The organism is Desulfovibrio psychrotolerans, from assembly GCF_013340305.1.
GTDB lineage: Bacteria > Desulfobacterota > Desulfovibrionia > Desulfovibrionales > Desulfovibrionaceae > Halodesulfovibrio > Halodesulfovibrio psychrotolerans.
In genome coordinates this window covers 114,333-172,003 of record NZ_BLVP01000035.1, presented here as the reverse complement: position 1 = coordinate 172,003, position 57,671 = coordinate 114,333, and the positions used below count along the sequence as shown (strand labels likewise).

General features: G+C 59.7%; 45 protein-coding genes (2 of these 45 cut by a window edge). 14 read left to right on the top strand and 31 right to left on the bottom strand.

Annotated features, from left to right (window positions below; all coding sequences use genetic code 11):
- The 4 genes from HUV26_RS14440 to HUV26_RS14425 form a co-directional block, all read right to left on the bottom strand.
- A protein-coding gene (locus HUV26_RS14440; RefSeq protein WP_174410838.1) for a HEAT repeat domain-containing protein crosses the window boundary here: on the bottom strand, positions 1–281 show its 5' portion. Its footprint begins 346 nt before the window's first position; the window shows 281 of its 627 coding nt (coding positions 1–281); its start codon is at positions 279–281; its stop codon lies off the left edge, out of view.
- Positions 282–397: 116 nt separating this feature from the next.
- Entirely contained in the window at positions 398–550 is a 153-nt protein-coding gene (locus HUV26_RS14435; RefSeq protein ID WP_174410837.1) for a DUF3309 family protein, read from the bottom strand.
- A 442-nt stretch (positions 551–992) separates the two neighbouring features.
- On the bottom strand, positions 993–2,684 hold the full coding sequence (locus HUV26_RS14430; RefSeq protein WP_174410836.1) for a sigma 54-interacting transcriptional regulator: 1,692 nt from the start codon (positions 2,682–2,684) through the stop codon (positions 993–995).
- A gap of 2 nt (positions 2,685–2,686) precedes the next feature.
- Positions 2,687–5,320 (bottom strand): chemotaxis protein CheB, encoded by a 2,634-nt coding sequence (locus HUV26_RS14425; protein WP_174410835.1) that lies wholly within the window; start codon positions 5,318–5,320, stop codon positions 2,687–2,689.
- Between the two features lie 840 nt (positions 5,321–6,160).
- On the opposite strand from HUV26_RS14425, the gene HUV26_RS14420 reads away from it, so the two are divergent.
- From HUV26_RS14420 to HUV26_RS14410, 3 genes are all read left to right on the top strand, one after another.
- On the top strand, positions 6,161–6,394 hold the full coding sequence (locus HUV26_RS14420; protein ID WP_174410834.1) for a type II toxin-antitoxin system Phd/YefM family antitoxin: 234 nt from the start codon (positions 6,161–6,163) through the stop codon (positions 6,392–6,394).
- A 192-nt stretch (positions 6,395–6,586) separates the two neighbouring features.
- On the top strand, positions 6,587–7,456 hold the full coding sequence (locus tag HUV26_RS14415; protein ID WP_174410833.1) for a hypothetical protein: 870 nt from the start codon (positions 6,587–6,589) through the stop codon (positions 7,454–7,456).
- Position 7,457: 1 nt separating this feature from the next.
- On the top strand, positions 7,458–8,462 hold the full coding sequence (locus tag HUV26_RS14410; RefSeq protein WP_174410832.1) for a DUF1848 domain-containing protein: 1,005 nt from the start codon (positions 7,458–7,460) through the stop codon (positions 8,460–8,462).
- A 74-nt stretch (positions 8,463–8,536) separates the two neighbouring features.
- Here HUV26_RS14410 and purF read toward each other — a convergent pair whose 3' ends face one another.
- Together purF and carB are read right to left on the bottom strand one after the other, a co-directional pair.
- Positions 8,537–9,928, bottom strand: a complete 1,392-nt coding sequence (purF, locus tag HUV26_RS14405; RefSeq protein ID WP_174410831.1) for an amidophosphoribosyltransferase — start codon at positions 9,926–9,928, stop codon at positions 8,537–8,539.
- On the bottom strand, positions 9,925–13,194 hold the full coding sequence (gene carB / locus HUV26_RS14400) for a carbamoyl-phosphate synthase large subunit (protein ID WP_174410830.1): 3,270 nt from the start codon (positions 13,192–13,194) through the stop codon (positions 9,925–9,927). Before carB ends, purF begins: the two co-directional genes overlap by 4 nt.
- 376 nt (positions 13,195–13,570) lie before the next feature.
- On the opposite strand from carB, the gene HUV26_RS14395 reads away from it, so the two are divergent.
- The 4 genes from HUV26_RS14395 (at position 13,571) to HUV26_RS14380 (ending at position 17,460) form a co-directional block, all read left to right on the top strand.
- Positions 13,571–14,461 (top strand): prepilin peptidase, encoded by an 891-nt coding sequence (locus tag HUV26_RS14395; RefSeq protein ID WP_174410829.1) that lies wholly within the window; start codon positions 13,571–13,573, stop codon positions 14,459–14,461.
- 207 nt (positions 14,462–14,668) lie between these two features.
- Positions 14,669–15,310, top strand: a complete 642-nt coding sequence (hisH, locus tag HUV26_RS14390; RefSeq protein ID WP_174410828.1) for an imidazole glycerol phosphate synthase subunit HisH — start codon at positions 14,669–14,671, stop codon at positions 15,308–15,310.
- On the top strand, positions 15,300–16,079 hold the full coding sequence (hisF, locus tag HUV26_RS14385) for an imidazole glycerol phosphate synthase subunit HisF (protein WP_174410827.1): 780 nt from the start codon (positions 15,300–15,302) through the stop codon (positions 16,077–16,079). The genes hisH and hisF overlap by 11 nt, the downstream gene beginning before the upstream one ends.
- A 49-nt stretch (positions 16,080–16,128) precedes the next feature.
- On the top strand, positions 16,129–17,460 hold the full coding sequence (locus tag HUV26_RS14380; RefSeq protein WP_174410826.1) for a transcription antitermination factor NusB: 1,332 nt from the start codon (positions 16,129–16,131) through the stop codon (positions 17,458–17,460).
- 61 nt (positions 17,461–17,521) lie between these two features.
- Here the strand turns inward: HUV26_RS14380 and HUV26_RS14375 are convergent, their stop codons facing one another.
- The 7 genes from HUV26_RS14375 to HUV26_RS14345 all read right to left on the bottom strand — a co-directional run bounded on the left by HUV26_RS14375 (position 17,522) and on the right by HUV26_RS14345 (position 25,245).
- Positions 17,522–17,659, bottom strand: a complete 138-nt coding sequence (locus tag HUV26_RS14375) for a hypothetical protein (protein WP_174410825.1) — start codon at positions 17,657–17,659, stop codon at positions 17,522–17,524.
- A gap of 507 nt (positions 17,660–18,166) precedes the next feature.
- Entirely contained in the window at positions 18,167–18,964 is a 798-nt protein-coding gene (gene eutC / locus HUV26_RS14370) for an ethanolamine ammonia-lyase subunit EutC (protein WP_174410824.1), read from the bottom strand.
- A 25-nt stretch (positions 18,965–18,989) separates the two neighbouring features.
- Complete coding sequence (locus HUV26_RS14365) at positions 18,990–20,348, bottom strand: ethanolamine ammonia-lyase subunit EutB (RefSeq protein ID WP_174410823.1); 1,359 nt, start codon at positions 20,346–20,348, stop codon at positions 18,990–18,992.
- A 68-nt stretch (positions 20,349–20,416) separates the two neighbouring features.
- Positions 20,417–21,739, bottom strand: coding sequence for a TRAP transporter large permease (locus HUV26_RS14360; protein ID WP_174410822.1), 1,323 nt, complete (start codon positions 21,737–21,739; stop codon positions 20,417–20,419).
- Positions 21,736–22,248, bottom strand: a complete 513-nt coding sequence (locus HUV26_RS14355) for a TRAP transporter small permease subunit (protein ID WP_174410821.1) — start codon at positions 22,246–22,248, stop codon at positions 21,736–21,738. Before HUV26_RS14355 ends, HUV26_RS14360 begins: the two co-directional genes overlap by 4 nt.
- Positions 22,249–22,491: 243 nt before the next feature.
- Positions 22,492–23,544: a TRAP transporter substrate-binding protein gene (locus HUV26_RS14350; protein ID WP_174410820.1), complete on the bottom strand. Its 1,053-nt coding sequence runs from the start codon at positions 23,542–23,544 to the stop codon at positions 22,492–22,494.
- A gap of 834 nt (positions 23,545–24,378) precedes the next feature.
- Positions 24,379–25,245 carry a 4Fe-4S binding protein gene (locus HUV26_RS14345; protein WP_174410819.1) on the bottom strand — a complete coding sequence of 289 codons (867 nt, stop codon included), beginning with the start codon at positions 25,243–25,245 and terminating at the stop codon, positions 24,379–24,381.
- Positions 25,246–25,705: 460 nt separating this feature from the next.
- Between HUV26_RS14345 and HUV26_RS14340 the strand changes: the two genes are divergently transcribed.
- Positions 25,706–25,927 (top strand): hypothetical protein, encoded by a 222-nt coding sequence (locus HUV26_RS14340; protein WP_174410818.1) that lies wholly within the window; start codon positions 25,706–25,708, stop codon positions 25,925–25,927.
- Between the two features lie 162 nt (positions 25,928–26,089).
- Here HUV26_RS14340 and HUV26_RS14335 read toward each other — a convergent pair whose 3' ends face one another.
- Positions 26,090–28,918, bottom strand: a complete 2,829-nt coding sequence (locus HUV26_RS14335; protein WP_174410817.1) for an FAD-binding and (Fe-S)-binding domain-containing protein — start codon at positions 28,916–28,918, stop codon at positions 26,090–26,092.
- A 288-nt stretch (positions 28,919–29,206) separates the two neighbouring features.
- Positions 29,207–32,245 carry a DEAD/DEAH box helicase gene (locus HUV26_RS14330; protein WP_174410816.1) on the bottom strand — a complete coding sequence of 1,013 codons (3,039 nt, stop codon included), beginning with the start codon at positions 32,243–32,245 and terminating at the stop codon, positions 29,207–29,209.
- A gap of 269 nt (positions 32,246–32,514) precedes the next feature.
- On the opposite strand from HUV26_RS14330, the gene HUV26_RS14325 reads away from it, so the two are divergent.
- The 3 genes from HUV26_RS14325 to HUV26_RS14315 all read left to right on the top strand — a co-directional run bounded on the left by HUV26_RS14325 (position 32,515) and on the right by HUV26_RS14315 (position 36,629).
- Entirely contained in the window at positions 32,515–34,692 is a 2,178-nt protein-coding gene (locus HUV26_RS14325) for a malate synthase G (protein WP_174410815.1), read from the top strand.
- 334 nt (positions 34,693–35,026) lie between these two features.
- The gene (locus HUV26_RS14320; RefSeq protein ID WP_174410814.1) at positions 35,027–35,374 is read left to right on the top strand and encodes a helix-turn-helix domain-containing protein; all 348 of its coding nucleotides are present in this window, start codon (positions 35,027–35,029) and stop codon (positions 35,372–35,374) included.
- Positions 35,364–36,629, top strand: coding sequence for a type II toxin-antitoxin system HipA family toxin (locus tag HUV26_RS14315; protein WP_174410813.1), 1,266 nt, complete (start codon positions 35,364–35,366; stop codon positions 36,627–36,629). Before HUV26_RS14320 ends, HUV26_RS14315 begins: the two co-directional genes overlap by 11 nt.
- Before the next feature lie 87 nt (positions 36,630–36,716).
- Here the strand turns inward: HUV26_RS14315 and HUV26_RS14310 are convergent, their stop codons facing one another.
- The 6 genes from HUV26_RS14310 to HUV26_RS14285 all read right to left on the bottom strand — a co-directional run bounded on the left by HUV26_RS14310 (position 36,717) and on the right by HUV26_RS14285 (position 45,938).
- Positions 36,717–39,698, bottom strand: a complete 2,982-nt coding sequence (locus HUV26_RS14310) for an AIR synthase-related protein (RefSeq protein ID WP_174410812.1) — start codon at positions 39,696–39,698, stop codon at positions 36,717–36,719.
- 116 nt (positions 39,699–39,814) lie between these two features.
- Positions 39,815–42,343, bottom strand: a complete 2,529-nt coding sequence (locus tag HUV26_RS14305) for an HDOD domain-containing protein (RefSeq protein ID WP_243451404.1) — start codon at positions 42,341–42,343, stop codon at positions 39,815–39,817.
- Positions 42,344–42,522: 179 nt separating this feature from the next.
- Entirely contained in the window at positions 42,523–43,491 is a 969-nt protein-coding gene (locus tag HUV26_RS14300; RefSeq protein WP_174410811.1) for a polyprenyl synthetase family protein, read from the bottom strand.
- A 39-nt stretch (positions 43,492–43,530) separates the two neighbouring features.
- Positions 43,531–44,373 (bottom strand): futalosine hydrolase, encoded by an 843-nt coding sequence (mqnB, locus tag HUV26_RS14295; RefSeq protein WP_174410810.1) that lies wholly within the window; start codon positions 44,371–44,373, stop codon positions 43,531–43,533.
- Positions 44,370–44,570, bottom strand: coding sequence for a hypothetical protein (locus HUV26_RS14290; RefSeq protein WP_174410809.1), 201 nt, complete (start codon positions 44,568–44,570; stop codon positions 44,370–44,372). Before HUV26_RS14290 ends, mqnB begins: the two co-directional genes overlap by 4 nt.
- 54 nt (positions 44,571–44,624) lie before the next feature.
- Complete coding sequence (locus HUV26_RS14285; protein WP_174410808.1) at positions 44,625–45,938, bottom strand: nucleotide sugar dehydrogenase; 1,314 nt, start codon at positions 45,936–45,938, stop codon at positions 44,625–44,627.
- Positions 45,939–45,967: 29 nt separating this feature from the next.
- Here HUV26_RS14285 and HUV26_RS14280 point away from each other — a divergent pair, with 29 nt between their 5' ends.
- Positions 45,968–46,195, top strand: a complete 228-nt coding sequence (locus tag HUV26_RS14280) for a DUF2065 domain-containing protein (RefSeq protein ID WP_308483164.1) — start codon at positions 45,968–45,970, stop codon at positions 46,193–46,195.
- Between the two features lie 7 nt (positions 46,196–46,202).
- Here HUV26_RS14280 and HUV26_RS14275 read toward each other — a convergent pair whose 3' ends face one another.
- Together HUV26_RS14275 and HUV26_RS14270 are read right to left on the bottom strand one after the other, a co-directional pair.
- Positions 46,203–46,982 (bottom strand): ubiquinone/menaquinone biosynthesis methyltransferase, encoded by a 780-nt coding sequence (locus HUV26_RS14275; RefSeq protein ID WP_174410807.1) that lies wholly within the window; start codon positions 46,980–46,982, stop codon positions 46,203–46,205.
- Positions 46,983–46,995: 13 nt separating this feature from the next.
- Entirely contained in the window at positions 46,996–47,175 is a 180-nt protein-coding gene (locus HUV26_RS14270) for a hypothetical protein (protein WP_174410806.1), read from the bottom strand.
- Between the two features lie 878 nt (positions 47,176–48,053).
- Between HUV26_RS14270 and HUV26_RS14265 the strand changes: the two genes are divergently transcribed.
- A complete protein-coding gene (locus HUV26_RS14265; protein WP_174410805.1) occupies positions 48,054–48,776 on the top strand; it encodes a phosphatase PAP2 family protein in 723 nt (240 codons plus the stop codon).
- Between the two features lie 126 nt (positions 48,777–48,902).
- On the opposite strand, the gene HUV26_RS14260 is transcribed toward HUV26_RS14265, so the two are convergent.
- From HUV26_RS14260 to HUV26_RS14245, 4 genes are all read right to left on the bottom strand, one after another.
- A complete protein-coding gene (locus HUV26_RS14260) occupies positions 48,903–49,610 on the bottom strand; it encodes a DVU0298 family protein (protein WP_174410804.1) in 708 nt (235 codons plus the stop codon).
- Positions 49,611–49,823: 213 nt separating this feature from the next.
- A complete protein-coding gene (locus HUV26_RS14255; RefSeq protein ID WP_174410803.1) occupies positions 49,824–50,165 on the bottom strand; it encodes a DsrE family protein in 342 nt (113 codons plus the stop codon).
- Between the two features lie 41 nt (positions 50,166–50,206).
- Entirely contained in the window at positions 50,207–50,668 is a 462-nt protein-coding gene (locus HUV26_RS14250) for a hypothetical protein (protein ID WP_174410802.1), read from the bottom strand.
- A 51-nt stretch (positions 50,669–50,719) separates the two neighbouring features.
- Complete coding sequence (locus HUV26_RS14245) at positions 50,720–52,531, bottom strand: DEAD/DEAH box helicase (RefSeq protein WP_174410801.1); 1,812 nt, start codon at positions 52,529–52,531, stop codon at positions 50,720–50,722.
- A gap of 239 nt (positions 52,532–52,770) precedes the next feature.
- On the opposite strand from HUV26_RS14245, the gene HUV26_RS14240 reads away from it, so the two are divergent.
- Positions 52,771–53,868 (top strand): putative NPN-dependent ornithine cyclodeaminase, encoded by a 1,098-nt coding sequence (locus HUV26_RS14240; RefSeq protein ID WP_174410800.1) that lies wholly within the window; start codon positions 52,771–52,773, stop codon positions 53,866–53,868.
- Between the two features lie 58 nt (positions 53,869–53,926).
- On the opposite strand, the gene HUV26_RS14235 is transcribed toward HUV26_RS14240, so the two are convergent.
- The 4 genes from HUV26_RS14235 to HUV26_RS14220 form a co-directional block, all read right to left on the bottom strand.
- Positions 53,927–54,874: a chemotaxis protein gene (locus HUV26_RS14235; RefSeq protein ID WP_174410799.1), complete on the bottom strand. Its 948-nt coding sequence runs from the start codon at positions 54,872–54,874 to the stop codon at positions 53,927–53,929.
- Between the two features lie 110 nt (positions 54,875–54,984).
- Positions 54,985–55,830 carry a 4-hydroxy-3-methylbut-2-enyl diphosphate reductase gene (gene ispH / locus HUV26_RS14230; protein WP_174410798.1) on the bottom strand — a complete coding sequence of 282 codons (846 nt, stop codon included), beginning with the start codon at positions 55,828–55,830 and terminating at the stop codon, positions 54,985–54,987.
- Between the two features lie 43 nt (positions 55,831–55,873).
- Entirely contained in the window at positions 55,874–56,917 is a 1,044-nt protein-coding gene (locus HUV26_RS14225) for a tRNA dihydrouridine synthase (RefSeq protein WP_243451403.1), read from the bottom strand.
- 340 nt (positions 56,918–57,257) lie between these two features.
- Positions 57,258–57,671, bottom strand: the end of a protein-coding gene (locus HUV26_RS14220) for a hypothetical protein (RefSeq protein WP_174410797.1). 588 nt of this gene lie beyond the right edge of the window; 414 of the gene's 1,002 nt are visible here — the last part of the coding sequence; its start codon lies beyond the right edge, outside the window; it ends in the stop codon at positions 57,258–57,260.

Below are 57,671 nucleotides of genomic sequence, written 5' to 3'. Positions count from 1 at the left end.
GCTAAGACGACGAGCCAGCCTACATCGGGGTCGGTATCGTCAAGCGCGCTCACCAGGGCGGGAATTGTTCTGGGGTCGACTATTGCCCCGAGTGCCTTGGCTGCTCCCCAGCGCGCCTGATCTTGTCCTGAGTTCATTAACGTCTTTGAGAGTGGGATGGCAGCGGCGCTACCCATCTCCATAAGAGCTAGGCGTGCGTTCCGGCGAATCAGGCCGTTATTGCTTTCCAGCAGTTCCACCAAGAATTTTACGTTTGTATCGTCATGATGTTGTTTGTCCATGGTGGCTGTGCTCCTTGAAAAGCTAATCGCTTATAAATAATGTTATATTCAGAAAAAATAGAGATGATACAGGCATATCAAGCGCTGTTGTAATTATGAATAATGATAATCTGTTTTTAAATCCGCCCCATAAGGAGAAGTACAAGCACGAAGATAAGAATCAGCCCGAGACCGCTGCTTGGGTAGTATCCCCATTTTTTGCTATGCGGCCATGTTGGCAAAGCTCCGATAAGTATAAGAACCAGTATGCTTATGAGTAAGAGTCCCATGATTATTTCCTTAATGTTAATTTGTAGTTGTAGCTATTGCTGGAATATAATTAGCAACAACCATGCCAAAGATTTTTATTGTTCAATTTGCCGCATGTCGCTGTTTTTCTAAATTAATTAATTGAAAATTGGCGTCACGGCACATAGCTGCAACAGACGTATCCGCCATATGCCCCATTTCGGTGGTATTTGGCGGATTATGCACACGGCGATTTGGTGGCCGATGCGTGTGGAGCGTTTGATGGGTGGAGGAGAAGGCGGGCTGAAGGAGAAGATGCGTAGTCAAGAGCGTGTGTTGCCGCGGAAGGGGTTGGCCACCGAGGAGATGGCAAATCCGAAAAAGCGTCACATCTGGTGGGATTGGTCGTCAGAAAATGACGATTGCGGCAACGGGAACCAGTGGGGGAGGCCGGACCGCATGAAGGGAGAGGTTCTTGAGGCGTTAGATGTAGTTGCGATGAATACCGAATTTGCGCATGCGTGCACGCAGTGTGCTAGGGTTCATGTCCAGAATGACGGCGGCACCATTCTTTCCTTCGATGCGCCAGTTGGTCTTTTGGAGCACGCGCAGGATATAGTCTCGCTCCATATCGGGAAGGGATTTGATATCCTGCAGGGAAGCATCGTTCGGTTTTGGCAGTGGCGAGAATCGATCTTCTACATGCAGGGCGGACCCACGGCTTGAGATGACAGCCCTTTCGACGACACTTTCCAGTTCCCGAACATTGCCTGGCCAGCTGTATTCTTGCAGGATATCCAGAGATTCCAGAGGAATGGTTTGGATTTGCTTGCCAATTTTTTTATTGAACTTGGCTACGAAAAAATTGACCAGCAGTTGGATGTCTTCCTTGCGGGATCTGAGCGGCGGAATTGTGATAGGAAAAACATTGAGTCGGTAATAGAGATCTTCCCGAAAATTGCCTTTCTTTATTTCTTCTTCCAGATTGCGGTTGCTCGCCGCGATGATACGCACATCGACTTTTATGGTGCGGGGGCTTCCCAGCCGCTCGAATTCACCATCCTGAATCACGCGCAGGAGCTTGCATTGCAGGTCAACCGGCATCTCGCCGATTTCATCTAAGAATATGGTTCCTCCGTCGGCTAGTTCGAAGCGTCCCATCTGCCGGGCGGCGGCTCCGGTAAATGCTCCCTTTTCACGCCCGAACAGTTCGCTTTCTATGAGGTTTGCCGGTAGCGCGGTGCAGTTGACGGTGACCATGGGCCTGTCCTTGCGGGAGCTGCGGGCGTGGATAGCCCGGGCCACAACGCCTTTACCGCTCCCGGTCTCGCCGAGAAGGAGCACTGTTGTATCTTGGGGGGCCACCATGTCTATTTTTGCAAAAACGCGCGATATTGCGCGGCCTTTGCCGATTATTTCACCAAAGTTAGACGCTCTGGCGACCTCTTGCTGGAGGTAGACGTTCTCGGCCAAGAGACGATCCTTCAGCAGTTTTATTTCACGGAGCGCGAGGCGCAGGGAATCTTCCGCCTCTTTGCGCACACCGATTTCCTGAACCAGAAGTTCGTTGGCCAGTGTTAATTCGCGCGTTCTCTCAGCGACCTTCCGGTCAAGCTCTTCATATGCCTTTTGCATGGCGTTCTGCATCTGTTTGCGTTCTGTCATGTCAAAAACGGTGATACGGATTGAGCCGGTCTGGCCATCGACCATATCCGTCGCCGTGCTTTGTAACTGGGCATCGAAGGTTGTGCCGTTTTTTTTTCGCAGTTGCAGCTCGCAGGCGTGGCTGCCCCGCGCCGTATACGCCTCTTCGCAGTGTTTGAGAAAAATCTTCCGGTCATGCGTGGTGGGTATCCATAGACTCATGGGAGTGCCTATCAGGCGCAGGCGTTCAGCGTCCAGCAGCTGGGCACCGGTCAGGTTGACAGTCTGAATCAATCCCTGAGGGGTTACAGAGAAATAGCCAACCGGTGCAAAATCGTACAGTCCGGCATAGGCATTGAGTGATGCCTCAAGTTTGTTCTGTGTTTGGCGCAATTCTTCGTTCTGCATCTCCAGTTCAAGCTGGTGAATCTCCAGTTCCTGCACAAGGCGTTTTAAGTCGTCCTTTGGCCCCGGGGGCCGCGCTTTCTTCTGCGGCGCAACAGTCTGCCGCGCTTTTCTATGAGCACTCATGGTTATTCCCTGCCTTCAAGCCGAAGCCTGAGCTGCTTATTCTCCGCGCGGAGTTCACTTTCCAGCTTCTTGGCTGCGGTAATATTGCCGAAGGTTATGACGAGGCCGCCAATAACGTCACCCATGGTCCGATAGGGCATAATGCGCACCTCATACCAGCGGCCATCACGCGTGGTCACTTGCTTTTCGACAAAGGCCAGCGTGCGCAGCACTTCTTCCGCCTGTTCAGAAAGTTCCGGATAGAGCAGGTCGCAGGCGATGTCGGAGAGCGGGCGCCCTACATCGCCCGGGAGCAGTTTGAAGATCTTGTTCGCGCCGGGAGTGAAACGACGAATGTGAAGATTGTTATCCAGAAATACAGTCACAATCTCTGTGCTGTTCAGCAGATTGTGCATGTCATCATTGGTGCGGGAGAGTTCGTCCATTTTTGCCTGCTGCTCTGCGTTTACCGTTTGCAGCTCTTCGTTCAGAGACTGCATCTCCTCACGAGATGTGGTCAGCTCTTCGTTTGCGGACTGCAGTTCCTCGTTTGTAGATTGCAGCTCTTCGTTGATGGAGTGCAGTTCTTCTTGTGAAGCTTGCATCTCCTCGCGTGTGGTTTGCAATTCCTGCCGGCAGCGTGCGAGATCGTGCTCCAGTTCCATGGTTCTGGCATTATCAGCGTCGCCGCGTTTTGAACGGCGGGCAGACTTTGTTTTCGGCGGGGTAGGCGCTTCTGCAAAGATGATCATTACCATGCCGCGTAACGCTTCGGGGTCTTGAATCTCCTGCACGGTTATGTCCACGGTATGGGCAGTATCGTCCTCTCCTGCCTTGAGTCCCTTGACTGTTACCGTCTCTTTAAGCCTTTGCGCCTTCTGGAAGGCGGTTCCTAGCTCAAGGCGCAAGCCTTCTCGTGCCATGGCGTGGATGTTCCAGTTGACCTTGCCTGCTGCCGGTTCCAGATACTTCCCTGTTCTGCCGCTGATGTAGAGAATGTCTCCCTTTTTGTTGACCAGCACGGCTGGTGGGGAGAAGTGCTGCAGCAGCACCTGCTCAGCAAGGGATTGGATGTTGACTACCGGCTTGAGCATTGTGGTTCCCTGTGGGATGCCCGGCGTTGCCGGGGTGAACGAGGCTGGAAAGGCAGGCGTTACGCTTGTCAGTGCTGATTCGCGTCGCTGGAATATTTTTGCCTTGCTATCCAAAGGAGAGAAGAGGTCCAGACCGGTGTTGATCGCCTCTGAACTCCCCAGCAATAGGATTCCGCCCGGGTTCAAGCTATAATGAAAGAGTGCGAGCAGCCTCTGCTGTAGTGCGGGTGAAAGGTAAATAAGGAGATTACGACAGATGATGAGGTCGAGCTTTGTAAAAGGTGCGTCCATGATGACATTCTGCGTGGCGAATGTAATCATCTCTCTGATTTCACTTCCAACCCGGTAGCCATGCAGGTCCTGGATGAAGAAGCGGTCCAGTCGTTCAGGAGAGACATCGGACACTATGTTAGCCGGGTAGTGCCCGTAGCGTGCCTTGTCGATGGCGTCTTTATCCAGATCGGTCGCAAAGATGCGCAACTTGGCGTTGGGTGTCAGTTCTGAACGGGGGGCGATTTCCTTGAAGGCAATAGCCAGCGAATAAGCCTCTTCGCCAGTGGAGCAGCCTGCAGACCATGCCCGCAATGTGCCATTGGGCGGGCATGACTTCAAGAGCAGGGGGAGAGCGTTTGTTTGCAGCAGTTCCCATGCTGCCGGGTCTCTGAAAAAGCTGGTTACGCCTATAAGAAGCTCTTTGAACAGAATTTCCGTTTCTTGTGTATTATTCTGAAGAAAGCGGACATACGTCATTATTCGATCAATCTGGTGGATGCTCATGCGCCGTTCAATGCGGCGGTACAGGGTGTTTGTTTTGTACATGGAAAAGTCATGGCCGGTTTTTGTGCGCAGCAAGATGAGTATTTTTTCCAGACCGCTTTGGATATTATCCTCAGCAGAAGTGACGGATGAGCGGATGACCCGCTCATGGTTGATGAATTCAAGAAGCTTTGCGGGGAGTTCTTCCGCCGGGGCTACCATGTCTGCCAGCCCGGCATTGAGCGCGCTTCTGGGCATGCTGTCAAACTTGGCGGTGGATGGGTCTTGGATAAGAACCAGTCCTGCTTTTTCCTTGATGGCCCGCAGTCCCATTGTTCCGTCAGAACCCATGCCGGAAAGGATGATGCCAACGCTGCGGCCCCGCTGGTCTTCGGCCAGAGCGCGGAAGAAAAAATCGATGGGAAGGCGCAGGCCCCGGGGGGCGTCCGGCTTGGATAAATGTAGCACACCATGCAGTATGGACATATCGTGGTTAGGTGGGATTACATAGACGCAATCTGGCTTGACCGGCGTCCTGCTCTTGGCTTGGTGTACCGGCATAGTGGTTGCGCGCTGGAGCAGTTCCGGCAGGAGACCCTTGTGAGTGGGGTCCAGATGCTGGACGATAACAAAGGCCAGGCCGCATTTTTCGGGCACATGCCTGAGGAATAGTTCCAAGGCTTCAAGCCCGCCAGCAGAGGCGCCAAGCCCGACAATGGAAAACGCTCGGCGAGAGTTTTTTTTTGACGGGGGCGTGGCTCCCTGCTTCAAGGATGACGCTTCGTGATGCTTGATTTTTGACTTCATGATGAAGCCATCAGCCAGCAGTGCGCTGTGTGTCTCAATTTATCTGTGCGATAGTAGAACCGTATCTGCATACCCAACTCTCTTGGTCACTTTTCCATCTTGGTATATTCATAATATTATGTTTCTATCCCACATATACACAAGCATCGTCAATACGACACAATAATTGCCGCCACATTGCGTTAGCCTGTCCGTGCGACTATGACACAAGAATACGTAGTCTTTTAAGCAGAGAGTCGCAGGTTCGAGCACCGCAAGGCCCACCATGTCAATGCAAGCGGTTAGCCTTAAACGGGCTGGCCGCTTTTTCTGTTCTGGGGAAGTTTTGGATAAGGAGCTTTTCGTGCGTGTGTCCTAGCGGCAATGTGGCATAGCAAGCAAGGCAGAGAGTTCGCTATCTCGTTGGGCGAAAGGGCTATACGCGATGGAGGGGCTGAGTGGGTCGCGGATGCCGAGAAGACGGGGCATAGGAAGGCCGTAAGGCTGCATGGCAGCAACCGACTGGCGTGTTGGCGTGCTAATGGTTGTGATGGTCGCCCGTGAGGTGACGCATCACCTGCTGCGCCTGTATTTAGCAATGCCCCGTGCAGGCCCGCCGCATGAAGCAGGGGCCGGTTATGGATGCGCGGAGGCGGTTGAACAGTCTGTTCAGCGGGCCGAAGCAGCCTGAGGTGTTTTTGTAGGACTCTGAAATGGTAGAGAATTATGTAGGCCGGAGCCGTGTGGTTCCGGCCTTTTGTTTGTAGGCGGGGTCAAGTTTGTGTGCGCTGAGTGTGGCTTGACGGGATGCTTTTTTGAAACTAAATTCAGTGCTCAAAATAGCATCAAAAAGGAGTCCGTATGGAGACTATTCATGCCTCCAAGACAGTCAGCGTTACCGAGTTGAAGCGCAATCTATCCGCCGTGCTGCGTGAAGCGGGCGATGAGCCTGTTGCCGTGCTCAACCACAACAGGCCGGAAGACTATCTGCTTTCCGCCGCCGTGTATGAGCGGCTTATGGAGCGACTGGAAGACCTTGAGGATGCCAAGATTGTACGTGAGCGGAGCGAAGGGCCGTTTGTGGAAAGGATATGAATGGTCGGCGATAGGGTTTGGCAGCGTATATAAGCGTGTCAATGCAGCAGTAGTGGTTCTATGGTCGCAACTAAATTTTTCTCATGTTCAATGGTAGGAGGGTGTGAGCGTTTATCACCTTAGGCTTGATAAGTTTTCTGATATCTGCCAAGGTCTGGTCTCGAATTGAATAATACTTATACGGAGATGGGTATGCGTGATCATTTGGCTAATATGCTTAATGCTGCTAAGGCTAGTTTTGATGAGTGGGCTCGAGAAAATGCGAGATTCTGTGATTTAAAGCGTGCTCGCTTTGATCTTCCGGGGGGATATCCGTATGGCGAGCGGCACATGCAGTCTATATACTTGCTTCGGTATTACGCGGCCTATTTGGCAGAAACATGTATGTTGTTTGAAGAATTGTCAGAAAATGGCCTTCAGTTTCCAGTGATTACTTCATTTGGATGTGGATCATTATTAGATGCCAAAGCGGCTCAGTATGTTTTTGATGGGGTCTACCGATATAGAGGATATGATATACATGATTGGCATCTAAAAGGAGTAGCGTTGGGAGATGGTTGCGAATTTTGGCAGGGGGATCTATTTCTAGCGCGAGATTTTCCTGATACAACAAACGTATTTCATTTTCCTCGGTCAGTAGGTGATTTAGGAGAAAGAATGAATGAGTTGAGTGGTTCATTGCTCGCTTCTCGACTTCATTCGGATATTATATATGTTACTGCTACATGCAGAAATGATATAGAATATGATTTTGAAAAACTTGTCGCATTTGGTAATTTGTTGACAGGATACAGTCTTGACATTTGGATTAGGCGTTCAGGTCTAGATATAGTTAATTTTTTTGGCAGGAATGGCAGAAATGGAATTGCACAGAAGTACAGCTGGTTTAACGCGGTAAACGATGCTGAGGCAGTGAGCTTCTGTAGTGGAATGGTCGAAAAATGTGAGCAGAGTTCATATATAAATTGCCCGCTCCCTGATTGTCGAGAATACGTTTCTCGATGGCCGACCTTAACTCTCGGTGAATTATCTTATGTTGCCTTGAAATATAAAAGGGATTAATATGGAACATTCGACTATTAATGTCGATGGCGACGATCATAAGGCGTTGCTGCCAGTCATTTTATCAGCAAGTCGATCTACAGACATTCCTGCGTTTTATTCAGAATGGTTTGTAAAGCGTTTGCATGATGGCTTTATTCGATGGAAAAATCCTTTTAATCAGAAAATGCATTACGTGGATTTAAGTTCCGTAGCTGGAGTTGTTTTTTGGTCTAAAAATCCAAAGCCGATTTTTCCTTATCTTAAAATATTAGATGATCGAAAAATAGATTACTATTTTCAGTATACAGTCAACGATTACGAAGTTGATGGATTTGAACCAGGTGTCCCTCGCCTTAAAGACAGGATAGATACTTTTAAGAGGCTGTCTGATAAATTGGGAAAAGATCGTGTTATTTGGAGATTTGATCCGATTTGCTTATCTGACACAATAAGTGTTCATACGATTATCGAAAAAATTGTTAAAGTTGGAGATGAGATTGCGGATTATACAGAGCAACTTGTGATTAGTTTTGTTGATATACAGGCATATTCAAAAGTAAAAAGAAACATTTGTATTAAAGGTTCATGTGCCATGCGGGAGCCTTCTTTAGAAGAACAAGATGTGATTGCGCAAGGAGTCTCTGAGTATGTTGAAACTAAAGGGCTCAATGCGTATACATGCGGAGAGGCTCGGTCTTTTTCTAAGTTTGGAATCGCTCGCAACAAATGTATCGACGGAGAGCTTTTTGCAAAAATTTGCAGTCCAGAGAACTATAGATTGCAAAAGCATCTTGGAATAAAAACTGATCAATTTTCTCTATTGGATGCTAAATGTGGCGAGCTTTCTGTTTGCAAAGATAAAGGGCAAAGAAGTGATTGTGGGTGTATCGAGAGCAAGGATATTGGCATGTATAATACTTGCCCGCATATGTGTATGTACTGTTACGCGAATAACTCAAAAAATGTTGTTTTAAAGAACTACAATTCTCATAGTGCAGATGCTGCTGGTATTGTAAAGGGTTGATGGAAATAATAAAGCCCGAAGTCTTGCGACTCCGGGCTTTCTCATTTCTTCTGTCATTCTATTTAGCTAGCGACCTAACAACCACACTCCGTACACATCTTCCCGCCACCCTCGCAGGGGATGGGATACTCCCCTGTGAAGCAGGCAAGGCAGTAATGGTCCGGCTTCTTCACGGCCTTGAGCAGCCCTTCGATGCTGATGTAGTGCAGACTGTCCAGCCCGATGAAGCGTTCTATCTCTTCAATGGTGTGATTCGCGGCGATAAGCTCCCCCTTTGAGGAGAAGTCTATGCCATAAAAGCACGGGAACCTGATGGGCGGGCAACTGACGCGGAAGTGTATCTCGCGCGCACCAAGCTCGCGCAGCTTCTTCACGCGGGACCGTATGGTGGTGCCCCGCACGATGGAATCGTCCACAATGACAATGCGCTTGCCCTTGATCATCTCCTTAACGGGGTTAATCTTTACCCGCGTGGAGAAGTCGCGCATATCCTGCGAAGGCTGGATGAACGTGCGCCCCACATAGTGGTTGCGTATCATGGCGTGTTCATAGGGCAGCCCGGACTGCTGGGCATAGCCCACCGCGCTGTAAATGCCGGAATCGGGGAAGGGCATCACGTAATCCGCATCCACGTGCGATTCCAGCGCCATCTGGCGGCCCATTTCCTTGCGGCAGGTGTATACCGTTTCCCCGAACACCGTGGAATCGGGCCGCGCAAAGTAGATAAGCTCGAAGATGCAGTGCTTGGTGGGCTGGGGCGGAATGTCCATCTTGTAGCTGGTCACGCTTGTTCCTTCCACCACCACCATCTCGCCCGGTTCCACGGAGCGGATGAGTTCCGCTTCCAGCAGGTCAAAGGCGCAGGTCTCGGAGGCGAACACGTGCGAGCTGCCCACGCGCCCCATCTGCAACGGGCGTATGCCGTGCGGGTCGCGCAGGGCGATGAGCTTGTCGTTTATGAGCAGCAGCAGCGAATAGGCGCCCTTCACGTCTTTGCATGCCCGCAGCACGGCGTCTTCCACGGTGTTGCCGTTCATGTACTTGACGATAAGGTGTACAAACACCTCGCTGTCTATGGTGGTCTGGAAGATGGAACCTTCTTCCTCCAGCCTGCCGCGCAGCTCCATGGTGTTCACCAGATTGCCGTTGTGCGCTATGGCAATGTGCAGGTTCTTGTAGCGCGCCAGAAACGGCTGGGCATTGCGTATGAGCGATGCCCCCGTGGTGGAATAGCGCACATGCCCCATGGCGATGGAACCTTTCAGCTCCTTGCCCAGATGGCGTTCATTGAACACCTCGGGCACAAGGCCCATGCCGCGTTCCTCGCGGATGATCTTGCCGTCCCATGTCACTATGCCGGCACTTTCCTGCCCGCGGTGCTGCTGGGCATACAGGCCGAAATAGGTCAGGCGGGCCGCTTCGGGATGATTGTATATGCCGAAGACACCGCAATATTCGCGTTTCATGCTTCTTCCTTGCAGGCGCGCACTGTCTTGTCGCCTGCGTAGTATTCCTGAAGGCTCTTCACATTCAGGCCGCAGCGGCGTTGTTCGGCTATGGCCATGGCTATGGCCCGCGCCCCGGAAACTGTGGTGGAGTAAGGCACGTTGTAGAGCAGCGTTGCCTGACGGATGGACTTGGAGTCCTCCACCGTGCGTTTGCCGGAGGCGGTGTTCAGCAGCAGGGCCACTTCTCCGTTCTTGATAAAGTCCACAATGTTGGGACGTCCTTCATACACCTTGGCCACGCGGGTGGCGGGGATGCCGTTCTCGCCGAACAGCTGCGCCGTGCCGGTGGTGGCCAGAATTTCAAATCCCAGTTCGTGGAACTTGCGCGCCACATCAAGGATGTTGGTCTTGTCGCGGTCATTGACGGAGATGAACACCTTGCCGGACTGCGGCAGGCGCTGCCCGCAGGCAAGCTGCCCCTTCATGAAGGCTTCTTCGAAGGTGTCCGCAATGCCCATCACCTCGCCTGTGGAGCGCATTTCCGGTCCCAGCAGAATGTCCACGCCGGGGAAGCGGCTGAACGGGAACACAGATTCCTTCACCGAGATGTAGCCGGAGCGGCGCATGGAGGCGGGGTTAAGCTCCTTGATAGTTTTGCCCATCATCACCTGCGTGGCAAGACGCGGCAGCGGCACGCCCGTTGCCTTGGAGACGAACGGTGCGGTACGCGAGGCGCGGGGGTTTACTTCCAGTATGAACACGGTGCCGTCCTTAACGGCGAACTGGATGTTCATAAGCCCCACCACGCGCAGCTCTTTGGCAAGGGCCACGGTCTGGCGGTCAATCTCGTCAATGATGGGCTGCGGCAGCGAATAGGGCGGCAGTGCGCAGGCGGAGTCGCCGGAATGGATGCCCGCTTCCTCTATGTGTTCCATAATGCCCGCAACGTACACGTCCGTGCCGTCGGCAAGGGCGTCCACGTCCACCTCTATGGCGTTCTCAAGGAACTTGTCCAGCAGGATGGGGTGCTCAGGAGCGGTGGTGCCCACCACGTCGCGGAAGTAGGTGGCAAGCTGCTCCTCGTCGTACACCACTTCCATGGCACGTCCGCCCAGCACGTAGGAGGGTCGCACCACCAGCGGATAGGTTATGCTTTCCGCCGCACGGCGCGCCTCATCCAGCGTCATGACCGTGGCGTTGGCGGGTTGGTTGAGTCCCAGCTTTTGTATAAGCGCCTGAAACCGCTCACGGTCTTCCGCGCGGTCAATGGAGTCTGGATGCGTGCCCAGAATGGGCACCCCGGAACGCAGCAGCGGCACGGCAAGGTTCAGCGGGGTCTGCCCGCCAAACTGCACGATCACGCCGTCCGGCTTCTCCAGTTCCACGATGTTCATCACGTCCTCGTAGGTCAGCGGCTCGAAGTACAGCCTGTCCGAGGTGTCGTAGTCCGTGGAAACGGTTTCCGGGTTGGAGTTGACCATGATGGACTGCACGCCCATGTCGCGCAGGGCGAAGGAGGCGTGGCAGCAGCAGTAGTCGAATTCTATGCCCTGCCCGATACGGTTGGGACCGCCGCCGAGGATGATGACCTTTTTACGGTCTTCGGCCACGATTTCTTTACCCGTCTCGTAGGTGGAGTAGTAATAGGGGGTGTAGGCTTCGAACTCGGATGCGCAGGTATCCACCAGATAATAGGTGGGCATAATGCCCATGTCTTTGCGCAGCTGGCGTATGGCCACTTCCGGCTGCTTCCACATGTCCGCCAGCTGGCGGTCAGAGAAGCCGTATTCCTTGGCACGGCGCATCAGGTTCATAAGCTCGGGATTGTCGGGAATGAGCGAATTGGCCCGGCCGAAGTCGCGCAGTTCGTCCTCCACGTCAATGATGTCACGTATCTGGTGCAGGAACCACGGGTCTATCTTGGTCAGGTCGAATATCTCTTCAATGCTCATGCCCATGAGCATGGCGTCGCGGATGTAGAACATGCGCAGGGAGTTGGGCGTGCGCAGCTTGGAGATAACCTCTTCACGCTCCGGCAGGCGGCTGCGGAGGCGGCGTGCCAGCCCTGCCGCGCCTATTTCCAGAGAACGCAGCCCCTTTTGCAGCGATTCCTTGAAGGTGCGGCCTATGGACATGGCCTCGCCCACACTCTTCATGGCGGTGTTCAGTTCGTCTTTTGCACCGGGAAATTTTTCAAAGGTGAAGCGCGGAATCTTGGTCACCACGTAGTCTATGGTCGGTTCAAAGGAGGCCATGGTCTCGCGGGTGATGTCGTTGGGAATCTCGTCCAGCGTGTAGCCCACGGCAAGTTTGGCCGCGATTTTGGCGATGGGAAAGCCCGTTGCCTTGGACGCCAGTGCGGAAGAACGGCTCACGCGGGGGTTCATCTCTATGACCACCAGTTCGCCGTTTTCCGGGTTCACGCCGAACTGCACGTTGGAACCGCCCGTTTCCACGCCTATCTCGCGCATGATGGCGATGGAGGCATCGCGCATCTTCTGGTATTCAAGGTCGGTCAGGGTCTGCGAGGGGGCAACGGTGATGGAGTCGCCCGTGTGCACGCCCATGGGGTCAAAGTTCTCGATGGAACAGATGATGACGCAGTTGTCGGCCTTGTCGCGCATGACCTCCATCTCAAATTCCTTCCAGCCCAGCACCGACTGCTCCAGCAGCACCTCTGACTGGATGGACGCCGCAAGCCCCTGCGAGGCGATGTGCTCCAGATCTTCCATGTTGTAGGCAATGCCGCCGCCCTTGCCGCCAAGCGTGAACGCGGGGCGGATGATGATGGGGAAGGGCATTTCTTCGCCAATGCGGCGTACATCGTCCATGGAGCGGGCAATGTGGGAAAGCGGCACCTTAAGGCCGATGTTCTCCATGGCCGCACGGAACAGCTCGCGGCTTTCCGCCTTTTCTATCACCGCTTCCGTGGCCCCTATGAGTTCCACGCCGCATTCTTCCAGCACGCCCATCTTGGCTACGGCAAGGGCGGTGTTCAGCCCGGTCTGCCCGCCAAGGGTGGGCAGCAGGGCGCAGGGGCGTTCCTTGCGGATGATGGCGGCCACGGTTTCCGGCTCAATGGGTTCAATGTAGGTGCGGTCTGCAAGGTCCGGGTCGGTCATGATGGTGGCGGGGTTGGAGTTCACCAGCACCACCTCGTAGCCTTCCTCCTTGAGCGCCTTCACCGCCTGCGTGCCGGAGTAGTCGAATTCGCAGGCCTGCCCGATGACAATGGGTCCGGAGCCTATGACCATGATGCGCTTTAAGTCAGTCCTTTTTGGCATGTCTCGATTATTCCCTGTGTAGGAGCCTGTTCCGGTCCCTGTTTAGCTGGCTGTTGGATCGGGTCTTTCCTGCCTGTGCGGCACGGGCCGGAGCCGCCCCGCGCGGGGGTGCGGCAGGCGGTACCGTGCGGCCGTGTATTCCTCTCGGGAATGATAGGGCACGCCCTTCACAAGGAGGCGTCTTGTATGCGACGCCCCCGCCTGAAACCCTCATTCCCTACTATATGAAGCAACGCTTTAGCAAGGACAGAAACCGGGTTGTCAGCCTGCCGGGAGCATGCAATAAATTGGCTATGTTGCGTGCCGGACGGGCGTGGCACCCTGCGCAGCCCCGCCGTTTTTTCCACACACCGCGTAAGGAACAGGCAAAAAACGCATGTTGCTCCCCATTCTCGCAGGTGTAATCGGCCTTCTTACGGGCTGCATGTATGCCGCCGTGGTGAACCGCTTTCTTGCCGGTACACGCGAAGACGCGCATGCGGGTGCTCTCACGGGCAGCCGCTACAGGCCGCATTCCGGGTGCAGGGCCTGCCGTGCGCGCCGTCACGGGCGCTATGCTCTGCCGGTGCTGGGATACCTGCTTGCACGGGGCCGCTGCCCTGCCTGCGGCACATCGCTGCCATCGGCCAACCTGCTGCTGCCCGTGGCCTCCTGCCTGTGGGCGGTGGCCGCTGCCGTACAGGTTCTGCCTGTTGCTGCACCCGGCTCAGGGATCGGGTCAGGAGTCGCCACGGCACTCGGCCCGCTTCCGGGTTTCTCTGCGGAAATGGGCACAGCCTTGGCGCAGTGGCTGGGCCTTATGGCCGTGGGGGCCATTCTGCTCATGGCTTCCGCCATTGATATGGAATGCTACCTGCTGCCCGATGTGCTCACCCTGCCCGGAGCCGTTTTCGCGTTTATTGTCTCCGTGCTGCCCATGGGTATGGCCCCGGAACAGGCACTGCTGGGCAGCGTGACAGGAGCGGGCTTGCTGTGGCTGATGCAGCGTGCCTATCGGCTGCTGGGAACGGAAGGCGTGGGCACAGGTGATGTAAAGCTCATGCTCATGCTGGGCGCGCTGAGCGGGCTGGCCGGTCTGCCCGTGCTGTTCACCGTGGCTGCGGTAAGCGCCCTGCTTTTCCACGCCTGTGCCAGCCTTGCCCGCCTGTTGCATCTTGCCGCCGCCGCACGCCCCGTGCGCCGCATGATCCCCTTCGGCCCTTTTCTCTCCCTTGGCGGCATGGTGCAGGTGCTGTGGGGCGAGCGGCTTGCGGCATGGCTTTCCTGAATTTCCGCAAGCTTGGCGGCACGTATGGCGCTGCGCACGAAATGCTTGCCCTTGCCCCGCATGCTTGGTACTCCCCGATAGCGATATGAGCCTGCGTGAGGGCTGCGGCCCCAAACTGCCCGGTGAAATTTCTGCTTTCGCAGAGCGTTCAATAGGGTACACTGCATGGCGCAAGAACCATTCAGGCCTGACAAGAGGAGGAAGTGCATGCTCGCAATCCTGAAGTACAAGGCGGGAAACCAGACCAGCGTCCGCCGCGCTCTGGACCACCTTGGTATTCCCTGCGCCATAACGGCCGATCCGGACGAGATAATGGCCGCACAGGGCATCATCTTTCCCGGTGTGGGAGCGGCGGGTCAGGCCATGGACGAACTGGTGGCCACCGGGCTGGACACGGTGCTCAAGAATGCCGTGGAAGCGGGTAAACCCCTGCTGGGCATCTGTGTGGGCTGCCAGATCATGCTGGACTACAGCCAGGAGAATGACACCAAGGCGCTGGGCATAATCCCCGGCCAGTGCAATCTCTTCAACCCCGCGTGGGAAGAGGAAGACGGCACTCCCATCCGCGTGCCCCACATGGGCTGGAACAGGCTTACCCTGCGTAAGACCTGCGAACTGATGCGCGGCATAGAATCCGATGCGGAATTTTATTTCGTGCACAGCTACTACCCCGCCCCGGACCCGGAATACGTCATTGCCACCACCCATTACGGGCACGAGTTCTGCGCCATACACGGCGGTCCCGGCCTGTGGGCGGTGCAGTTCCATCCGGAAAAAAGCGGCAGGCCGGGTCTGAAGTTCCTGCAAAATTTCCACGTCTACTGCCGGGAGGCCGCCCATGCTGAGTAAACGCATCATCCCCTGCCTTGACGTGCGCAACGGTGTGCTGACCAAGGGTGTTAAATTTCAGGGAAATGTGGACATAGGCGACCCTGTTCTCACTGCCAGGAAGTACTACGAGGAAGGCGCGGACGAGATCGTGTTTTACGATATCACGGCCTCCCACGAAGGGCGCGGCATCTTTCTGGATGTTGTGGAAAAGGTGGCTTCCACCATCTTCATCCCCTTCTCCGTAGGCGGCGGCATCAACTCCGTGGACGACATGCGCGATGCGCTGAACGCAGGTGCGGAAAAGATTTCCATAAACTCCGGCGCGGTGAAGAACCCGGATATCATCAGCGAAGGTGCTGTGCGGTTTGGTTCGCAGGCCATTGTGCTGGGCATGGACGTAAAGCAGGTGGACAAGACCGGCGATATTCCCTCCGGGTATGAGATTGTCATCCACGGCGGACGCAAGCACATGGGCATGGACGCCATAGAATGGGCCAAGACCGCGGAGGCGCTGGGTGCAGGGGAAATCTGCGTCAATTCCATTGATGCGGACGGCACCAAGGACGGCTATGAACTGACCCTTACCCGCATGATATCGGAAGCGGTTTCCATTCCGGTCATTGCTTCCGGCGGCGCGGGCAACCCCCGCCACATGTACGAGGCGCTTACCGAGGGCAAGGCTACGGCGGCGCTCATTGCCTCCATAGTGCATTACGGCGAATACACCATCCCGGACCTTAAGCGGCAGATTCACGCCATGGGCGCAAAAATGCGCATGGTGTGGTAACGGGCAAGCGGCCAGCAGCCCCCTACAGGCTATTCCCACAGGTAACCCATTGACAAAAAAAGTTTCTCTTCTTCCCCCTGCGCGCGCGCTGGCGCTGGAATGCGTGAACGATATCCTTGAGCACGGGCACGACCTGCAATCGGTGCTGGACGGCAAGCTCCGCAGCGTGCGCATATCCATGCCCGATGCCGCCCTGTGCACGGAACTGGTTTACGGATACGTGCGCCTGCGCGACCGCATCCACGCCCTGCTTTCCCGGTTCCTCAAGGACAGCGCCAAGCTGCCGCCCAAACACCGCCTTGCCCTGGGGCTGGCGGCATATGAGATGCTGTATCTGGACCGCATTCCTACCTACGCCTCGGTGGATTGGTGCGTCAGCTACTCCAAGCGGCAGTTTTCTGCCGGTCTCGGCAAGCTTACCAACGCCGTGCTGCGCAATCTGGACCGCATGGGCGAAGCCGCTCATGATATCGACACCGTGTGTCCGCCCCATCTTTCGCAGGCAGAGCGGCTGGCTCTGTGGTACTCCTGCCCGCAGTGGATAGTGGAGATGTGGCTTGCGGGCTACGGCGAAGAGACAGCGCGCGTTTTTCTGGAGGCGGGCATTTCCGCCGCCCCGGTGGGCCTGCGGGTGAACCGGACCAAGCCCGATGCGGAAGCGTTGGCGCAGGAGCTTGCCGCGCACCCGGACTGCCTGCGGCGGGAAGGATTCGGGCTGCTTTTCCCTGCGGGGCATGCGCCCACGGGGATGAAGTCCATGCTGGCGGAAGGCCGCATCTCACGGCAGTCGCTTGCCTCGCAACAGGTGCTGGAGGCCGCCCGCCCGCAGGTGTGGCAGGGCCCCGTATGGGACTGCTGCTGCGGACGCGGCGGGAAGACCACTGCCCTGCTGGAAGCCGGCGTGCCCGTGCGCTACGCGAGCGATACCTCGCGCGAACGGCTGCTTGGAATGCGTGAAGAAATGGAGCGGCTGGGCCTTGAACCGCCGTTCTCCCTGCTGCGTTCCGCCACGGAACCGCCACTGGACGAAGTGTGGACGGAAATTGGAAGTTCCAGCTTCCGAACCGTTTTGGCGGATGTGCCCTGCTCCGGTCTGGGCACGTTGTCCCGCAGACCGGACGCCCGGTATCACCGGACGCAGGAGGGCGTGCGTTCCCTCGTGGAAACGCAGGCTGCCATTTTGGATAATGCCTTTACCCAGCTTGCCCCCAAAGGCAAGCTTGTCTACATGACATGCACCATGAATCCGGATGAGAATGAACGGCAGATAGCCGCCTTTCTCGCCCGTACCCCCGCCGCCGCCTGCGAACAGGAATGGCACACCCCGCACGATACTGCCTGCCGGGAGTTTTTCTATCTGGCTGTGCTGCGCAAAGCATAGAAAAACCGCCCCGCGGCAATGCTGCGGGGCGGCTTGAAGAGTCTTCAAGAGGTTGGGGCTGTTATTCCTGCGCTTTCAGTTCATTCCGCTCATTCAGGTCGTCCAGCGTGATGAGGTCATTGAGCAGGTCATGCTCGATGGTGCATTCGTTTTCGCCCACGCAGTTGGTGCACGGGCCGGGGTAATCCATGTTGGGCATAGGAACCTCCTCGCGAGAACTGTATTGTCCCGCCATACTGAACCGGGCGTCCCTGTTGCAGGGGGTCTGCCCGGCTTTCTGATTATCTGACTGTCTGACTGTTTTCCTGTCAGACTCTCTGTCCGATTTTCTGACCTTCCAGTAGACAGAGCATGTGTTCTGTCTGTCTGTCACCGTTCCGTTAATCTGCCGTCTATGCGGGCAGGTCGGAACGGTGCGCCGCCTTTTCCGGCGGCATGGAGAGAGAATAGTCACCCCCGCTTTGTTGGCAAGGCACAAATGGAAATAATTTTCATTATCATTATGAAGGCTGCCCCGCTGATGTCTTTAAGAGGGCACCGTCGGCAGCCCGTTACCGTATCCCGCTGCGGCAGGCCGTCGCGGCAGCCCGTTACCGTATCCCGTTGCGGCATCCCGTCATGGCAGACCACTGCGGCGGACCATTGCCACAGGCCATTCCGGCAAATTCAGGAAAAGGCAGGGAGCTTCCGGCGATTGCAGACAGGGTCAGGCAAGCCGGGGCTGCGGGCGAAACGGCAGATAGCCGGAGGGCATCTTGTCCTTCAGTTGCACGCCGGAAAGCCGCATGGCAAAGGCGTTTTCCACCAGATAGGCCAGTTTGCGCACGCCCATATCCACGCTCAGGCCTCCCTCCCGCACGTTGGAAATGCAGTTGCGTGCCTCATCCGTTACCCCCACGCGGGGTGCAAAGGTCATATATACGCCCAGCGAGTTGGGAGAACTGAGGCCCGGCCGCTCACCGATAAGCATGACCACCAGCCGTGCGCTCAGCAGTTCGGCCACCTCGTCGCCCACGGCCACCCGGCCCTGGTCCACAAGGCACACCGGCGCATAGCTGAGGCCGCCGTAGCGCAGGGAATCGAGAAACTGCACGGCGAAGGGCACGGCGTTTTCGTGCACCGCACGCGAAGACAGGCCGTTGCTTATGACCACGCACACATCCGCCCCCCGCGACTCCGGCCCGAGGGCGCGCAGCCGCTCCCGCGAGGCTTCCGAAAGCCGCCTGCCCAGATCGGGACGGGTGAGAAATTCTCCCCGGTCGGCCACCGCGCTGTGCAGTTGCAGGCAGGAATGGCCCTGCCGTTCCAGCGCGGAAGATACCGCATCCATGGCAAAGGGTTGCAGCACGGCATCCCGCGCCTGCGCATGGGCAAGGCGAAAGGCGAGGCTTTCGGAAAGGGGCAGGCTCACGCCGCAGCGGCCGAGGCTTATGCGCGCATCGGTGAACTGCTTGAGTTCCGCCCACGGGTCTTCCGTAACTATGGTCTGCCGGGTGGTGTTCATATTGGCTGGCTCCCTGTGCGGCCCGTTATGCCATCATATCCGATGCAAGCGCCCGCAGCCTGCCGCCCGCACCGGGGGGAAGCAACCTGCCCGCACTGTCGTGTATGCCCATGGACTCCAGCCACGCGGCGAACTCCGGCGCAGGGCGCTTGCCCAGCAGAGCGCGAAGGTAGGCTGCGTCATGGAACGAGGTGGACTGATAATTGAGCATGATATCGTCCGCGCCGGGAATGCCCATGATGAAATTGCATCCGGCGTTGCCCAGCAGGGTGAGCAGCATGTCCATATCGTCCTGATCGGCCTCCGCATGGTTGGTGTAGCAGATGTCCACCCCCATGGGCAGCCCCAGCAATTTGCCGCAGAAATGATCTTCCAGCCCGGCGCGGATGATCTGCTTGCCGTTGAACAGGTATTCCGGGCCGATAAAGCCCACCACGGTGTTCACCAGCAACGGGCGGAACCGCCGGGCCACGGCATAGGCCCGCACCTCCAGCGTCTGCTGGTCCACGCCGTGGTGCGCGTTTGCGGAAAGCGCGCTGCCCTGCCCGGTTTCAAAATACATGCAGTCTGTTCCCACGGTGCCGCGTCCCAGCGACAGGGTTGCCTGATGCGCCTCTTCCAGCAGGGCCAGCGATATGCCGAAGCTGGCGTTGGCCTTTTCCGTTCCCGCGATGGACTGGAAACACAGGTCCACGGGTGCGCCGCCCGCCATGACTTCCATGGCTGTGGTCACATGGGTGAGTACGCAGGTCTGGGTGGGAATGGCGTACCGCTGCACGACGGAATCCAGCAGGTCCAGCAGCCGGGAAATGTTCTCCACGCTGTCCGTGGCCGGATTTATGCCGATGACCGCATCGCCGCAGCCGTATTGCAGGCCGTCTATGGTGGAAGCCAGAATGCCCTTGAGGTCATCGGTGGGATGGTTGGGCTGCAGCCGCACGGAAAAATGGCCCGGCAACCCTATGGTGTTTCTGAATCGGGTTACCACCTCGCACCGGGATGCCACCAGCACCAGATCCTGCAACCGCATGAGCTTGCACACCGCCGCAACCATTTCCGGCGTAAGCCCCGGAGCAAGGCGGGAAAGGGCGGCGGTATCTGCCGCATCGGTCAGCAGCCAGTCGCGCAGTTGGCCCACCGTGAACCCGCTGACCGGGGCAAAGGCCGCGGTATCGTGCGTATCCTGAATAAGACGGGTTACCTCGTCTTCTTCATAGGGCACCACGCATTCATTCAGAAACCGTTTGAGCGGCACGTCTGCAAGCGTCATCTGCGCCTTGACGCGCTCCTCTTCCGAACGGGCAGCCACCCCGGCCAGCACATCTCCCGACCGCAGGGGCGATGCCTTGGCCAGCAGTTCGCGCAATGGTGCGTTGCGGTTCATAGATTCCACTCACGGTTCAATGATTGGAGAAACAGCCCCGCCGGGGTCTCCGGCGGGGCACCATATGGCTATTTTGCGAAGTAGGTATCCGGAAGATACATGGCAATCTGCGGAAAGGCCATGACAAGTCCCAGCCCCAGCACCATGATAATGACAAAGGGCACGATGGAGCTGTAGATGTCTGCCAGCGTCACCTCTTTGGGGGCCATGGCCTTCATGAGGAACAGGTTGTACCCGAAGGGCGGGGTCATGTAGGCAATCTGGCAGGTTACCGTATAGAGCACGCCGTACCAGATGGGATTGAAGCCCAGCGAGATGATAAGCGGAATATACAGCGGGGCCACGATAACCAGCATGGCCGTGTCGTCCAGAAACATGCCCATGATGATGTAGGAAACCTGCATCATGATGAGCACGCCCCACGGCGTGAGGCCCCATTCATCCAGAAACAGGCTCTTGATGGCGTGCACCGCGCCCAGCCCGTCGAACACGGCACCGAAGCACAGGGCAGCCATGATGATCCACATGAACATGCAGCTTACGCTGAGGGTCTGATGCAGGGTGTCGTCCATGACCTTGCGGGTAAGTCTTCCCTTGCACAGGGCAGCCAGCGTGGCGGCAGCAGCCCCCACGGCAGAGCTTTCCACAAGGCTGGTCAGCCCCATCATGAAGAAGCCGGTAACGGAGAAGATGATGGCCAGCGGCAGCAGCCCGGCCAGCAGGAGGGAGTATTTCTCCTTTTTGGGGATATCGCGTTCCTCGGCGGAAAGGGCCGGGCCCATGGCGGGGTTAATCTTGCAGCGGATGACAATGTACGCGATGAACATGGCCGCAAAGAGCAGGCCGGGGCCTACGCCCGCAAGCCACAGCTTGCTCACGGGCTGGCGGGCTATCATGCCGTACAGCACCAGCACGATGCTGGGCGGCACCATGATGCCGAGGGAGCTGCCCGCCTGTATCACGCCCGTGACCATGCGTTTGTCGTATCCGCGCTTGAGCATCTCCGGCAGGGCTATGGATGAGCCGATGGCCATGCCTGCCACACTCAGCCCGTTCATGGCGGAAATGGCCACCATGAGCACCACGGTGCCTATGGCCAGACCGCCGTGCAGCGGTCCCATCCAAACATGGATCATGCGGTACAGGTCGTTGGCAATGCCGGATTCCGAGAGCATGTACCCCATGTAGATGAACAGCGGCAGCGTGAGCAGCGGGAACCAGTTCAGCAGCGAGATGCTGGCGTTGAACGGCATCTCCGAGCCGCCGTCGCCCCAAAGAAGCAGCGCAGCCATGGCACCGATGAAGCCGATGGCCCCGAACACCCGCTGCCCTGTCAGCAACAGCAGCATGAGGGATGAGCCCATCAGCAGAGCAATCATTTCGTAACTCATGGAATAAGCTCTCCCTTGGCTCTTGCGATATCCTTGAACAGTTCCGAAAAGGCCTGCAGCAGCATCATGAAAATGCCGAACACCATGATGCACTTGATGGGTGCCATGGGGGGGGCCCATGCGGAATAGTTGGTCTGGTTGTATTCAATGGAATACGCGGTGCTGGAGATGCCGCCGTACAGCAGCACGATAAGGTAGATGATGAGAAACAAGGACGTGAAGACATCTACCTTGGACTGTTTGCGTCTGGACCAGCGGGAATAGAGCACGTCCATGCGCACATGGGCGTGGAGGAGCAGGGAAAAGCCTCCTCCCAGCAGGTAGTAGGCGGCCATGGAAAACTGCGCCATCTCCACCGCCCAGATGACTGGAGAATTGAACAGGGTTCGGGAAATGGCCGAATACAGCAGTATGCCCATCATGAGGAACACCATATACAGCGCAACCTTGCCCACGAGCCGGTTGATGGCGTCCACATAGCGCACATATATTCTGATAAAATTTGGCACGATACACTCGTTGACGGAATTGAATGTTGCGTTTGACGGACCACGTACCCGGCTTTGCCCCGGAAGGGGCGCGGATTGCCCGGCAGGGCAGCTGTACATGGACGGGTATGGTACTGGGCACCGGGTCCGCCCTGCCCGGAACAAGGCCCTGTGCGGCGGGCCGCACAGGGCCGGTTCAACGTCATGAAGCCTGATGAGCATGGCAGGAAGCAGGCATGCGCCCCCGCACGTCACCGGACCCGACTAGTAGCGGTAGGGCTTTCCGGCCTTTTTCATGGTGTCCACATAGTTTTTGAGAATGGACACAATCTTTGCGCTGCGCGGGCTGTTGGCGGCCACTTCATCCCAGTACTTCTCTGCCTCGGCTTCCACGATGCTCCATTCATCTTCGGGAATGGTGGTAAGCTCCAGCTTGCCGCCCGTGACGCGGTAGTGCGCCTCGCCCCACCAGTACCAGTGCAGGCGGTAGTAGTTGGAGCTGTCCATGGACAGGCGGAACAGGGTCTTCAGATGTTCGGGCACGGCATCCCACTTGTCGCTGTTGGCAAAGTAGGAGCCGCACCATGCGCCGGAAATGTTGTTGGTGAGGTAGTATTTGGTCACATCGGCCCAGCCCACGGTGTAGTCTTCGGTAATGCCGGACCACGCCACGCCGTCCAGTTCGCCTGTCTGCAGGGCGACTTCCACGTCTTCCCACGGCAGGGTCACGGGCACCACGCCGAACCGGCTGAGGAACTTGCCGCCCGTGGGGAAGGTGAACACGCGCTTGCCCTTCAGGTCACTCAGGGAGCGTATGGGGGCCACGGTGGCAAAGTTGCAGGGGTCCCACGCGCCCGCGCCAAGCCATGTAACGCCCTTTACCTCTGCATAAGCCTCTTCCCATATTTCATTGAGCCCGTAATGGTTGAACAGGGTGGGCACATCCAGCGAGTAGCGCGAGGCAAAGGGAAAATACGCGGCGAAGATGGAGACATCCACGGGGGCGGCGATGGAATCGTCATCGCTCTGCACGGCATCGATGGTGCCGCGCTGCATGGCGCGGAACAACTCGCCGGTGGGGATCAGCTGGTCGGCATGGTATAGTTCTATGACCATCTCCCCGTTGGCAGCCTTGTTGAAGGCATCAATCTGCGGCTTGATGACATGCTCCGCGAGGGCGGGACCGGCATAGGTCTGCATACGCCAGCGGATGGGGGTTTTCTTGCTGGCATGCACGAAAGGCGCATTCACGGTTGCGGCGGCCACTGCGGCTGTGGCTCCCACGCCTGCCTTCTTCAGAAATTCTCTTCTCTTCATGTCTGTCTCCGATCGATGTGTTTGGTCGCCCAACCATCAGCAGGACGCGCACCACGGGCCACTGCCCGCGTCGACATCTAATGCGCGCTGCCTGAAGGTTGGGCGGTTCTGGTCAGGTTGTCCGCACGTGCCTTCCGGAGATTGAAGCGGTCAGCATTCAGCATTCTCTGAACGCACATTCCGTCTTGCCACTCCCGGCAGGTTGCTCAGTAGGCTGCGTTGCTTTGAGCAAGAACCGTTCCCCGCGACAGCCGCATCGGAGAGGTTGAAAGATTATCTCTATAAAATGAGTGATATAGCTCGTCAAAAAAAGAGTTTTTTCTTTTTCAAACCCGGCGGAAGCTCTTGGAAGCGCTTTTGGCAGGTGAAAAATACGCCATTTTTTACAATTTTATCATAAATTGGCATAGTGACTTTAACAAAATTGAAAATCTAATGTTATCCTTGTAATTCCATGGCTTCAGACCACTCATGCTCAGCCATGGGCTGCAACAGCCGGACAAGCGGTGCTCCGGAAGACAATAATGCGCCTCAGAAGGCTGTGTTGTACAATTTTGTTATTTGAGGAATGGGGTGTGCGCATGCCTTACGGCTGGCACGGCATGAACGGGCTTGGTCAGGCCCGCCAAGCGTGGTCAGGGGCGGACGGACATGATCAGAACCGACAGGCGTGGTCAGAGTCAGCGGATATGGCCAGAGCCGGCGGATATGTGAGAGCCGGGCGGCATGGTCAGGTGGCGGCGGTGGCGGGGCCGCCGTGCGGCGGGGTAGGAGGATGCCGGACAGCGATTCCCCGACCCTGCCGCCGCACGGCAGAAAGCGTGACAACCCTGCCTACAGAAACACTTCCGGCTGCTTAGGCGCACTGAACAGACTGTTCAGCCGCTTGCGTGCCTCCATGACCGGACCGGGCTTGATGCTGCGTGCCTGCACGGGGCATTGCTTGATACAGGCGCAGCAGGTGATGCAGGCTTCTATGTTAATGGCAGCGCTGTCATAAGGAGAAATTGCTCCTGCGGGGCACACGGCGGCACACTGCCCGCACCGGGCGCAGGCATCGCTTACCGCGATGAAATCCACCGACCACAGCACCGTGTTCTTCTGTGACGGGTATTCTCCCGGCACAGCAATGCCCTTATGCGCAGAAAGATCTGACATGTTTTGCAGCTTGGCGCGTACCCGGCTGCCAAAGTCTTTTGCGTGGGCAAGGTCGTCTGCATTGGGTCTGCCGTGAGCCGTGGGAAGGGTTTCGCAAGAGAACGAATGTTCACCAATGTATGCTGCGGCGGCAACGGGAACGCCCCCGCATTCCGCCATAAGGTGTTGCAGTTCGGCCAGAGCGTCCTCATATGCGCGGTTGCCGTACACTGCAACGCATATCACCGGAACCTGCTGCACACGGATGCTGCGGAGCCATTCTGCTGCCAGTGCAGGAATTCTGCCCATGTATACGGGCATGCCGACCACGAGGACGGTATCTGCCGTGATGTTACGCAGGGCTGCCGCCCTTGCCTCCGGTGTGGTGATGTCTGCGTGCTCTGCCACGGAGGCTCCGTTGTTTTCGTTTGTTTCGTTGGCTCCATTGGATCCATTGGCGCCATGGCCGCTGTGCCCCAACACTCCCTGCGCGATGCTTTGCAGCAACGTGCGCGTGGTTCCGGTGGGGGAAAAGTAAAGCAACGTAACCGACCCAATGTTCATGGTCATTCTCCGTTTCGTATAGGCTGCGCCCTGTGTGTCCGTTTGCATCCAGCATGTCATGCCGATGTGTCAGCGCCCACTTACTACCGGATTGAGCAGACTGTAAATACCGCGTGATGACCGTGACCCATCAATGTTGCGGAACCGCATGCCCGTGCAATTGCGGGCAGACCGTGCGCTTCTGTCTGTGTGGCCTGTGGCCATACCGATGGTGCGGGGGCAGGGAGTGGGAAAAGTAGCGGGTGCGGCTGTTCTGAAAAGACATGTAAAAGCATGGTGTTATGGCGCGTTCAGCACCCTGTTTGCATGATCTGCGTCTGGACGGAGGCGGCGGAGCGGATGTGTTTGCACGGATTGGTTGAGTAATCACTATTTATCATTGACAGCGACACTGGATGAGTCCTACTTGTGAAACGCATCACAATGATGTGAGCGCTCAATCAAATGAGACGGAGGGAACATGAATATCATTCTGGGATTTGTGCTGTACGCGGTGGCAGTAATCACCTGTGTGTGGCTGGCGCGTGAGGCTTCGCGGCGGCTGAGTTTTCATCATTCCAGCCTGTGCGGTACCGGACGCCTGCGCAAGGGGCTTCGCCCCATGCGGCATCAGGCTGAGCATTTGTGCCTTGGCATGATGTGTCCTTCACATGATGCCGATTGCGTGAGACGGCGGGGATAGCCGTCCCTGCGGACGGGCTGCTGACAGCCGGAAGAAAGATTGTGTCTTATCACAAGGCAGAAGGCCGGGGTGAACGCGCTCACCCCGGCCTTTTTCTGTTTTGATTCTCCTGCTCCGGCTTTGTGTCATCCGACCGGTGGAGAAGGGCCTTTCCGCAGGCTGCTACCGCTTGGGCGTTGTGGCCTCATCCACAAGGTAGAGCACGTTGCGGTAGGGAATGGTGGCGTGCAGGGCAAGGCCTACCTCGCAGGTACGCGAGGTGGAGTAGCCCTCTGAACAGTGTTCCACCTGCGCCTTAAGCTCCGCAAGCGCGGCCTTGTTCAGTTCCGGGTAGCTGAAGCCCCGGTCGCCTGCAAAGCCGCAGCAGAACACGTTTTCCGGTACAACGACCTTTTCTGCGCAGAGCTGTGCGAGCTGGGCGAACTTGGCATCCAGCCCCAGCTTGCGCGAGGTGCAGGTGGTGTGCACCGCGATGGTCTTGGGTTGCCTGGTGAAGGTGAGCTTGTCCTGCAGGTGCGTAAGGGCAAACTCGATGGGTTCCAGCAGGGTGAGGCGTTTATCCAGCGTCTCCTTCATGCGGTACAGGCAGGGGCTGGTATCGCAGAGCACGGGGTATTCGCCATTGTTGCTGGCCTTGAGCAGGGCTTCGGAAAGTTCCTTGGCCTTCATGTCTGCCTGCGCGTCAAACCCCTTGGATTCAAAGGCCTGACCACAGCACAGCTCGCCCAGCCTGTCGGGGAAGACGACCTCGTACCCGGCCTTGAGCAGCAGGGCGATGGTCTTGCGGGGCAGGTCCATCTTTTCCGGGTCGCTCTGGGCGGGACCCATGGTGCGGCTGATGCAACTGGGGAAGTAGACCACCTTGTGCGGGTTGGAATCGTTGACGGGAACGGGTTTGACAGGGCTGAGGCCCTTGGGCATCTGCCTGTTCCACAGGGGCAGCTTTTTGAGTGTTGCCACGCGCAGCACCATGGAGCCGGTATCCATAACCTTGGTGCCCAGCAGGCGGTGGGCAAGGTTTACACCCTTAAGGGTAACGCCCACGGTCTTTGCCACGGTACCGAATTTGGTGGCGACCCACTGGGCCGATTTTTGCTGGCACGGGGTGACGCTGTCTGCCCGCAGGCGCTTGATGAAGCTGCCCGTGTTTATGGAAACGGGACAGCGCGTGGCGCACAGGCCGTCTGTGGCGCAGGTGTTATCGCCAAAATAGCTGAAGTCTGAGAAGAGCTTTTTGAGCAGCTTGTCTTTTTCGTCAGAGGCCTTCATGCGGCTTATCTCGCGCCATGCGGTAATGCGCTGGCGCGGGGTGAAGGTGACATTGCGCGAGGGGCAGATAGGTTCGCAGAAGCCGCACTCTATGCAGGTATCCACAATGGAGTGCGCGGGGGGCAGGGGCTTGAGGTTGCGCAGGTGCGCTTCTGCGTCTTCGTTAATGATGACGCCGGGATTGAGCAGGCCGTAGGGGTCGAAGATGGCCTTGATTTCTTTCATCAGGCGGTAGGCTTCTGCGCCCCATTCCATTTCCACAAAGGGAGCCATGTTGCGCCCGGTGCCGTGCTCCGCCTTGAGCGAGCCGTCGTATTCCTTGACCACCATGGAACAGACTTCATCCATGAAGCCCTGATAGCGGGTGATCTCGCGCGGGTCGGAAAAGTCCTGCGTAAACACGAAGTGCAGGTTGCCCTCCAGCGCGTGCCCGAAGATGATGGCCTCGTTGTATTCGTACTTTTTCAGCAGTTCCTGCAATTGCAGCGTGGCTTTGGCGAGATCCTTGATGGGGAAGGCCACGTCTTCGATGATAACCGTTGTGCCCACGCGGCGCACGGCGCCCACTGCGGGGAACAGGCCCTTGCGCACGGCCCACAGTTTGTTGAATTCTTCCGGGATATCGGTGAATTCCACTTCGCCCAGCTTGGGAATGTGGGTGATGGAGGCGGTGACAGCGGCGATTTGCTTTTCCAGCTGTTCCTTGGTGGCGGCGCGGGTTTCCACAAGCAGGGCGGTGGTGTTGTCCGCAATGTCGCCCATAAGGCAGGCGGGCATGCCAGGCTTGCCGCATACGGAACGCAGGGCGCGGTCATCCATCAGTTCTACGGCGGAAACAGGGGTTTCGCGCAGGGTTATGGTGGCCTCGCACGCGGACTTGATGTCCGGGAAGAAGATGAGGGCGGAAGCCTTGTGCGGGTGCTCCACCACGGTGCGGTAGGTTACTTCTGCAATGAAGCCCAGCGAGCCTTCCGAGCCGACCATGAGGTGCTGGATGATGTCGAAGGGGTCTTCGAAATCGACCAGCGCGTTCAGGCTGTAGCCCGTGGTGTTTTTTATCTTGAACTTGCGGCTGATGAGGTCTGCGAGGGCGGTGTTGGAGGCTACCTCCTGCCGCAGCAGGCGCAGGTTTTCCAGCATGCCGGGATGCCTGCGGGAAAATTCCGCACGGCTTTTGTCATCGGCGGTATCCAGCACCGTGCCGTCGTACATGACGAGGCGCATGGAGCCCAGCGTTTTGTAGCTGTTTTCCGCCACGCCGCAGCACATGCCGGAGGCGTTGTTGGCCACGATGCCGCCAATCTTGGCGCTATCTATGGAGGCGGGGTCCGGGCCTATCTTTTTGCCGAACTCTGCCAGCAGCCGGTTGGCATGCGTGCCGATGATGCCGGGTTGCAGCGAGATGCGGGTGGCGTTGTCGAAGATGCGGAACCGACGCCAGCCATCGCCCAGCCGGACCAGCACGGAATTGGAAATGGCCTGCCCGGAAAGGCTGGTGCCGGCGGCGCGGAAGGTGACGGCAACGCGGTATTTATTGGCCAGCTTGAGGATGTGGATGATCTCTTCTTCCGCGTTGGTATCTACCACCATTTTGGGGATGAGGCGGTAGAAGCTGGCGTCCGTGCCGTAGGCGAGGACGCGCAGGGGGTCGGTGTAGACGTTCTGTTTGGGCACGACTTCCAGAAGGTCTCTGTAAAAGTCGGCATACGGAGCAGGCAGCATGCGTTTCCTCCGGGGTGTGGTGTGACGGGGTGGCAACTTGCCTAAAATGATTCCTGTATCTCGCGCCATGCCGGACTTTCGCCGCATGGCAATGCGGAGCGTTCCGTCCTTGTGCGTCCCTTGCACGGAAGCAGGCGGGACATGGCTGTCGCTGCTTGCCGCTGCGCACTACTGCTTGCCGGTAGGGTTCTGTCTGTTCCGGGTCCGGACGGATGCACGATGATAGCACAGCATTCCCGTTGAGGAAAAGAGGAAAAAGAAACGGCAGGTAAGCGGTTGCTGACGCTGTTACTTCCAGTCCACGGGAATGCGCACCTTCTGCCCGGATTTGTTGGTGAATAGCACATAGCCGTGGTCGCGCCCGTGCAGGTAGAGGTTGCGGGTTATGCGTACATCCTGCTCGCAGTAGCGGGCTATTTCGTCAACCTTGCCCTCCTTCCACCAGCGCAGGGCTTGCAGGCCGTCTGCTGATTTGGGGGCGTTGAAGGTGGCGGAGCCTAGGTTATCGAGCGAGACGCGGTAGCTGAGGCGTTTGCGGATGATATCCAGCATGTCCAGCGTGGGCAGGGCGGAGAGGTTGCGGGTGGTGAAGGCGGAGAGCACGCGGTAGTCGAAGCGCAGGATGTTGAAACCCACGATGAGGTCGTAGTCCGCAAGCGAGTTCAGCATCTCCGGCATACGGTCCTGCGTGTAGGCGGTGTAGGTGTCTGCGGCGGAATCATACAGCACGGCAACGCTTACGCCCATGCGCTCCGCCTTGTTCCAGCCGCCCACCTCCTGCGCGGAGCGGCGGGTTTCCACGTCCAGGACGGCATAGCGGGCGGGTGTGGTGGGTTCTTTTTCCGGCTCCGGCAGTGCAGGCAACGGCAGGCCCGCAGGCGGGGATTTGGGCTGCGGGCGTGTGGACGAAGGGTGGACGATGACGGACGATGCGTGGACGATTTGCGTTGGTGCGTCGACAACGGTGTGGGGCGCTGTGCGGTGCGCCTCCAACTGCCCGAGCAGGAACAGCGCGCCCGCTTTATCTATGGGCCGGTTGCCGGAGCCGCACTTGGGCGAATGCACGCAGGAGGGGCACCCCAGTTCGCAGCCGCAGTCGCGGATGGCGGCAAGGGTGCTGGCGAACATTTCATCGGCACGGGAGAAGGCGAGGCGGGTAAGGCCCGCGCCGCCGGGCATGCCATCGTAAATGAAGACGGCGGGCTTGCCCACCTGCGCGTGCATGGGGGTGGATATACCGCCAAGGTCGTTGCGGTCTGTCATGACCAGCAGGGGCAGCATGCCGATGGCGGCGTGTTCCAGCGCGTGGATGGAGCCCATGAAATGGAGGAAGGCGTCTTCTGTGGCGCGCTGTGCCTCCATGGGGATTTCAAACCACAGGCCCTCTGTTTCAAAGACCTGCGGCGGCAGGGAGAGCGGGGTGATGCCCAGCAGGGTGCCGCCGCGCGTGTTGCGTTTTTCGAATCCGGTGACGGTTTCTGTCACCCGCAGGCGTCCGAGGCTGATACGGGTGCCCCACAGGGTTTTTTGATCCAGCACTTCGAGGATTTCTGTTTCCTTGTTGCCGCGCACGCGGGTGTAGTAGTCCACCCTGCCGCCGGGCGGAGCCGTGACCGTGGCGGTGCGGGCTTCCAGATCCAGCGCGGTGACGATCCATGTTTCGCCCTTGTGCAGATAGACCGCGCCGGGATGCGTCTCGCGCAGGGCTTTTATGCCGTCCACGCTGCCGATGACGGTGCCTTCTCCGGTCTGGATATGAATGCTGCTGCCCGCGCCGCGCAGGTCCACATGGCGGTGCGGGCGTTTGCGGGCGGCGAAAACCGTTGTGCCTTCCGCATCGCGCAGGAGCAGGCCTTCTGCTTCCAGTTCCGCAAGGGCGGCCTGCACGGGGGGCAGTTGCAGCCATGGCTCGGCATCCCTGCGGGCGGAATTGTCTTCCGGGCTGGCGGAAGGGGCGGCTCCGGACCTGTTCGCGGGACGGCCCGTGCGCAGGGAGCGTTCTGCCGCCGCGCATTCCAGATGCCGCTTGAGAATAACCGGGTTGAAGGGGTTGAGCACCGCGTGTTCCGCAGGGCGTTCAAAAAAGTCGTGCGGGTGGCGCATGAAATACTGGTCCAGCGCGTCCTCGCCCGCCACCAGCACCACCGCGCTTTCCTGCGTGGCCCGGCCTACGCGCCCGCCCCGTTGCAGCGTGGACATTACTGTGCCGGGGTAGCCCACGAGGATACACAGGTCCAGCGAGCCGATGTCTATGCCCAGTTCCAGCGCGCTGGTGGTAATGACGGCAAGCAGGTCGCCGCTGTTCATGCGGGCTTCTATCTCGCGGCGTTCCTCGGGCAGGAATCCTGCGCGGTAGGCGGAGATGCGCTCCCGGAACGGGCCGGATTTCTGGCCGACCCAGACGCTGATGAGCTCTGTCATTTTGCGCGACTGGGTGTAGACGATGGTGCGCAGCTCGCGCGCCAAGGCTGATTGCAGAAGCTGTATGGCGGCGGTGGAGGGGCTTTCTTCCGGGTTCAGAAACACGAAGTGGCGTTTGCCCTGCGGTGCGCCGCTTTGCGTGACCACCTGCATGTGCTCTTCCGGCAGGCCGGTGAGCTGCCTGCACAGTTCGCCGGGGTTGCCCACGGTGGCGGAGCAGAAAATAAAGGTGGGGGCAATGCCGTACAGGGCGCAGATGCGCAGCAGGCGGCGGAACAGCTGGGCCATGTGCGAGCCGAGAACGCCCCTGTAGGTGTGCACCTCATCCACCACGATGTATTGCAGCGAGGCGAGGAAGACGGCCCATTGTTCATGGTGCGGCAGGATGGAGAGGTGGAGCATCTCCGGGTTGGTCATGAGTACGGCGGGAGGCGACTGGCGAATTTTGCGCCGGAAATGGGGAGTGGTGTCGCCGTCGTAAATGGCTGCCTGCGGGCGGGCTTCCTTGGGCCAGTGCGCCGTGAGCTGGCGGAAGTTTTTCAGCTGGTCCTGCGCCAGTGCCTTGAGGGGGAAGAGGTACAGGGCACGGCTTTCTTTGTCGTGCAGGAACCGTTCTATGACGGGGAGGTTGTAGACCAGCGTCTTGCCGCTTGCGGTGGGGGTTGCCACCACCACGTGCCTGCCGGAGCGGATGATATCTGTAGCCAGCGCCTGATGCGCGTAGAGTTCATTTATGCCCTGCATGGACAGCAGGTCGCGTATGGCGGCGGGCCACGGCCTGCGGTTGGGCGCGGTGTGCGCATCTGCCTGCGGCAGCACGCGGTGGCAGACCACCTGCTCCCCCAACCGGGGAGAGGCCATGAGGGCTGCCAGATACTCGCCTATTCCCTGTTCACCGCTGTTCATGCGGCTGGAGCATGCGGGGGCGGCGTGGGTTTGTCAACTGCGGGACGAGTTGCAACAGGGGTGAGGGACGGGAGCTTTTGGGGTTGTCTTGTCAGCGGCAGCGAGCTGTGTCACATATATGGTCTGACCAATTCAACGGGTGTTCCGTCAGCCGGAAGTGGGTACGCACGTGGTGCTGTGTGGGTTGTACCCGATTTGCCTGCCGTTTCCGGCTTGCCGTCCATTTTCCCGCACGGGTCCGTATCTGCGGACGTAACAAGGAGACCGGCATGAAAGAACGAGTACAGGTAGGCAATCTTGCCATCGACAAGGCGCTGTATGACTGCATTGCGCAGCGGGTGGCGCCGGGAACGGGGCTTGAGCCGGATGTATTCTGGAAGGGGCTGGAGGCGACCGTTGCGGAGTTGCAGCCGCGCAACAGCGAGTTGCTGCGCATTCGCGACACCATGCAGGCGGCCATTGACCGCTGGCATCTGGACCGCAAGGGCAAGCCGCACGATGCCGTGGCCTACAAGCAGTTTTTGTATGATATCGGCTACCTGCTGCCTGAGGGGCCGGATTTTTCCATAACCACGCAGAACGTGGACCCGGAAATAGCCACCATTGCGGGGCCGCAGCTTGTGGTGCCCGTGACCAACGCCCGCTATGCCCTGAACGCCGCCAATGCGCGTTGGGGCAGCCTGTATGACGCCCTGTACGGAACGGACGTGCTGCCGGAGGATGACGGCGCGGAAAAGGGCCGGGGATACAATCCCGTGCGCGGGGCCAAGGTTATTGAGTACGCGGCGCGGTTTCTGGATTCTGCCGTTCCGCTTGCTTCGGGCAGCCATACCGGGGCGGCGGAGTATGCTGTTGCCGGGGGCGCAGGCCGCAGAGAGCTTGTGGTGACCCTTGCGGACGGCTCTGTGACGGGGCTTGCGGACCCGGCCGGGTTTGCCGGATTTGTGGCCGGAGACGGCGGAGTTTCTGTGGTGCTGCTGCGTAACAACGGCCTGCATATTGAGTTGCATGTGGACCGCAGCCACCCCATAGGCAGGCAGAACCCCTGCGGCATAAAGGATGTGGTGCTGGAAGCCGCCATAACCACCATTAACGACTGCGAGGATTCCGTGGCGGTGGTGGACGGCGAGGATAAGGCGCTGGCCTACGGCAACTGGGCGGGACTTATGCGGGGCGACCTTGCGGCGAGCTTTCCCAAGGGGAATTCCGTGGTGGAGCGCAGCCTGAACCCCGACCGGGCGTATACCGCGCCGGATGGCAGCCCGCTTGTGCTGCCGGGGCGCAGCATGCTGCTTATCCGCAACGTGGGCCACCTTATGACCACGGACGCCGTGCTGCTGAACGGGCGCGAGATACCGGAAGGGATGCTGGATGCCTTTGTCACTGCGTATGTGGCGTTGCACGACGTGCGCGGCACGGGGCGGTACGGCAACAGCAAGAAGGGCAGCGTGTATATTGTGAAGCCCAAGATGCACGGGCCGGAGGAAGTGACCTTTGCCTGCGAGATTTTTGCGCGGGCGGAACAGGCCACGGGGCTTGCGCCGCTGACCCTGAAGATAGGCATTATGGACGAGGAGCGGCGCACCACGCTGAATCTGAAGGAGTGCATCCGCGCGGCGGCTGACAGGGTTATCTTCATCAACACCGGATTTCTGGACCGCACGGGGGATGAGATACACACCAGCATGGAAGCCGGGCCCATGGTGCGCAAGAATGATATGAAGGCCCAGCCGTGGATTGCTGCCTATGAGGACTGGAACGTGGACGTGGGGCTTGCGGCGGGTTTTCATGGCCGGGCGCAGATAGGCAAGGGCATGTGGCCCAAGCCGGACATGATGCGTGAGATGATGGAGGCCAAGATAGGGCATCCCAGAGTGGGAGCCAACTGCGCGTGGGTTCCTTCGCCCACTGCCGCCACGCTGCACGCCATGCATTACCACATGGAAGACGTGTTCGCACGGCAGGCGGCGCTTATGGGCAAGCCGCGCGCCACGCTGGACGATCTTATCTCCATGCCGTTGCTCAGTGCGCCGCTGACGCCTGAGGAGGTGCAGCGGGAACTGGACAACAACGCACAGGGTATTCTGGGCTACGTGGTGCGCTGGATTGATCAGGGTATCGGCTGCTCCAAGGTGCCGGACATAACCGATGTGGGCCTGATGGAAGACCGGGCCACGTTGCGGATATCCAGCCAGTATATTGCCAACTGGATGCACCACGGCGTGTGCAGCCATGAGCAGGTGATGGAGACCATGCGCCGCATGGCCGCCGTGGTGGACCGCCAGAACGCGGATGACCCTGCCTACCGGCCCATGGCCCCTGATTTTGAGAACAGCATTGCCTTTGCCGCGGCCTGCGATCTGGTGTTTAAGGGGCGTGAACAGCCCAACGGCTACACCGAACCTATTCTTCATGCCCGCCGTCAGCAGGCCAAGGCTGCAGGGTAGGCGGCTGCCGGGAACGCCACTTCCGGCCGCCCCGCAGGGCCTGTAGGCCGTGCAGTCGATATGACTGGCATGGCCGACATGGCTGACTCGGTCCACTTGGTCCACTCGGTCCACTTGGCTCACTTGGTCCATATGTAAGGTCGGCTGGTGTGGCAACTGCCGGGAACGGAACAGAAAACAGCGGGGGCTTCGGCTCCCGCTTTTTGTCGGGCAGGCCCGGTGGCAGCCTGAACGGGCGGTGGATGCCGTGTTTTGTGAGCAGGACTTGCTGCGATGCGTGCAAGAATGACTCAAATATATTGCACTAGAGAGTTTAGTGGCGTATATTTGAGTCATGAGTAAGAACAAGAAAGCAGACAGGGCCCTTCCCCTGCCGGTGGAGAGCATTCTCAAAGACCTTGGGCGTTCTGTCCAGATTGCCCGGAAGCGGCGGCGGTTGAGCGAATCGAAGCTGGCCGCGCTTGCCTACACATCGCGGGCGACAATCCAGCGGCTTGAGGCCGGTGAGCCGGGAGTGGGGATGGGGATTCTGGCCAGCGTGCTCTGGGTTTTGCAGCTGCACCAGGACCTTGCGCGCGTTGCAGACCCCGGGCGGGATCAGCTCGGCACACTGCTGGAAAGAGGCCGTGAACCCAAGCGAATCCGTGAAGGCGTGACCGGGGATGATGCGTATGACTTCTGACGGTCGTGGTATTGTTGTATTCATCTGGCTGCCGGAAAAGGGATATGTTCCGGCTGCCCTGCTTACGGAGCACAGGCCTGACAGGCTGTGTACGCTTGGTTACGGCCAGCGTTATATCCGCCGCCCGGACGCCGTTCCTCTGGACCCGGTGTCGTTTCCGCTTGTCATGGCCACACCGGCCACAAGCAGGCGGGGGGAAATGTTCTCCGTGCTCCGTGATGCCGCTCCTGACAGATGGGGGCGCAAAATCCTTTCCCTGCTGGCCGGGCGACATGCGGTGACGTTGACCGAGACTGATATTCTGACCGCCGCGCATTCCGCAAACCGTATCGGTGCGCTGGCTTTCGGGGAATCGGCATCGGAAGGGCCCAAATCCATGGCCTTGTGGGCCGGCGGCTCTGTGTATTCCGTTCCCAGAGATGACATTGAGCAGGTGGCGTACGTGGTGGCGAAGGTGGACGGGCTTGACGATGATGCCGACCTTGACGAATTGCGCAGAGCGTTGCCGGAAGAGGCCTTCATGCAGGCGTTGGCATCTTCGCTCAGTGTGGGAGGCGGGCGGCCCAAGGCCTTGGTCGAGATGGACGATGGCGCTTACATTGCCAAGTTTTCCAGACGGGGAGACCCGTGGAATGAGCCGAGGATTGAACACGCCACAATGACGCTCGCGGCCCGGTGCGGCATATCGGTTGCCGGAACCCGTGTTTTGGAGACGGCTTACGGCAGTGTTCTTCTTGTTAAGCGGTTTGACAGGACGGATGCCGGGGAACCGAGGCACTTTATTTCGGGATTTACGCTCCATGCAGCCATTTCCGAGGAGGGCATGTGGGGAGGGTATCAGGACCTTGCGCAGTTGGCGAGGCAGCACGGCGATGCTTTTTCCGGGCAGGAGTTGTTCAGGCGGATGGTTTTTAACGCGCTGTGCGCCAACATTGATGATCATCCCCGCAATCACGCATGGTTTGTGACCCGGACGGGGATAGCCATAACGCCTGTGTATGATGTTGTTCCCACGCAGGCCCGGTTCAGAAAATACGAACTCGCGCTTGCCTGTGGCCACCGGGGGAGGGAGGCAACCCTGACCAATGTTCTCAGCTGGCCGGAGCCTTTCGGCCTGCGGAAAGACGAGGCGGAGGATATAGGCATGGGCATTGTAAAGGTTATGCGCGGTTGGCGAGAGCACTACGCAGCGTGTGGCGTAGCGGAAAGGGACATCAGGGAGCTTGAGCACCGCTTTGCCCAGTTGCCGGGGTAGGATTTCAATCAGTGTTTGTGGAGAGATATTACCAAAAAAGCCCCCATCCTTGCGGAAGGGGGCTTTGGGTTTTGCTGCAATACTCGTTTAGAAGTTCAACGTCGCCTTGAACGCCTTGGCCAGCGCCTCCACGTTTTCGGTGATGAGGGGAGAGGTGCCGGAGGTGACGGTGAGAACGCCGTTGTCCGTGACCTCGCCGAGGCAGGCAATGTGCTGCCCCTTGAACAGGGCTTCGAAGGTGGCAGCCTTGGCGGCGGGCACGGTGGCGATGAGACGGGAGGCGGATTCTGAGTACAGGGCCTCTGTTCTGTTCATGGCCCCTACGGTGACGAGCTTTTCCATGTCCACACGCGCCCCGAGGCGGCCCGCCAGTGCCATTTCTGCCAGCGCGACGATGAAGCCGCCGTCTGAGCAGTCGTGGCAGCCGTTTACGAGGCCGGAGGTGATGGCGGTGTGCACGGCCCGGTAGCGGGCGCGGGCGGCAAGGGCATCTACCTGCGGCACGCTGGCGGCACTGAGTGCAAGCTCATCGATAAGTTCCGACCCGCCCAGCTCGCGCAGGGTGGCTCCGAGCAGATAGATGCGGTCGCCGGGTTTTTTGAAGTCTGACGTGGTGGTCTTGTTCACGTCTTTGATGACGCCGAGGACCGAATAGAGCACCGTGGGCGGGATGGATATCTTCACGCCGCCGCCGGTGTAGTCGTTTTTCATGGAGTCTTTGCCGGACACGCAGGGCACGCCGTAGGCAAGGCAGAAGTGGGCAAGGGCCTTGTTGGCGCGTACCAGCTGGGCCAGCTTGTAGTGGCCGTCGGGCGTTTTTTCGCTCTGCACGGGGTCGCACCAGCAGAAGTTGTCGCAGCCCGCCATGTGGTCCAGATCCGCGCCCACGGCCACGGCGTTGCGTACGGCCTCGTCTATGGCGTTGGCCATCATCCAGTAGGTGTCGTAGTCGCTGTAGCGCGGGCAGATGCCGTGGGACAGCACGATGCCGTATTCGGAATCCAGCCGGGGGCGCACCACGCCCGCATCGGCGGGACCGTCGCGCTTTACGCCCACAAGAGGCTTGATGACGCTGCCGCCTTTGACCTCGTGGTCATACTGGCGGATGACGTATTCCTTGGAGCAGATGTTCAGGCGGCCGAGCATGGTTTTGAGCAGCCCGCCCTGATCGGCGTCTGCCACGTCTATCTTCGCATCGGCGTGTCTGGGCTGCTTCCATTCCGCCACAAGGCGCATCTGGGGCACACCCTCGTGCACGAAGTCCATGTGCAGGCTGGCAACGGGCTTGTCGCCGTAAGTGACGTGGAAGAAGCCGCTGTCGGTGAATTCGCCAAGGGCGGTGGCTTCTACATCCATCTCGCCCGCAAGCTGCATGAACTCTTCCATATGCCGGGGCGGCACGGCGAGGGTCATGCGTTCCTGCGCCTCGGAGAGCAGGATTTCCCACGGGCGCAGGCCGTCGTACTTGAGCGGGGCCTTGGAGAGGTCCATGCGGAACCCGCCCGTATCTTCCGACATTTCGCCCACGGAGGAGGAAAGGCCGCCTGCGCCATTATCTGTGATGGCGTTGTAAAGCCCCTTGTCGCGCGCGCGCATGATGAAGTCGTACATCTTACGCTGGGTGATGGGGTCGCCTATCTGCACCGCAGTGGCGGGTGATTCTTCGTGCAGTTCTTCCGAGGAGAAGGTTGCGCCGTGGATGCCGTCTTTGCCGATGCGCCCGCCCGCCATGACGATGATGTCGCCGGGGAGGGCTTTCTTGTAATGACCGGGCTTGCCGTGGATTTCTTTGGGGATCATGCCCACGGTGCCGCAGTAGACCAGCGGCTTGCCGAGGTAGCGGTCCTCGAACACGATGGAGCCGTTTACGGTGGGAATGCCGGACTTGTTGCCGCCGTGTTCCACGCCTTCGCGCACGCCTTCCAGCACGCGGCGGGGGTGCAGCAGGCGCGGGGGCAGCTCGCCTTCATGGAAGGGCGAGGCAAAGCAGAACACGTCTGTATTGCAGACCATGTTCGCGCCCATGCCGGTGCCCATGGGGTCGCGGTTTACGCCCACAATGCCCGTGAGCGCGCCGCCGTAGGGGTCGAGCGCGGAGGGGGAGTTGTGGGTTTCTACCTTGATGCACACGTCGTGGGTTTCGTTGAAGGCGATGACGCCCGCGTTGTCTTTGAACACGGAGCGGCAGAAATCGTCTTTGCCCATGCGGGTGCGCAGGATTTTTGTGGAGCCCTGAATGTAGGTTTTGTAGAGGCTGTCTACGGTTTCGCGCCTGCCGGTCTCTGCATCGGTGTAGTCTATGCGCGAGGAGAAAATCTTGTGCTTGCAGTGCTCGGACCATGTCTGGGCCAGCACCTCTATTTCGGCGTCTGTGGGGTTGGCGGGCAGCCCCGTGGCGGTGCGGTGGGCACGGACGTCTTCGCGCGTGTAATAGGCGCGGATGGCGTGCAGTTCTTCCAGCGAGAGGGCCAGCGTGTTTTCGCGCGAGAAGGCCATGAGCTCTTCATCGCTCATGGTGGCGAAGGGAATGACGGCCACCTCGCTGCTTGCATGACCGGAAACACGGGCCGCAAAGGGCGCGAAGCCGGGCTTGGCGCGCCATGCCGCGCCGCTGGTGTATTCGTAGCGCTGGATGAGCTCGTTGGCGAGCAGGTCCTTGCCGATGGAATCGACCTGCGCCTCGGTGAGGGCACCGTAGATATGGTACTGGTTGGAGACAAACACGGAAACGCTTTCGCGCTTTTTCAGCCCCAGCACGATGGCGATGGTTTCGCGCGCCGTGCGGCCTTCGTTATCCGTGACGCCGGGGCGGAAGCCCACTTCCAGCACCCAGTCCGCGTCGGAGGCAACGGGGGTGAGCGACGCTTCCTGAAGTACCGGATCATGCAGGCCGGCCGTGCCGACAAGGTGCTCCAGATGCTCCCCGTCCAGACCGTCTACGGTGAATACCTTGACCAGACGCACGTCTGTGACGTCCAGCCCCAAAGATTCCTTGATCTTGCTTGCTGTCTTGCGTCCCACGGTGTCTGTGACACCGGCGCGCAGCCCTACTTCAATGCGCCGCAGCATGTACTTCTCCTCAAAAACGGGTTGCTGTGGTTATGGGTTGGGCACTCCATACTGGCATTTGCGGCGTTTGGAAAGGCCAAAATGCGGCGCGGCACCGAGGTGCCGCGAGGAGGGGGTTATTCCGCCCAGACAGTTTGCGCGCCGCCGGCATTTTTGGCCTGATAGCTGGCGCGGTCCACGCGCTGGAGCAGCTGTTCGGCTGTTTCGCCCTGCCTGAGCTGCGCAACGCCCATGCTCAGAGATACCGTGCCCTGACAGTGTTTGCGCACGGCGGCGTGCAGGCGTTCGCACAGGGCTTCCAGCGTGGGGCGGTTCACTTCCGTGACCACCACGGCGAATTCGTCACCGCCGTAGCGGCAGGGGAAATCCATGCCCTTGCGCACGCTTAGCAGCACGCCCTTGGCAATGAGCTTGAGCAGCTTGTCTCCGGCCTGATGCCCGTAGGTATCGTTCACCTTCTTGAAGCCGTCCAGATCGAAAAAGACCAGACCCATGCCGCGTCCGGTGCGTGCGCTGCGCTCCACCTCGCGGCCGAGCACGGCGTTGAACTGGGAATAGTTGAACAGCCCGGTCAGGCCGTCGAACATGGCCTGTTGGCGGATTTTGTCTTCCAGCCTGCGGATGACGGTGAGGTCTCTGCCGACCACAAGATAGGTGGTGCCCGATGTGGCGCTGAGCAGGGGAGAAAAGATGAGCTCCAGTTGCAGCGGGGGCTGGGTGCCGTCTGCCAGCGTGACTTCCACGGGAACGGCGGGGGCGGGTGCTCCCTCGAGGAAGGCGGGAGTCCACTGGCCGGAGAAACGGCCCGCAGGCCGGGTGACGGTAAAGAGGTTTTTGCCCTGCATGTGCCCGGATGCAGGGGCTGTCCACAGGATGGTGCCTGTAAGGTCCACGGTGGCGATGAATTCCTGCATGGAACTGACGAGGCGTTCCAGAAAATCCCGCTGCTGCAGGGCCTGCATCTCCATGGCCGAGATTTCCGTGACGTCTTCCAGCAGCACGAGCAGGGTGTTGGAGCCGCCTGAGTCGTGCCGGTGCACGGAAAGGTACAGGCACGGGGTTTTGGCGGCTTCCCGCAGGGCCACGGAACAGAACAGCTGGCTGATGGAGGGGCGGTCTGCCTCTGCAAGCAGGTTGGTGAGCAGCGGCGCGAAGTGGATGCTCAGCGTGTCTTTGAGCAGGTCTGCCACGTTGGTGCCCGCCGGGACGGATTCCAGCCTCTGGAAGGACAGAAACCGCTGGTTGGCGTCCAGAATGGTGCCTTTGAGGTCCACCAGAGCCACGCCCACGGGCAGCGATTGCAGGGTTTGCGCCTTGGTAAGCACCACCGCCTGTTCATTGTAATAGGTGGCGAGGGCGGTGGTCATGAAGCGCGAATAGATGCGCAGCTGCTGGCCCGCAGCCGGGTCTGCCTTGCCGGAAGGCTGGAAGCGCAGTTCTCCGTACGGGGCCTTTTGCGGGCCGAGGGTGAGGGCTTCTCCCCGCACCTTCCATGGCAGTTTGGCGATGGAGGGGGATTCCGTTCCTGTTGCTTCCGTGCCCTCCGGGGAGATGGTGAACAGGGTGAACCCGCCGCCCTCTATGGTGCGCAGGGCGAGCTGGGCCTTTTCCAGCCCCCACTTCCAGCGCAGGTGGCGGCTGATGATTCTGGCGATGCCCTCCACGCCTGTGGTGGTGTGGCTTATTTCCATGGCGTGGAAGTAGAAGCTTTGCATGGACTGGAGCGACTGGGCGTAGAAGCGGTTGTCCGGCGTGGCATTCTGTATGCCCAGCAGGTTGAGCAGCGATTCGAAACGCTGGGTGCATTCGTCACGCAGGGATTCGAGCTGGGCGTCTTCCAGCTTGAGCAGCGAGCGCATTTGCAGTTCGAACTGGATGATGGTGCCGGGGTTGAGGTCCGGCCCGTGCTGCAGTTCCGCCCAGCGCGTGGCGAGGATGATGCACTGGGTGAGGGGCTGGTGGGCCTCTATCTCCAGCAGATTATGGTGGTTGGCTATGCCGTCCAGAATGGATTCAGGCAGGCCCCACTGGCTGAGCAGCGTGCGGGAAAGGTCGGCATGGGTTTCGCCCCAGCGCTGGCGTTCCAGCTCCAGCTGGTTATCCTCCAGCCACAGGAAGCAGGCGTTGCCGTCCGGCATGTCGTCGCCCTGTTCAAGGCACAGGTACATGAACAGGGAAAGGTCTTTGAGGAGCGAGCCCAGATAGGCCAGATGGGCTTCCTTGGGCGCGGTGCGCTGGGCAATGTGCTCTGCCGCGATGGCGGACCATACGGAGAGGCGCCAGTCTGCGAACAGGGATTCCCGGTTGCGCTTGATGGCCCGCGAGGTGTTGTGCTGGAAGGAAATGGACAGGGCTATTTTCAGAATCTCACGCGTGCCGAGCACCACGGCGGCGCGTTCCAGATTGGTGACCTTGGCGCTCAGCCCGTAATAGGGCGAATTGACCAGCGTGAGCACGGTGGCGGAGAGGACGGGGTCGCTCTGGATGATGCGGGCGATGGTGTCGAAGGCGGGAACAGGGGCCACAAGCTCCTGCACCAGCTGCACCATGGCGGGAGGAAAGGTGAGGGCAAGGCATTTTGCAAGAGCTTCCGGCGTTACATCGGCGAGTTGCCTGTGCATTTTTTCCTCTTTCCCGCTGCGCATGCCGCCTCCCCCCGCTCATGTCAGTGCGAATTCATTATGAAATTTCGTTTCATGGGCATAGCCCGCCTGCCATGTCGGTTTCTGCCGCGCCGGGAAGGAACCGGGGCAGAAGTGCCCTTTTACCCCGCATGGAAAAAGGGCCGGTGCCAGCATGCCGGAAGCGTGGTGCGGGTGTGCCGTTAATGGGACCTGCTTCGTACATACTCCATGGTCTGGGCGAGCACCGTGCGTTCTGCGCAGTCCGGCAGGGCGTTCAGTGCCGTGCGGGCGGTGGCGAGATAGTCTTCCGCCAGCGTGCGGGTGCGCGCGTCCAGACCCTGCTCGCGGATGGCGGCGGCAACAGCCAGCACCTCCGCTTCTGTAAACATACCAGTTTCGAATTTTTGCACAAATGATTTGTGCGCGTCGCCGGTGAGGTTTTCGAGATACATGAGCAGGGGGGGGGTGAGTTTGCCTTCGCGCAGGTCTCCGGCAACGGGTTTGCCGATGTCTTTGGCGGAAGGGGCGAAGTCCAGCGCATCGTCCACTATCTGGAAGGCGATGCCGAGGTGCATGCCGAAGAGGGCGGCGGCCTCTTCCTGCGTTTTGTCCGCACCGGCGATGAGCGCGCCCAGTCGGCAGGAGGCCTGAATAAGGTAGGCGGTTTTGCCCTTGATGATGTCGATGTAGGTCTGCTGCGGGTGTCCCGTGCTGCGCAGGTAGGCAATTTCTGCGATTTCGCCGGTAACGGTTTCCACAATGGCTTCCGAAATGCAGGCCGTGAGGCGCGGATTGCCGTAGCGGGCAACGATGGCGTTGGCAAGTGCCAGCAGCGCATCGCCCGCGAGCACTGTTTTGGTGTTGCCGAACATGGTATGGGCGGCAGGGGTGCCGCGCCGCAGGTCGGCATCGTCTATGATGTCGTCATGCAGGAGCGTGGCGGAGTGGAGCAGTTCCACCGAACAGGCGAGGGGGTAGACATCATCGCCTGCATAGCCCAGCGCGCGGGCTGTGAGCAGGGTGAGCAGGGGACGCAGACGCTTGCCGCCCGCTTCCAGCACATGGGCCACCACGGGCTGCACCAGCGGGTTGAGACCGGCGGTTTCACGCTCCAGAGTGGCGTTTATGCGCGGCTGTTCCGCAGAAAGATAGGCTATGAGTTCTCGCATGACGGTATGGTTCCCGTTGGTTGGGTTCAGGGCTACAGCTTATATGAAAAGGGACCGTGCCGCTGCGCCCAGTGCGGCAAGGGCTTCATCCAGCTTCCAGTCTTCCGGCGCGCGCGACCCCACCACATTGGAGACGGTGCGCAGTTCCACGAACGGTATGCCCGCCTGCAGGCAGCCCAGCGCAAGGGCAAAGCCTTCCATATTCTCCGTGAGCGCGCCGTAGGTACGGTGCAGGTCGGCGGCGCGCTGCGGGGTGGCACTTACGCCCGCCACGGTGATGCTGGGTGCGCACGCGGCGGCGGGTCTGTTCAGGCCCATGCGGGCGATGTCTGCATGGGGGGCAAGGTCCACGCGGTCCCACACGGTGCGGGCAGGCGGAGCATCTTCTTCATCGCCGGATTCCCACAGGGGAAAGGCGATGCCGCGCGGGTTCACATCGAGCCACGGGGGGGCACCGTCTCCATCGGAACATGAGGTGCCGCAGGGGGAGGAGGTGCCGGCGGTGCCGGTGATACAGGGTGCCTCTGCCACGGTGCCGCATCGTCCGGTATGATTGGCACGCAGGCCGTATTCCGGCCAGATTTCCCTGTCCGCCAGCACGGCAGTGCCCAGAGGCAGGATGGCGGTATCGAAACTGCCTGCCACGCCCAGATTGATGACGCCGGTGACGCCGAAACATTCTCCGAGAATGCGCCCCAGCGTGAATGAGGCATTGAGCGGCCCCACTCCCGTTACGGCGAGCAGGCACAGGTGCTCGTTTATGGGCGATTCGCACCACTGTCCTTGCACGGGTAACTGGCAGCCGACGCGTCCGCGTCCGTTAAAGCCTTTGAGGACGGCCTTCATTTCCTTTTGCGTGGCAGTGGCGAGCAGCAGTGTCATGCGCGTTTTTCCAGAACAAAGTTCACCAGTTCACCATTCTGCCCGCAGACGCTGCCCGCGGGGAGGATGTGTGCCTCCACGATGGCCGCGTCGCGCACCTTGGCGATGCGGCCCAGACGCTGCCGGTCTTCCTGCCGTGCCTGCGCGATGATGCGCTCGCCCGGCTGTGCTGCACGAAGGCGCGAACTCGCCTCCATGAAGCCTATTCAGCAATCGGCCCAGCAATTGATGACCGGGATATCCTGCATGGCCTACAGCCTCCAGAGGCAGAAACCCGCGTCGCGCACGGATTGCGGCGGGAACATGCCTTTGATGTCCAGCAACAGAGGGGACTGGGGGTCTGTGAACCATGTCTTGAGCTGCACGGGGTCCATGGCCCGGTACACATCGTGCGCCACAGCGAGGATGAGGGCATCCAGCCCGGTGAAATCGCTGAGGGGCGAAAGCTCCAGCCCGTATTCGTGCCGGGCTTCTTCGGCGTCTGCCACGGGGTCGTGCACCAGCACGTTCACGCCGTAGTCGCGCAGTTCGTTCACCAGATCAATGACCTTGGTGTTGCGCAGGTCCGGCACGTTTTCCTTGAAGGTGAAGCCCAGTACACCCACGCGCGCGCCCTGAATGAGACGGTTGCGCCGGATGAGCTGCTTGACGCAGCTTTCTGCCACGAACTTGGCCATGCCGTCGTTGATGCGGCGGCCCGCAAGGATGACCTGCGGGTTGTAGCCGATGGCCTCTGCCTTGAAGGTGAGGTAGTAGGGGTCTACGCCGATGCAGTGCCCGCCCACCAGACCGGGACGGAAGGGCAGGAAATTCCATTTGGTGCCCGCCGCCTCCAGAACCTCCAGCGTGTCGATGCCCAGCTTGTCGAAGATGACGGCCAGTTCGTTCATGAGGGCGATGTTCAGGTCGCGCTGGGTGTTTTCTATGACCTTGGCGGCCTCTGCCACGCGGATGGAGCTGGCGCGGTGGACGCCCGCCCTGACCACCGAGGCGTAGAGGCGGTCCAGTATGTCCAGCGTGCGTGCATCGGAGCCTGCCACCACCTTGACGATGGATTCCAGCGTATGGACCTTGTCGCCGGGGTTGATGCGTTCCGGCGAGTAGCCCACGGTGAAGTCGGCCCCGAAGCGCAGGCCGGAGCAGCGTTCCAGCACGGGCACGCATTCTTCTTCGGTCAGGCCGGGGTAGACGGTGGATTCATAGACCACGATGCAGCCGCGCGACATGTGACGGCCCACGGTTTCCGATGCCAGGAGCACGGGGGTGAGGTCCGGGTTGCGGTGGGAATCTATGGGCGTGGGCACGGCCACGATGATAACACCCGCGCGGGCCAGTTGCGCCGGGTCTGTGGTGAAGGCGGCCTTGCTGAGGGCAAGGCGGGAGTCTTCCACTTCGCCTGTGCGGTCGTGCCCGCCGTTCAGTTCCGCCACGCGGGAGGCGGAGATGTCGAAGCCTATGGTTTCGAAATGGTCGGACAGGGCCACCGCGAGGGGCAGGCCTACGTAACCGAGGCCGATGACTGCGACAGGGGCCTTTTTTTCCGCAAGCTGTTCAAACATTATCATGGTGTCCTCGCCTGTGCTGCGGGCTGGACATGTTCCGGAGGCTGTGGAACAACGTGCCCATGCACATGGACTGGAATCTTTTTGTTACCGCGCTGGGGCTTGCGCTTGTTCTGGAAGGGTTGCCCTATGCCCTTTTTGCCGAAAAACTGCCCGCCGTGCTTGCCACCCTTGCCCGGCGCGGTGCTCCTTCTCTGCGTATCATGGGCCTTGCCGCCATAGGTGCAGGGGTGCTGCTGGTGTGGCTGGCCCGGGGGTAAACAGTCTCTAGCCCCGTTTTTCCGCCACGTGCAGGTACACGATGCCGGATGTCATGGGCTTGTAGAAGGCGCGGTAAAAGCCCGCGTCCATCATTTCCTGCACCAGTTCGTCCGCTGTGGGAAAGGCCATGATGGTGTCCGCAAGGTACTTGTAGGCACCGTCGTCGCCGGAAATGATCTTGCCTATGCCCGGCAGGACGCTGTTCAGGTACCAGTTGTACAATCCCATCCACACCGGGTGCTTGCCGGTGCCGAACTCCAGTATGCACAGCCTGCCGCCGGGCACAAGCACGCGGTGCAGTTCCCGGAGGGCATCTTCCCTGGGCACGATGTTGCGTATGCCGAAGGCGATGGTGGCGCAGTCTACGCTGGCGTCCGGCAGCGGGAGCGCGCGCCCGTCTGCCTGCACGGGCATGATGCGGGTGCTGCGCCCTTTTCTGGCTATCTTGCCCGTTCCCGCCGCCAGCATGGGGTGGCAGTAGTCCAGTGCGGGCACGGTGACGCCCGGATGCTGGCGCAAAATTTCCAGCGAGACATCCATGGTGCCTGCCGCAAGATCCAGCACCCTGCCCGTGGGACCGGGGAGAAGCTGCCGTACGAGCTGCTGCCGCCAGTAATAATCCATGCCCCCGCTGAGCAGGTGGTTCAGGAAATCGTACCAGCGGGCAATGCGCCCGAACATGCCGGACACCTGCTCCGCGTGGCGCGCATGTTCCGTGTATGCCGAGGCGGGAGTATACTGTGGTGCTCCGGCGGCTGTGCCGGACTGGGGTGCGGTATGCTGCATGGGAGCCGTGCGCCTACTGTGCTTCTTCTTCCGCAGGGGCAGGCGTGTAGCCGCCCTCGATGGTGTTCAGAATGACCTCGTACACGGCGGGGAATATTTCCGTGATGTTCTGGGGCGATACCCGGCCCGTTTCAATGAACTTCACGACAATTTCCTTGGTAACCTGCAAGGCTTCTTTCTGGAGTTTCTCCACGAACGCCGTCCTTCTGCGTATGCCGATACTTCTCGGCGGCGGGCATCCTTTCCGCTCGGCTCACGGAAGGGACGGCATGCCATGCCGCCGTTTGATGACAAAAAACCGCCCGTGGGGGAATGGTTCAGACCGACGCGATCAAAACCGGGCGGAACAAAAGAAAGAAACCTGCGAAGCCACTTCCTTTTATTTTCCGCGCTGTATAGCACTAAGGCAAACGGTAGTCGAGAGCGGTTTTCGGCTGCCCGCACGGCACTGGGCCTGAGATGCGGGGGCTGACACCGCCGGGGGGTATCCCGAAAGGCATATTGAAAGGTATCTTGGAAGGTGTCTTGAAAGGTGTTCTGAGAGGTTTCTGGGGGCATTTTGGAGAGTGTCTTGGAGAGTTTTGGGAGAGCTTCTTGTAAGGCGTATGGGCAGACAATTGGTGAGGGTGAGTGCCTTGGAGGTGGCGGTGCAGGCAGAGCGCGGGCATGATGCGGCGGCAGGGGATTATCCGGCACGGGGAAGGTTGTACCGTGGGCGGAAAACACGTATATGAGCACGGCGCACCATACCCGTATATGCGGATGCCTGAGCGGGCAGGCGGGATGGACCATGGGATACGGCTATGCCCGGTATGTTCAGCATTACCCGGCGTTCCCCGGTATTCCCCGTTATTGCCCGGCAATGCCCGCGATTGCTCAGGATTGCTCAGGATTGCTCAGGATTACCTGACGAGAGAGACGTTTCCAGAGAATACCCGAACCTGATAATCCCGGCAGCCCCCGACAGAACGGGCAGACCCCGGCTGAACAGGCAGCCCCCGGCTGACTCCGTCAGACCCTGACAAGACTGGCAGGACTGGCTGACTGCACGGGGGAGCACTGGAGATGATGATGAGCTTTGCAACACCGGAGTGGGATCTCTCCCTCTTTTTTCTGCTGAACGATACATGGCGCAGCGGCGTGCTGGATGTGGCCATGCCGTTGTTTTCCAACAGCCTGCTTGTGTGGGGGATAGCCGTGGCCTGCTTTGCCGTGGCCGGGTGGCGCAGCAGGCGGTGGAAGCCGCTGCTGGCGGGGTTGGTGCTGGTGGCGCTGGCAGCCGGTGCCGGAGACCTGACCTGCAATGTGCTGAAGAAGGAATTCGGCAGGGTGCGGCCCCACAACGCCATGGCGGGCGTGCGCTACGTGGAAGACGGCCAATGGCAGCAGCGGGCTGCCGACTTTGTTCCGCAGAAGTCGCGGGGCAACTCCTACGTTTCTGCCCATGCCGCCAATTCCGTGGCGGCGGCGGGCATGGCCGTGCTGCTGTGGCCCCGGTTGCGCCTGCTGTGGCTGCTGCCGCTGCTCATAGGGTATTCCCGCGTGTACCTGGGCAAGCATTATCCTACGGATGTGCTGGGCGGCTGGCTGACCGGTGCTGCTGTGCTGCTGGTGCTGTGGCCGCTTGTGCCCCGGCTGGTTCTGGATTTTGTGCGTGGCGTTTCGCAGCGTTCTGAGGCGGGGTCGCAGGATGATGTCTCCGGACAGGTGTCTGGACAGGTATCTGGACAGGTACCCAAACAGGCATCGGAACAGGCACCGGACAACACCGCCGGAGTCATAACCGGGTCATAGCTGCCATGTGTCACCGCGCGCAGTGACAGGGTTGTCCCCTCTGCCACGCTTGTCATGTCTGTCATTTCAGGCAGTTATGCCATTGGGTAGAGCGTGTTGCGCTTTTATTCCCGTTCGTCACCGCCGCTATGCAGAGGACGTGTGTACGGGTTCTCCCATGCTTTCCAGCGCCTGCGCCGCAAGCCCGCTCACGGTGGAGCAGACCATGGTGCGGTTTTCGAAAAGTTCCACGGGCGTGTCGTCGTACAGCAGGGTGCGGACCTTGTCCGCTGCCTCGCGCGCCCGCAGGATGCCCAAAGCCCATGCCGCCATGCCCCGTCCGGGGCGGTGTTTATCCTCCAGCCCCCACGACAGGGCGCGTACCGTGTTGCCCATGAGGTCTGGATGCGCCTGCGCGAGTCTGCCCAGTCCCCAGTAGACGGACGCGCGCAGGGGGGGATGGTCCAGATAGTTATCGTCTTCCGTGGTTTCGCGCACGTAGGAATGCAGCATGCGGTTGTATTCGTCCGCCAGCCTGCGGTGATTGGCCATGATTTCCGCCATGGTTTCCGGGATGCCCCAGCCGATGTTGCCGGATTCTTCGTTCATGTGCCACAGCAGGCGGCGCATGACCACCCGCGCCTGTTCCATGTTTTCATCCGCCATGCGGGCCACAGTAAGGCCCAACGCGGTGGCGGCGCGCCACTTCATCTCTCCCCCGAACAGCAGAAAGGACATGAGCGGTCCCACGGTTTCTCTGCCGGGAAGGGCGAGCAGCTGAGGCAGGTTTTCCTGCCAGTCCTCTGCCAGAAGCAGGCAGCGCAGGGTTGTCTTGAGGGAACGGAAACGGGCCATATATCGCCTCCCTTGTTGGCGCAGGTTCGGGCTTTGTAACAGCAGGCGTTAGCGAGCCGGGACATGAAGAGTAACCATTTTTGATAACAGGGCAATAGGGCCGGGATGCGGACGGCAGGCGGGAGCAGGCTGCGCAGGCGCGAAAAAACCCCGCTCCGGCAAGGCAGGAGCGGGGTGCGGGGCAGGTTGACAGGCTGCGGAAAAAGCGCCGTGTTACGGCTTGACGTAGGCGAAGCCCTTGCGTTGCAGGTTCACGATTTCCACAATGCCTGCGGGGATGATGGTACACGCCGGGTGCAGCCATTCGGCCGTGAGGCCGAACTTGTTCATGGCATTGTTGCACACGCGGATGCTTACGCCTGCCGTGTGCAGGTCTTGCAGAGCCTGCGCCTGCGGGCTGTCTTTGCCCATGAGCTTGATGCCGGGGCCGTTGACCAGCAGGACGGCGGTGAAGTCCGCATCCGGCAGGGCCTTGCGGTAGTTCTGAATATTGCTGATGGCGATATTCAGTTCCGCCTCGGAGTTGTCGAAGTGGAAGAGGGCGTCGTAATGCATAAAAAATCCTCTTTTGCGGGCATGCGCCACTGTTCGGAGGTTCAGATGAGCTTGTCGAATATGAGGTTGAACATGGCCCGGATGCCGAGGGCGGTTTTCAGCCGTGCGCGGTCGCGGGCAGGCGAATCTTCCATCAGCAGGTCGGTGACGAACCGGGCAACTTCTGAAAAGTCTTTGTCCCGGTTTATTTGCAGCAAGGTGGCGTACACCTCTATGCTGCGCAGCAGCAGGGTGACTTCCTTGTTGGAGCCTTTGGCGGAATAGGAATAGCGACTGATGAACTCGTCAAAGACCATGTCGCGCTCTGCGGGAAACGACTTTTGCAGGGCAAGGCCCCACAGGGCGATGAACAGGGCCGAAAATTCGCGCACCGCCTTCCGTTTTTTGAGGAGGTGGTGCCTCTTCACTCCCAGAATGGCGAGTTCGTGTTCAAAGCTGTACGAGTCGAGCAGCGCGGAAAAGGTGCGTATGAGTTCGTCGCTGGTGTACTGGGTTTGGTGCACTGAGGAAAACATCCTGTAACGGCCTGTAGCGGGTGGATGATGGAGCGGATATTATTCCGGCTTGGCCTGTGCAGGCTTTTTGCGTCTGCGCGGGCGTTTTGCGCGCGCGGGCTGCCCGTCTGCTGTTTCAGCCTGCTGCCGGGTGCTGCCGGTATCGGCATTGTCCGGCCCGGAAGCCTTTGCATCGGAGGTATCCTGCCTGCGGGAGCCTTCTGCGGGCGCGTTGTCCCGTGCCGGGCGGTCGTCGCCGGAGCGGGGTTCTTCCCGATACTCGCCGCGCGAAGGTCTGCCGCCGTCTCTGCGGGATTTGCCGGAGCGCTGTGATCCGCGACTGTTCCTGCCTTCTCTGCTCTCCCTGCTTTCTCTGCTTTCTCTGGCACTGCTGCCATTGTTGGCGGACGTCTGCTCCGGTTCCGGGGCAGGCGGCGGCGTGTGCAGCGTTGCCTGATACAGTTCATCCAGCAACTGCGCAACCAGCGACAGCTGTTCCTCTTCTGCCAGCAGGGTTTTGAGCAGCGGCAGGAAGCGCTTCATGCGCTCCTTTTCCAGCCCGGTTTTCTGGCGCAGGCGCGCTTCCAGCAGAGCGGTCATGCGCTGCCCTGCCACGGCCGCCACGTCTTCGTCCGTGGGGGTGGGACGCTGCTCCATGGGGATTTTGTAATGCTTGGCGATGCGCTCAAGCTCCATCTTCTGCATGATGTCCACAAGCGAGATGACTTCGCCGCTGGCACCGGCGCGTCCTGTGCGCCCTGCGCGGTGGATGTAAGATTCGCGGTCTTCCGGCGGCTCATAAAGGATGACGTGGGACAGGGCGGGGATGTCTATGCCGCGTGCAGCCACATCGGTGGCGACGAGGAAGCGCACTTTGCCGTGCCGCAGTTTGTCCAGCACCTGCTCGCGCTTGCTCTGGGAAAGGTCGGCGGAAAGTTCGTCCGCATCGTACCCGAAGCCCTGAAGAACGGCAGTGACGTAATGCACGTTGGCCTTGGTGTTGCAGAAAATGATGGCGGAGGTGGGGTTTTCCATCTCCAGCACGCGCACGAGCACCCTGTCTTTTTCCATGGGCTTGGCGCTGAAATAACTGTGGGTGGTATCCGCCACATGCACCTGACGGTGGCTGAGGCTGAGGATGCATGGCTGGTGCATGAATTCGCCTGCAAGCTGCACCACGTGGGGCGGGTAGGTGGCGGAAAGCAGGGAGGTGGAACGGCGCTTGGGCAGGTAGCGCTTGATTTCGCGCATGTCCGGGTAAAAGCCGATGGAGAGCATGCGGTCCGCTTCGTCAAAGACCAGTACGCGCACGTTGCCAAGGTCCATGGTGCGTCGCAGCAGGTGATCTAGTATGCGCCCCGGCGTGCCCACCACCACGTGTGCGCCCTGCCGCAGGGCATCCAACTGCTTGCCGAAACCGACGCCGCCGTAAACGCAGCAGGTGCGCAGCCCGCAGCCCGTGAGCAGGGTTTTTGCCTCGTACTCCACCTGCAACGCCAGCTCGCGCGTGGGCACCAGCACCAGCATCTGCACATGGGGCTTGGAAGGGTCCAGCCGCTCTATGGCGGGGAGCAGGTAGGCGCCGGTTTTGCCGCTGCCGGTGCGGGACTGCACCATGATGTCGCGGCCTGCCAGCTGGTAGGGGATGGAACGCGCCTGAACGGGCATGATGCTCTTCCAGCCTGCGTTTTCGCAGGCGGCGCGCATGGCGGCGGGAAGGTCTGCCAGCGTGACGGGGGGGAGCGCGTCTTCCGGCTCCTCTATGTCGGTGATCTCCGCAGCGATGCGCTCGGCGGGGTCCAGTTCCGCGGCAGGTGCCTGCGGTTGCTCGTCTGTGGGGGCGTTGTTCTGGTCTTCGGGAAAATTGGTCATGCGTGTATCCTTGCTGTCGCTCCAGAGGGCGATGAAATGAAAGAGCCCTTGGGGCCACCAAGTAACATAGCAGACAGGTGGGGGAGGCTGCAAGTGTGGCAGGTGAGATTCCCGGCACGGGACAGGAACCTGAAACGACAGGAGATGCAATGGGTATGCGCGTCCTGTTTCTTGTGGCGGCAACGGCGGCGTGGTAGGATGGCGGTGCGTATTCTGTTTTCAGTGCAAGGAGGTGTGCCATGTCTCTGTTTACTCTGCCCGCGTTCCGCCACCCGGATTTTTCATCTGCCCCGCTGAGGGACGCGCCCACGGCGCAATTTATGCCCTGCCCTGCGGACGGCATGGCACCGCCGGACTTTCATGCAACGTCCATTTTTCCCGAGTACGTGCACATGACCCCCGGAAACTGGGTGCTGCTGCGTAACTCGCGCATGGATTGCGTGATACGCAGGGCGGGCGAGGCGGCAGAGGTGGTGGAGTTCCGGCGGCTGAAGGCGGGCGATGTTGTGGCGGTGGGGCGGGGCGAGAACGGTGAGGACGGGATTCTGGTGCATGCGACAGGGTTTGCCGAAGCGGCGTCCGCCTGCGGCGGGGAGACTTTTGCCTTTCGCACCTCCACCAGCCGCGAGACCTCGTTTTCCATAGACTATGACACCCTGTACGACATTCTGCGTCATGACAGGGAGAAGGGGTATATTGTGTGGGTGGGCGGGCCTGCGGTGATCTTTGATTCCGATGCGCGCAGGGCGTTTTCTTCGCTGGTGCGCAAGGGCTATGTGCATGGTCTGCTGGCGGGAAACGCCCTTGCCACCCATGATCTGGAAGGTGCGCTGTACGAGACCGCGCTGGGGCAGGGCATATATTCCAAGAAACAGGCGGCCATGGGGCATTATCACCATCTGGACGCCATAAATACCATCCGGGGATATGGCTCAGTGGAAGAGGCGGTGCGGCAGGGGGCGGTGCGCGACGGCGTGATGCGCGCGGTGGTGGAACAGGGCGTGGAGTATGTGCTGGCGGGGTCCATACGCGATGACGGCCCGCTGCCCGGTGTGACCGCCGATGTGTATGCCGCGCAGGACGCCATGCGCGCGCTGGCTTCGCGGGCGACCACGGTGGTGGCCATGGCCACGCAGCTGCACACCATTGCCACGGGCAACATGACGCCTTCCTATCAGGTACTGGCGGACGGTGCGGTGCGGCCCGTGTATTTCTTTATTGTGGATATGTCTGAATTTGCGGCGGGCAAGCTGGCGGACCGGGGATCGCTCACCGCCCACGCCATTCTGACCAACGTGCAGGATTTTATTGTGAATCTGGACAGGGCGCTGGACTGAGCATTGGCATAACGCACCAAAGAAAAGCGGCGGAGCCTTTTGGCCCCGCCGCGTGTGGTTATTCTTCTTTTGCCGCCTCTATGAGCGCGAGGGCGCGCTGGGCAAGGTGGGTGACTTCCGGCTTGGAGACCTGATCGTCCGCGCCCACGGCATCGCCCTTATGGCGCAGCTTGTCTGTGATGAGAGACGAGAAGAGGATGACGGGCAGCTTGCGCAGCTGCGGGTCTTCCTTGATACGCTTGCACAGGTTGTGGCCGTCCATGCTGGGCATTTCTATGTCGGAAACCATGACCTGCACGTAGTCCGTTATGCTGCGTTGCTCCGCCTCTGCTTTGGCCTTGAGTTCCACCAGCCGGTCCCATGCCTCGCGTCCGTTGGTCATGGCCTCTACCTCGAAGTTGGCCTTTTCCATGAGGTCGCGGAGCATTTCGCGGATGAGGCCGGAATCGTCTGCTATGATGGCGCGGTAGCGCACGTTGGCGGACCAGTCTATGGCCTCGTCCAGACGCAGACCGAGGGCGGGGTTGAGGTCTGCCACGATCTTTTCAAGGTCGAGCAGGAAAATGATGCGGTCGTCTATCTTCACCACGCCGGTGATGGAGTAGTTGCTGAGCGACGAAACATAGCGGTTGGGCGGTTCCACCGCCTCCCAGCTTATGCGGTGGATGCGGTTGACCCCGGAAACCTGAAACGCCGTGCAGACATTATTGAATTCCGTGACGATGACCTTGGGCGGTTCCACCTCGCCGCGGTTCTTGTTCAGCCAGCGCGCAAGATCCACCAGCGGGATGATGTGGTTGCGCAGGTTGAACGCTCCGAGCACGCTGGTGTGCTTGCCTTCCGGCAGTTCCGTAACCGAGGGCATGCGGATGATTTCCAGCACCTTGGCAACGTTTACGCCGTAGTAGCCGCGGTAGTTGCTGCCGTCGGCTTCTGATTCATCGAGGAAGAACTCGACGATTTCCAGTTCATTCGTGCCGGATTCCAGCAGAATGTTTGTCTGCATAGTCCCTCCGAAGCGGGATGGGCTGTTTTCGTATGTCGTTGCCAAGGGGGCAACACGGCGTTCTGCGTTATTATCTGTTCAGAGCGGGCATATGACGGCCCGTCTATCTTCTATAATGCTTCCAACTTTTTTTGCATAGCGTCAATTATTGCCTTGGGTGTGGAAGCCCCGGCGGTGAGTCCCACCACCTGCGCGCCTTGCAGTTGCGCGGGGTTCAGCTCTTCCGGTGTTTCCACGTGTACGGTGGGGCAGCCCTGCGCGCGCGCCACATCTGCAAGCCGCCGGGTGTTGCCGCTGTTGTAGCCGCCCACGACCACCATGGCGTCCACCTCGCGGGCAAGGGCTATGGCCTCTTCCTGCCGTTCGCGGGTGGCATCGCAGATGGTTTCCAGCACGGGCAGGTCTTCACCAAGGCGCATACGCAACCAATCGACAATTTCTGCAAAAACATTACGGTCCTGCGTGGTCTGGGCAGCGACACAGTACCGCTTGCCCGGCTGGAAGGGGTACTGCTTCAGTTCGTCAAACTCGCCGAACACGAAGGCATCTTCTCCCGCATAGCTCATGAGGCCGCGCACCTCCGGGTGGTCTTTTTCGCCGAACAGCAGCAGGGTGCAGCCCTCGCGCAGTTTGCGGGCAATGCCCATCTGGGCGCGTTTGACCTTGGGGCAGGTGGCATCCAGCACGGTTTTGGCGGTTTGCTCCAGATCGCGCTGCAGCCGCTGCGGAATGCCGTGGGCGCGGATGATGACGCGTTCATCGGAGTGCGCCTCGTGCGGGGCGGTGAGGCAGCGGACGCCCAGATGCGCGTAATGGTCCAGCACCTGCGGGTTGTGGATGATGGGACCAAGGGTGGCTATGGGGCCTTCTTTCTTGGCGAGTTCCGTTTCCAGCTTTTGCAGGGCAAGGGAAACGCCCATGCAGAAGCCCGCTGTTTCCGCTCTGCGTACGATCATGATGGTATCCTCTGCCCTTTCTGCTGTTGGCTGTTGCCGGCTGTCAGGGCGCAAGGATGTGCCGGGGCTCAAAGTCCGCCCCCTGTTCCTGCCAGCGGGTGAAAAATTCTTCCAGAAGTTCGTTGAGCGTTTCCCAACTGGTGCATTCCGTCAACCTGTTTCGCATGTGGCGCGCGCCGGGGAAAAGTTTGACATAGCGCGGGACAAGCGAGCGCATTTTGAACAACGCGGTTTTATCCGGGCAGTGGCGGCGTGCCAGCGTGACGTGGCGGCGCAGGATGCGCATGGTCTTTTCCGGGTCCGGGCGCACAAAGGAGCCGCCGCCCATGAGGGTGGTGAATTCTTCGAAAATGGCGGGGTTGTTCAGCGCGCCACGGGCGAACATGACGGCAGCGACACCGGTCTGGCGCACGCAACGCACGGCGTCTTCCGCGTGGAGAAGGTCGCCGCTGGCGATGACCGGGATTTCCAGCGCGCGGACCAGTTCCTCAAGGGCGCTCCAGCGAGCCTGACCGGAAAAGCCCTGCCGCGCGTGGCGGGGATGCAGGGAAACCCAGCCCGCGCCGATATCCTGCAAGCCTTTGGCAAGGTCAAGGTAGACCTCTGCTCCTGCGTCCCAGCCGAGGCGCATTTTGAACCCCACGCGCCCTTCACCCGCCATGCGGACCATGGTGCGCGCCACGTTCAGGGCGTTGGGCACATCGCAGAGCATGGCCGCGCCGCAGCCGGTTTTGACCACCTTGCGCACCGAGCAGCCCATGTTCAGGTCGAACCATGTGTAGCCTGCCGCCAGAAGCGGTTCCATGGCGCGTTCCATGATATCCGCATCGTTGCCGAACAGTTGCAGCACCATGGGGGCGTCTTCGGGGCAGGTTTCCAGCAGCAGTTCCGTGCCGGGGCTTTTGTAGTACAGGCCCTTGGCGCTGACCATTTCCGAGCAGACCACCTGCGCGCCGAATTCACGGCAGAGCAGCCGGAAGGCAAGGTCGGAATAGCCTGCAAGCGGGGCGAGCCACGGGGCGTGCTGCGCAATGGGCAGAGGGTGTGTGGTGTGCTGTGTCATTATGATGTGTCTGTTGCGGCGCATACTGCCTGCACTGCTCTTTGCACTGTCGGCTGCGTGTCGCCTGCGTTGTCGCTTGGCACGGGCCGAATGACCCGTATGCCCCGTTCCGGCATGCCCCCTGTACGCAACTTTCTGCCGGGCTGCAAGCGGGCAGGCCCGATGCCAGAACCGATGCAAGCGCCGACACCAGAGTCAAGGCCAGAGCCAGAGCCAAGGCCAGAACAGAGACAGAAGCCGGTGCCGGTGCCCAACGGATGCTCAGGTCCGGCCTGCCAGTTCAGATTGCCAGTGCAGATGCATGGGCCAACTGTTCAGGAATGTGCAGGCCAACTGTTCAGGCCGTATATTCAGGTCAGGGTATTCAGGCCCGGATATTCAGGCTGCCGTGGGAAACAGGGCCGAGCAGGCCGGAGAGGATATCATGTATGCCCGGAGGCAGTGGCCCGCTGCCGAGGCAGACGGCAGGGTAGCGTGTGGTCTGCGCGGCATCGCGCTGGCGGCACAGGGCTTCCGGTGGTGATTGCGTGGCGGTTGCGCCCCGCACATCCGGCGGTGGTTGTGCAGACGGCAGATTGTGGGCTTGCGGTGCGCCGTTCCCCTGCCCGCCGGCAGGGCGGGAGGCTTCCGCATGTTCCAGAAAGAGTCTGTAGGCCAGCTTTTCCGATCCCGCCAGAGCCTGAACGAGGGTGCGCCCCAGACGGGGCAGCACCGCGCCTATGGTCAGACGCAGGACGCCGTGTTCTCCCTGCGCGCGCAGCAGTTCCACCCCTCGAGC

What these genes read in the sequence shown, in the direction of transcription:
- HUV26_RS14325 (WP_174410815.1), top strand. Translation starts at nt 32,515, where the DNA reads ATGAAAGAACGAGTACAGGTAGGCAATCTTGCCATCGACAAGGCGCTG.
- HUV26_RS14395 (WP_174410829.1), top strand. Translation starts at nt 13,571, where the DNA reads ATGTTGCTCCCCATTCTCGCAGGTGTAATCGGCCTTCTTACGGGCTGC.
- hisF (WP_174410827.1), top strand. Translation starts at nt 15,300, where the DNA reads ATGCTGAGTAAACGCATCATCCCCTGCCTTGACGTGCGCAACGGTGTG.
- HUV26_RS14225 (WP_243451403.1), bottom strand. Translation starts at nt 56,917, where the DNA reads ATGCGCCGCAACAGACACATCATAATGACACAGCACACCACACACCCT.
- HUV26_RS14435 (WP_174410837.1), bottom strand. Translation starts at nt 550, where the DNA reads ATGGGACTCTTACTCATAAGCATACTGGTTCTTATACTTATCGGAGCT.
- ispH (WP_174410798.1), bottom strand. Translation starts at nt 55,830, where the DNA reads ATGATCGTACGCAGAGCGGAAACAGCGGGCTTCTGCATGGGCGTTTCC.
- mqnB (WP_174410810.1), bottom strand. Translation starts at nt 44,373, where the DNA reads ATGACACTGCTGCTCGCCACTGCCACGCAAAAGGAAATGAAGGCCGTC.
- HUV26_RS14315 (WP_174410813.1), top strand. Translation starts at nt 35,364, where the DNA reads ATGACTTCTGACGGTCGTGGTATTGTTGTATTCATCTGGCTGCCGGAA.
- HUV26_RS14240 (WP_174410800.1), top strand. Translation starts at nt 52,771, where the DNA reads ATGTCTCTGTTTACTCTGCCCGCGTTCCGCCACCCGGATTTTTCATCT.
- HUV26_RS14275 (WP_174410807.1), bottom strand. Translation starts at nt 46,982, where the DNA reads ATGCAGCATACCGCACCCCAGTCCGGCACAGCCGCCGGAGCACCACAG.
- HUV26_RS14260 (WP_174410804.1), bottom strand. Translation starts at nt 49,610, where the DNA reads ATGGCCCGTTTCCGTTCCCTCAAGACAACCCTGCGCTGCCTGCTTCTG.
- HUV26_RS14265 (WP_174410805.1), top strand. Translation starts at nt 48,054, where the DNA reads ATGAGCTTTGCAACACCGGAGTGGGATCTCTCCCTCTTTTTTCTGCTG.
- HUV26_RS14375 (WP_174410825.1), bottom strand. Translation starts at nt 17,659, where the DNA reads ATGCCCAACATGGATTACCCCGGCCCGTGCACCAACTGCGTGGGCGAA.
- purF (WP_174410831.1), bottom strand. Translation starts at nt 9,928, where the DNA reads ATGAAACGCGAATATTGCGGTGTCTTCGGCATATACAATCATCCCGAA.
- HUV26_RS14430 (WP_174410836.1), bottom strand. Translation starts at nt 2,684, where the DNA reads ATGAGTGCTCATAGAAAAGCGCGGCAGACTGTTGCGCCGCAGAAGAAA.
- HUV26_RS14350 (WP_174410820.1), bottom strand. Translation starts at nt 23,544, where the DNA reads ATGAAGAGAAGAGAATTTCTGAAGAAGGCAGGCGTGGGAGCCACAGCC.
- HUV26_RS14300 (WP_174410811.1), bottom strand. Translation starts at nt 43,491, where the DNA reads ATGCGAGAACTCATAGCCTATCTTTCTGCGGAACAGCCGCGCATAAAC.
- carB (WP_174410830.1), bottom strand. Translation starts at nt 13,194, where the DNA reads ATGCCAAAAAGGACTGACTTAAAGCGCATCATGGTCATAGGCTCCGGA.
- HUV26_RS14320 (WP_174410814.1), top strand. Translation starts at nt 35,027, where the DNA reads ATGAGTAAGAACAAGAAAGCAGACAGGGCCCTTCCCCTGCCGGTGGAG.
- HUV26_RS14345 (WP_174410819.1), bottom strand. Translation starts at nt 25,245, where the DNA reads ATGAACATTGGGTCGGTTACGTTGCTTTACTTTTCCCCCACCGGAACC.
- HUV26_RS14245 (WP_174410801.1), bottom strand. Translation starts at nt 52,531, where the DNA reads ATGACCAATTTTCCCGAAGACCAGAACAACGCCCCCACAGACGAGCAA.
- HUV26_RS14310 (WP_174410812.1), bottom strand. Translation starts at nt 39,698, where the DNA reads ATGCTGCGGCGCATTGAAGTAGGGCTGCGCGCCGGTGTCACAGACACC.
- HUV26_RS14425 (WP_174410835.1), bottom strand. Translation starts at nt 5,320, where the DNA reads ATGAAGTCAAAAATCAAGCATCACGAAGCGTCATCCTTGAAGCAGGGA.
- hisH (WP_174410828.1), top strand. Translation starts at nt 14,669, where the DNA reads ATGCTCGCAATCCTGAAGTACAAGGCGGGAAACCAGACCAGCGTCCGC.
- HUV26_RS14280 (WP_308483164.1), top strand. Translation starts at nt 45,968, where the DNA reads ATGTTCCGGAGGCTGTGGAACAACGTGCCCATGCACATGGACTGGAAT.
- HUV26_RS14235 (WP_174410799.1), bottom strand. Translation starts at nt 54,874, where the DNA reads ATGCAGACAAACATTCTGCTGGAATCCGGCACGAATGAACTGGAAATC.
- HUV26_RS14255 (WP_174410803.1), bottom strand. Translation starts at nt 50,165, where the DNA reads ATGCATTACGACGCCCTCTTCCACTTCGACAACTCCGAGGCGGAACTG.
- HUV26_RS14365 (WP_174410823.1), bottom strand. Translation starts at nt 20,348, where the DNA reads ATGAACCGCAACGCACCATTGCGCGAACTGCTGGCCAAGGCATCGCCC.
- HUV26_RS14415 (WP_174410833.1), top strand. Translation starts at nt 6,587, where the DNA reads ATGCGTGATCATTTGGCTAATATGCTTAATGCTGCTAAGGCTAGTTTT.
- HUV26_RS14340 (WP_174410818.1), top strand. Translation starts at nt 25,706, where the DNA reads ATGAATATCATTCTGGGATTTGTGCTGTACGCGGTGGCAGTAATCACC.
- HUV26_RS14290 (WP_174410809.1), bottom strand. Translation starts at nt 44,570, where the DNA reads ATGGAGGCGAGTTCGCGCCTTCGTGCAGCACAGCCGGGCGAGCGCATC.
- HUV26_RS14335 (WP_174410817.1), bottom strand. Translation starts at nt 28,918, where the DNA reads ATGCTGCCTGCTCCGTATGCCGACTTTTACAGAGACCTTCTGGAAGTC.
- HUV26_RS14285 (WP_174410808.1), bottom strand. Translation starts at nt 45,938, where the DNA reads ATGATAATGTTTGAACAGCTTGCGGAAAAAAAGGCCCCTGTCGCAGTC.
- HUV26_RS14305 (WP_243451404.1), bottom strand. Translation starts at nt 42,343, where the DNA reads ATGCGCAGCGGGAAAGAGGAAAAAATGCACAGGCAACTCGCCGATGTA.
- HUV26_RS14330 (WP_174410816.1), bottom strand. Translation starts at nt 32,245, where the DNA reads ATGAACAGCGGTGAACAGGGAATAGGCGAGTATCTGGCAGCCCTCATG.
- HUV26_RS14420 (WP_174410834.1), top strand. Translation starts at nt 6,161, where the DNA reads ATGGAGACTATTCATGCCTCCAAGACAGTCAGCGTTACCGAGTTGAAG.
- HUV26_RS14360 (WP_174410822.1), bottom strand. Translation starts at nt 21,739, where the DNA reads ATGAGTTACGAAATGATTGCTCTGCTGATGGGCTCATCCCTCATGCTG.
- eutC (WP_174410824.1), bottom strand. Translation starts at nt 18,964, where the DNA reads ATGAACACCACCCGGCAGACCATAGTTACGGAAGACCCGTGGGCGGAA.
- HUV26_RS14410 (WP_174410832.1), top strand. Translation starts at nt 7,458, where the DNA reads ATGGAACATTCGACTATTAATGTCGATGGCGACGATCATAAGGCGTTG.